The 57,671-nt window shown below is 38.6% G+C and carries 53 protein-coding genes (1 of these 53 running past the window's edge); 14 read left to right on the top strand and 39 right to left on the bottom strand.

Annotated features, from left to right (window positions below):
- From AB3H90_RS02890 to AB3H90_RS02875, 4 genes are all read right to left on the bottom strand, one after another.
- Positions 1 to 288: the start of an ATP-dependent RecD-like DNA helicase gene (locus tag AB3H90_RS02890; RefSeq protein ID WP_368016147.1), read on the bottom strand. Its footprint begins 2,328 nt before the window's first position; only the first 288 of its 2,616 coding nucleotides appear in the window; its start codon is at positions 286 to 288; the stop codon falls past the left edge of the window.
- A gap of 19 nt (positions 289 to 307) precedes the next feature.
- Positions 308 to 964 (bottom strand): histidine phosphatase family protein, encoded by a 657-nt coding sequence (locus AB3H90_RS02885; protein ID WP_010738514.1) that lies wholly within the window; start codon positions 962 to 964, stop codon positions 308 to 310.
- 263 nt (positions 965 to 1,227) lie between these two features.
- Positions 1,228 to 1,731 (bottom strand): tRNA (uridine(34)/cytosine(34)/5-carboxymethylaminomethyluridine(34)-2'-O)-methyltransferase TrmL, encoded by a 504-nt coding sequence (gene trmL / locus AB3H90_RS02880; RefSeq protein WP_010720164.1) that lies wholly within the window; start codon positions 1,729 to 1,731, stop codon positions 1,228 to 1,230.
- Between the two features lie 221 nt (positions 1,732 to 1,952).
- A complete protein-coding gene (locus AB3H90_RS02875; RefSeq protein ID WP_368016146.1) occupies positions 1,953 to 2,810 on the bottom strand; it encodes a methyltransferase domain-containing protein in 858 nt (285 codons plus the stop codon).
- Between the two features lie 140 nt (positions 2,811 to 2,950).
- On the opposite strand from AB3H90_RS02875, the gene AB3H90_RS02870 reads away from it, so the two are divergent.
- Positions 2,951 to 3,589 (top strand): copper homeostasis protein CutC, encoded by a 639-nt coding sequence (locus AB3H90_RS02870; protein ID WP_010720166.1) that lies wholly within the window; start codon positions 2,951 to 2,953, stop codon positions 3,587 to 3,589.
- 103 nt (positions 3,590 to 3,692) lie between these two features.
- On the opposite strand, the gene mgtE is transcribed toward AB3H90_RS02870, so the two are convergent.
- Genes mgtE through AB3H90_RS02850 form a run of 4 tightly spaced genes read right to left on the bottom strand, consistent with a single transcriptional unit; the run spans position 3,693 to position 7,449 of the window.
- Positions 3,693 to 5,054 (bottom strand): magnesium transporter, encoded by a 1,362-nt coding sequence (gene mgtE / locus AB3H90_RS02865; RefSeq protein ID WP_010720167.1) that lies wholly within the window; start codon positions 5,052 to 5,054, stop codon positions 3,693 to 3,695.
- Between the two features lie 17 nt (positions 5,055 to 5,071).
- A complete protein-coding gene (locus tag AB3H90_RS02860; RefSeq protein WP_010720168.1) occupies positions 5,072 to 5,971 on the bottom strand; it encodes an RluA family pseudouridine synthase in 900 nt (299 codons plus the stop codon).
- A 1-nt stretch (position 5,972) separates the two neighbouring features.
- On the bottom strand, positions 5,973 to 6,770 hold the full coding sequence (locus AB3H90_RS02855) for an NAD kinase (RefSeq protein ID WP_010720169.1): 798 nt from the start codon (positions 6,768 to 6,770) through the stop codon (positions 5,973 to 5,975).
- On the bottom strand, positions 6,748 to 7,449 hold the full coding sequence (locus tag AB3H90_RS02850) for a GTP pyrophosphokinase family protein (protein ID WP_010720170.1): 702 nt from the start codon (positions 7,447 to 7,449) through the stop codon (positions 6,748 to 6,750). The genes AB3H90_RS02855 and AB3H90_RS02850 overlap by 23 nt, the downstream gene beginning before the upstream one ends.
- Positions 7,450 to 7,579: 130 nt before the next feature.
- On the opposite strand from AB3H90_RS02850, the gene AB3H90_RS02845 reads away from it, so the two are divergent.
- Both AB3H90_RS02845 and AB3H90_RS02840 read left to right on the top strand, forming a co-directional pair.
- On the top strand, positions 7,580 to 8,155 hold the full coding sequence (locus AB3H90_RS02845) for a CYTH domain-containing protein (RefSeq protein WP_025480558.1): 576 nt from the start codon (positions 7,580 to 7,582) through the stop codon (positions 8,153 to 8,155).
- Between the two features lie 117 nt (positions 8,156 to 8,272).
- Positions 8,273 to 8,944, top strand: coding sequence for a ClpXP adapter SpxH family protein (locus tag AB3H90_RS02840; protein ID WP_034699468.1), 672 nt, complete (start codon positions 8,273 to 8,275; stop codon positions 8,942 to 8,944).
- 285 nt (positions 8,945 to 9,229) lie between these two features.
- Here AB3H90_RS02840 and AB3H90_RS02835 read toward each other — a convergent pair whose 3' ends face one another.
- From AB3H90_RS02835 to AB3H90_RS02790, 10 genes are all read right to left on the bottom strand, one after another.
- Positions 9,230 to 9,742: a type 1 glutamine amidotransferase domain-containing protein gene (locus AB3H90_RS02835; protein ID WP_368016145.1), complete on the bottom strand. Its 513-nt coding sequence runs from the start codon at positions 9,740 to 9,742 to the stop codon at positions 9,230 to 9,232.
- Positions 9,743 to 9,858: 116 nt separating this feature from the next.
- Positions 9,859 to 10,704: a prephenate dehydratase gene (gene pheA, locus AB3H90_RS02830; RefSeq protein WP_368016144.1), complete on the bottom strand. Its 846-nt coding sequence runs from the start codon at positions 10,702 to 10,704 to the stop codon at positions 9,859 to 9,861.
- Positions 10,676 to 11,206 (bottom strand): shikimate kinase, encoded by a 531-nt coding sequence (locus AB3H90_RS02825; RefSeq protein WP_010720175.1) that lies wholly within the window; start codon positions 11,204 to 11,206, stop codon positions 10,676 to 10,678. Before AB3H90_RS02825 ends, pheA begins: the two co-directional genes overlap by 29 nt.
- Positions 11,203 to 12,489, bottom strand: a complete 1,287-nt coding sequence (aroA, locus tag AB3H90_RS02820) for a 3-phosphoshikimate 1-carboxyvinyltransferase (RefSeq protein ID WP_034699459.1) — start codon at positions 12,487 to 12,489, stop codon at positions 11,203 to 11,205. Before aroA ends, AB3H90_RS02825 begins: the two co-directional genes overlap by 4 nt.
- Before the next feature lie 4 nt (positions 12,490 to 12,493).
- Positions 12,494 to 13,573, bottom strand: coding sequence for a prephenate dehydrogenase (locus tag AB3H90_RS02815; protein WP_368016143.1), 1,080 nt, complete (start codon positions 13,571 to 13,573; stop codon positions 12,494 to 12,496).
- 12 nt (positions 13,574 to 13,585) lie between these two features.
- Complete coding sequence (gene aroC / locus AB3H90_RS02810; protein ID WP_368016142.1) at positions 13,586 to 14,749, bottom strand: chorismate synthase; 1,164 nt, start codon at positions 14,747 to 14,749, stop codon at positions 13,586 to 13,588.
- Positions 14,750 to 15,814, bottom strand: coding sequence for a 3-dehydroquinate synthase (gene aroB / locus AB3H90_RS02805; protein WP_010738524.1), 1,065 nt, complete (start codon positions 15,812 to 15,814; stop codon positions 14,750 to 14,752).
- A 15-nt stretch (positions 15,815 to 15,829) separates the two neighbouring features.
- On the bottom strand, positions 15,830 to 16,849 hold the full coding sequence (gene aroF / locus AB3H90_RS02800) for a 3-deoxy-7-phosphoheptulonate synthase (protein WP_010738525.1): 1,020 nt from the start codon (positions 16,847 to 16,849) through the stop codon (positions 15,830 to 15,832).
- 638 nt (positions 16,850 to 17,487) lie between these two features.
- Entirely contained in the window at positions 17,488 to 18,792 is a 1,305-nt protein-coding gene (locus AB3H90_RS02795) for a DUF438 domain-containing protein (protein ID WP_113820891.1), read from the bottom strand.
- Entirely contained in the window at positions 18,789 to 19,022 is a 234-nt protein-coding gene (locus AB3H90_RS02790; protein WP_034699449.1) for a DUF1858 domain-containing protein, read from the bottom strand. Before AB3H90_RS02790 ends, AB3H90_RS02795 begins: the two co-directional genes overlap by 4 nt.
- A gap of 383 nt (positions 19,023 to 19,405) precedes the next feature.
- Here AB3H90_RS02790 and AB3H90_RS02785 point away from each other — a divergent pair, with 383 nt between their 5' ends.
- The 3 genes from AB3H90_RS02785 to AB3H90_RS02775 are packed head-to-tail and all read left to right on the top strand — an operon-like array spanning position 19,406 to position 21,559.
- Positions 19,406 to 20,794, top strand: a complete 1,389-nt coding sequence (locus AB3H90_RS02785) for a Y-family DNA polymerase (protein ID WP_081127667.1) — start codon at positions 19,406 to 19,408, stop codon at positions 20,792 to 20,794.
- Positions 20,757 to 21,254 (top strand): hypothetical protein, encoded by a 498-nt coding sequence (locus tag AB3H90_RS02780; protein ID WP_094940841.1) that lies wholly within the window; start codon positions 20,757 to 20,759, stop codon positions 21,252 to 21,254. The genes AB3H90_RS02785 and AB3H90_RS02780 overlap by 38 nt, the downstream gene beginning before the upstream one ends.
- Positions 21,255 to 21,313: 59 nt before the next feature.
- Complete coding sequence (locus AB3H90_RS02775; protein ID WP_010720185.1) at positions 21,314 to 21,559, top strand: hypothetical protein; 246 nt, start codon at positions 21,314 to 21,316, stop codon at positions 21,557 to 21,559.
- A 263-nt stretch (positions 21,560 to 21,822) separates the two neighbouring features.
- On the opposite strand, the gene AB3H90_RS02770 is transcribed toward AB3H90_RS02775, so the two are convergent.
- The 5 genes from AB3H90_RS02770 to AB3H90_RS02750 form a co-directional block, all read right to left on the bottom strand.
- On the bottom strand, positions 21,823 to 23,403 hold the full coding sequence (locus AB3H90_RS02770; RefSeq protein WP_094940840.1) for a family 78 glycoside hydrolase catalytic domain: 1,581 nt from the start codon (positions 23,401 to 23,403) through the stop codon (positions 21,823 to 21,825).
- An 18-nt stretch (positions 23,404 to 23,421) separates the two neighbouring features.
- Entirely contained in the window at positions 23,422 to 24,753 is a 1,332-nt protein-coding gene (locus AB3H90_RS02765; RefSeq protein WP_063626516.1) for an MFS transporter, read from the bottom strand.
- A gap of 302 nt (positions 24,754 to 25,055) precedes the next feature.
- Positions 25,056 to 26,027 carry an AraC family transcriptional regulator gene (locus tag AB3H90_RS02760; RefSeq protein WP_010720188.1) on the bottom strand — a complete coding sequence of 324 codons (972 nt, stop codon included), beginning with the start codon at positions 26,025 to 26,027 and terminating at the stop codon, positions 25,056 to 25,058.
- Positions 26,028 to 26,138: 111 nt separating this feature from the next.
- Entirely contained in the window at positions 26,139 to 27,479 is a 1,341-nt protein-coding gene (locus AB3H90_RS02755) for an MFS transporter (protein WP_010720189.1), read from the bottom strand.
- Between the two features lie 17 nt (positions 27,480 to 27,496).
- A complete protein-coding gene (locus tag AB3H90_RS02750) occupies positions 27,497 to 29,488 on the bottom strand; it encodes an amylo-alpha-1,6-glucosidase (protein WP_368016141.1) in 1,992 nt (663 codons plus the stop codon).
- Between the two features lie 462 nt (positions 29,489 to 29,950).
- Between AB3H90_RS02750 and AB3H90_RS02745 the strand changes: the two genes are divergently transcribed.
- A complete protein-coding gene (locus AB3H90_RS02745; protein WP_081127653.1) occupies positions 29,951 to 30,916 on the top strand; it encodes an AraC family transcriptional regulator in 966 nt (321 codons plus the stop codon).
- Between the two features lie 180 nt (positions 30,917 to 31,096).
- Here the strand turns inward: AB3H90_RS02745 and AB3H90_RS02740 are convergent, their stop codons facing one another.
- The gene (locus AB3H90_RS02740) at positions 31,097 to 32,476 is read right to left on the bottom strand and encodes an FAD-dependent oxidoreductase (protein ID WP_010738534.1); all 1,380 of its coding nucleotides are present in this window, start codon (positions 32,474 to 32,476) and stop codon (positions 31,097 to 31,099) included.
- Positions 32,477 to 32,943: 467 nt separating this feature from the next.
- Between AB3H90_RS02740 and AB3H90_RS02735 the strand changes: the two genes are divergently transcribed.
- Entirely contained in the window at positions 32,944 to 33,174 is a 231-nt protein-coding gene (locus tag AB3H90_RS02735; RefSeq protein WP_368016140.1) for an AbrB family transcriptional regulator, read from the top strand.
- Complete coding sequence (locus AB3H90_RS02730) at positions 33,174 to 33,515, top strand: type II toxin-antitoxin system PemK/MazF family toxin (protein ID WP_368016138.1); 342 nt, start codon at positions 33,174 to 33,176, stop codon at positions 33,513 to 33,515. The genes AB3H90_RS02735 and AB3H90_RS02730 overlap by 1 nt, the downstream gene beginning before the upstream one ends.
- A gap of 163 nt (positions 33,516 to 33,678) precedes the next feature.
- On the opposite strand, the gene AB3H90_RS02725 is transcribed toward AB3H90_RS02730, so the two are convergent.
- The 14 genes from AB3H90_RS02725 to AB3H90_RS02660 form a co-directional block, all read right to left on the bottom strand.
- Positions 33,679 to 34,845, bottom strand: a complete 1,167-nt coding sequence (locus AB3H90_RS02725) for a pyridoxal phosphate-dependent aminotransferase (protein ID WP_368016137.1) — start codon at positions 34,843 to 34,845, stop codon at positions 33,679 to 33,681.
- Positions 34,846 to 34,874: 29 nt separating this feature from the next.
- Entirely contained in the window at positions 34,875 to 35,984 is a 1,110-nt protein-coding gene (locus AB3H90_RS02720; RefSeq protein WP_053765861.1) for a M20 family metallopeptidase, read from the bottom strand.
- The gene (locus AB3H90_RS02715) at positions 35,944 to 37,293 is read right to left on the bottom strand and encodes an aspartate kinase (protein WP_053765847.1); all 1,350 of its coding nucleotides are present in this window, start codon (positions 37,291 to 37,293) and stop codon (positions 35,944 to 35,946) included. Before AB3H90_RS02715 ends, AB3H90_RS02720 begins: the two co-directional genes overlap by 41 nt.
- The gene (locus AB3H90_RS02710; RefSeq protein WP_094940834.1) at positions 37,290 to 38,291 is read right to left on the bottom strand and encodes an aspartate-semialdehyde dehydrogenase; all 1,002 of its coding nucleotides are present in this window, start codon (positions 38,289 to 38,291) and stop codon (positions 37,290 to 37,292) included. Before AB3H90_RS02710 ends, AB3H90_RS02715 begins: the two co-directional genes overlap by 4 nt.
- Positions 38,292 to 38,305: 14 nt before the next feature.
- Positions 38,306 to 39,001: a 2,3,4,5-tetrahydropyridine-2,6-dicarboxylate N-acetyltransferase gene (gene dapD, locus AB3H90_RS02705; protein WP_095454064.1), complete on the bottom strand. Its 696-nt coding sequence runs from the start codon at positions 38,999 to 39,001 to the stop codon at positions 38,306 to 38,308.
- A gap of 14 nt (positions 39,002 to 39,015) precedes the next feature.
- Positions 39,016 to 39,723, bottom strand: coding sequence for a 4-hydroxy-tetrahydrodipicolinate reductase (gene dapB, locus AB3H90_RS02700; protein WP_034699411.1), 708 nt, complete (start codon positions 39,721 to 39,723; stop codon positions 39,016 to 39,018).
- Complete coding sequence (gene dapA / locus AB3H90_RS02695) at positions 39,720 to 40,601, bottom strand: 4-hydroxy-tetrahydrodipicolinate synthase (RefSeq protein WP_368016136.1); 882 nt, start codon at positions 40,599 to 40,601, stop codon at positions 39,720 to 39,722. The genes dapB and dapA overlap by 4 nt, the downstream gene beginning before the upstream one ends.
- Positions 40,594 to 41,400: a diaminopimelate epimerase gene (gene dapF, locus AB3H90_RS02690; RefSeq protein WP_368016134.1), complete on the bottom strand. Its 807-nt coding sequence runs from the start codon at positions 41,398 to 41,400 to the stop codon at positions 40,594 to 40,596. The genes dapA and dapF overlap by 8 nt, the downstream gene beginning before the upstream one ends.
- Positions 41,397 to 42,644, bottom strand: coding sequence for a diaminopimelate decarboxylase (gene lysA, locus AB3H90_RS02685; RefSeq protein WP_010738544.1), 1,248 nt, complete (start codon positions 42,642 to 42,644; stop codon positions 41,397 to 41,399). The genes dapF and lysA overlap by 4 nt, the downstream gene beginning before the upstream one ends.
- 370 nt (positions 42,645 to 43,014) lie before the next feature.
- A complete protein-coding gene (locus AB3H90_RS02680) occupies positions 43,015 to 43,662 on the bottom strand; it encodes a hemolysin III family protein (protein WP_025480259.1) in 648 nt (215 codons plus the stop codon).
- A gap of 98 nt (positions 43,663 to 43,760) precedes the next feature.
- The gene (locus AB3H90_RS02675; RefSeq protein WP_034699403.1) at positions 43,761 to 44,588 is read right to left on the bottom strand and encodes a class C sortase; all 828 of its coding nucleotides are present in this window, start codon (positions 44,586 to 44,588) and stop codon (positions 43,761 to 43,763) included.
- A 33-nt stretch (positions 44,589 to 44,621) separates the two neighbouring features.
- Entirely contained in the window at positions 44,622 to 46,499 is a 1,878-nt protein-coding gene (locus AB3H90_RS02670; protein ID WP_368016133.1) for a SpaH/EbpB family LPXTG-anchored major pilin, read from the bottom strand.
- The gene (locus AB3H90_RS02665) at positions 46,496 to 47,905 is read right to left on the bottom strand and encodes a SpaH/EbpB family LPXTG-anchored major pilin (RefSeq protein ID WP_368016132.1); all 1,410 of its coding nucleotides are present in this window, start codon (positions 47,903 to 47,905) and stop codon (positions 46,496 to 46,498) included. The genes AB3H90_RS02670 and AB3H90_RS02665 overlap by 4 nt, the downstream gene beginning before the upstream one ends.
- Positions 47,905 to 51,411 carry a SpaA isopeptide-forming pilin-related protein gene (locus AB3H90_RS02660; protein WP_368016131.1) on the bottom strand — a complete coding sequence of 1,169 codons (3,507 nt, stop codon included), beginning with the start codon at positions 51,409 to 51,411 and terminating at the stop codon, positions 47,905 to 47,907. The genes AB3H90_RS02665 and AB3H90_RS02660 overlap by 1 nt, the downstream gene beginning before the upstream one ends.
- A 354-nt stretch (positions 51,412 to 51,765) precedes the next feature.
- Here AB3H90_RS02660 and AB3H90_RS02655 point away from each other — a divergent pair, with 354 nt between their 5' ends.
- Positions 51,766 to 53,256: a helix-turn-helix domain-containing protein gene (locus AB3H90_RS02655; protein WP_368016130.1), complete on the top strand. Its 1,491-nt coding sequence runs from the start codon at positions 51,766 to 51,768 to the stop codon at positions 53,254 to 53,256.
- Between the two features lie 53 nt (positions 53,257 to 53,309).
- Here AB3H90_RS02655 and efp read toward each other — a convergent pair whose 3' ends face one another.
- Complete coding sequence (gene efp / locus AB3H90_RS02650; RefSeq protein WP_010720208.1) at positions 53,310 to 53,873, bottom strand: elongation factor P; 564 nt, start codon at positions 53,871 to 53,873, stop codon at positions 53,310 to 53,312.
- A gap of 357 nt (positions 53,874 to 54,230) precedes the next feature.
- Here efp and AB3H90_RS02645 point away from each other — a divergent pair, with 357 nt between their 5' ends.
- The 4 genes from AB3H90_RS02645 (at position 54,231) to AB3H90_RS02630 (ending at position 57,663) form a co-directional block, all read left to right on the top strand.
- Positions 54,231 to 55,148, top strand: coding sequence for a PLP-dependent cysteine synthase family protein (locus tag AB3H90_RS02645; RefSeq protein WP_010720209.1), 918 nt, complete (start codon positions 54,231 to 54,233; stop codon positions 55,146 to 55,148).
- Positions 55,149 to 55,203: 55 nt separating this feature from the next.
- The gene (locus AB3H90_RS02640; protein WP_368016128.1) at positions 55,204 to 56,352 is read left to right on the top strand and encodes a cystathionine gamma-synthase; all 1,149 of its coding nucleotides are present in this window, start codon (positions 55,204 to 55,206) and stop codon (positions 56,350 to 56,352) included.
- A 163-nt stretch (positions 56,353 to 56,515) separates the two neighbouring features.
- A complete protein-coding gene (locus AB3H90_RS02635) occupies positions 56,516 to 56,974 on the top strand; it encodes an S-ribosylhomocysteine lyase (protein ID WP_010720211.1) in 459 nt (152 codons plus the stop codon).
- Between the two features lie 218 nt (positions 56,975 to 57,192).
- Complete coding sequence (locus AB3H90_RS02630) at positions 57,193 to 57,663, top strand: glutathione peroxidase (RefSeq protein ID WP_034699391.1); 471 nt, start codon at positions 57,193 to 57,195, stop codon at positions 57,661 to 57,663.
- Positions 57,664 to 57,671: the final 8 nt, after the last annotated feature.

Raw genomic sequence — 57,671 nt, 5'->3', positions numbered from 1 at the left:
GGATAGATAACCCACGATCCCGTTGACTGTTGTTGGTTTCTCCTGCTCATAGCGTTCAACCTTTAACTGTCGCCCATATTTAGGATGATCGACTAATTCGCCGTAAAAACGATAAAGCTCATTTTCTTGGATCTCACCAAAGCTTCCAGTGACCACAATTTCTTTTTCACGATAGTCAGCTGTTGTTTCAGTGAGCCGAACCAACAGTACTTTATAAAAATTACTTGGATTTTGAAAAAAGATTGCGGCAACTGTACCAACAAAATAAGGCATTTCTTCTGGCTGCATCTTGCCGCCTCCTTTCCAATTAGAGTAATGGTTCTGGTTTTGTCTCTTTTCCTAAAAAGTCAATTTCGTTCCAAACTTTTAATTCATAAGGCAACAAATTGTTGGGTTCTCCTGTTTCTAAAATCGTCAAACTACTATTATATAAGCCACCCATTTCTCTTAGTTGACTCAGTTTTTTTCCTGTCAACCATTGGATCGCCGCAGTTAATGATGCCCCATGTCCAACAAACAAGATCGGTCCATCATGTAAAGCAACGGCATCAGCCACAACTGTTTCAATACGAGTAATGGCACATTCGATCGCTTCTCCTTTAAAAGGTGTCGGATCATAACGATCTAAGTGGTTACGTAGATTGGGAAGGTTTTCCGGATATCGTTCGTACATTTCATCAATTGATTGACCTTCTAATTCTCCTAAACCCAATTCTCTTAATTTATCAGTATAAATAATTTCGACTGGATGCGCTAATTCTTGGTTGATCCCTTCGGCTGTGTCACGGGCACGCTTAGCGGTACTTGAATAGATTGCTTTAAATGGTACATACTTCACTTTTTTACCAAATGCTTTGATTTCCTCATAGCTTTCAGGTAAAAGTGGTGAGTCGCCTTGGCTTCCTTGAAAACGGCGTTCGAGATTCCATTGTGTTTTTCCATGTCGGGTAAAATATAATTCCATTTATATCGGACTCCTTATAGGCTCATTTAGACAAAGATGATGCTACTATTTTATAAAATTTGTTCCTTAAAAACAAAGAACTCCTTCAATAAAAAGTCCTTGTGATTATTCGTATTGAATCAGAATACTTGATAAATGACCTCTTGATAAACGGTATTTTCCAAGTTGATTCTGTGCATTAAGTCCAAACCAAGTAAAACATGAAAAGCTGTTTTTCTTTGTTTCTCCTTAATGCTTAAATCAGAGCACTTGAAAAATGACCTCTAGTCTAGTTTATCATTTTCATAATGGTGCGTTAACTCTAAATTAGGAAATCCTTGTTGGCGCAATGCTTCATAGACGATCATTGCAGCCGTATTTGAGAGATTCAATGAACGGACATGTTCGTCATTCATTGGGATTCTTAAACATTTTTCTTCATTTTCACGCATAAATTCTTCAGGTAACCCTGTTGTTTCCTTGCCGAATAAAAAGAAATGGTCTTCTCCATCAGCGAAATTTTCGTCACTATATACTTTATGGGCAAATTTCGATACCAAATGAAGTTTACGTTCCCCTAAATAAGCCATAAAAGCATCTAAATTTTGATGATAGGTAATATTGACATCGTTCCAATAATCCAATCCTGCACGTTTTAGATGTTTATCATCTGTTGAAAATCCTAACGGTTCAATCAAGTGCAAGGGCGTGTTGGTTGCTGCACAAGTTCGGGCAATGTTTCCAGTATTTGCTGGAATCAATGGTTCAAATAAAACGATATGGTTCATTAAGATCCATCCTCTCATCTATATGTTAACTAACTAGTAGTGATTTTGGCATAAAAAAAAACGTATCAACTCGGTGTCAGTCACTGCGAGTCGTTACGTTAGTGAAGCTCTTCTCACTAACTTTTATCAGAACAGGAACCTGATAAAAACCAATGAAAAAACAACTTGTCGTTACTATATCATGAACAAACTCTTTTTGCAACCTTTAGAAATGAATAATTTCATTGCAATCGTTTTCTCTTATTTCCTTTTAATAATTCTACGTCAATTGTAATCTTTTTCAAAGGATTCTGGTACACACGCTCTTTGACGTCTTGACTGACTTGCCATTCGAGCGGAGACATTGCTAACAAATCTTGCCGATTTTTTTCTGGGATATCAAATTCGTAGGTAACACGTTGACGTTCAGTCAATTCTAAGGACTCCGCAAACTTAGCCACCACCCGTTCATTTGAATACTGTTGTTTCTCAGGCTGATCTGGATAAAACGCTTGGCGTAATTCTTTTAAATAATCTTGTTGCGGAACGATTTTCAAGACTTCCCCCTCATCGGTTAGCACACGTTGAAATTCTTTATAATGAGAAGGCGAAAAAATATTCAAAATCGTAGTAAATGTTTGGTCTTCAAAAGGAAGATTGGTTAAATCTGCTACACACCAAAACGCCTCGACCGGCTGAGCAGTAGCCGCATAAACACCTTCTTTAGAAAGATCAAAACCTACGGCCTTTTTCAATGGTTGCAGTCGTGCTAATTCATTTAAAAAGCTTCCTTCGCCACAGCCAACATCTAAGACCTCTGATCCCTGCGATACTTGTTGTGCTAACAAGTCGATCACTGGCTGATACATCCCGGCTTGGATCATTCTACGTCTGGGATCAAACATACTCTGATCATATTCCGTTTTTACCCCATGAGATAAAAAGTAAAGCGTGCCTTTTTTGGATAAGTCGAAGCGATGGTTCTGATGACAAACCAAACCGTTCTCAGTGACTGCTACTCCAGCATGGCAAAGTGGGCATCGGAACAACTGTTGATTTCCCTTTAAAAATTGGCGACCTTGATCAATTTTTTTTAACATTTTTTTTGCTCATTTCTTGTTTTAATCGTTGAATATTGCTTTATTCCCTTTTCATCTTACCGTTAGAAGAAAACTTTAGCAACTACAAAAAATATGGTACAATTTTAGAAGAAGAAGGCGAATGATAAAGGAGCAGGCAAATGATCAAAGAATTTTGTGCAGAAAATTATACTTCCATTCCTCTAGCAATTGCTAAGGGAGCGAACCGGATCGAATTATGCGATAACTTAGCTGCTGGCGGAACCACACCTAGCACCGGAGTAATCGAAGAAGTTTTAAGCTATGCCAATGAAAAAGAAGTACCTGTAATGACAATTATCCGACCACGAGGTGGCGATTTTGTCTATAATGATATTGAATTAAAGATCATGCATACTGATTTAATCGAAGCGAAGAAATTAGGTACAGATGGCGTAGTTATAGGCTGTTTGACTCCTTCAAATTGGATTGATGAAGAGGCAATGGAATTATTGATCGAAACCTCAGAAGGTCTACAAATCACGTTCCACATGGCTTTTGATTGTATCCCGCAGGAACGGCAATTTGAAGCGATTGATTGGCTGGTTGAACACGGTGTAGACCGTATTTTAACTCATGGTGGAGATGCGAACGCACCAATTGAAGCCAATTTTGACCATTTAAAAAAATTGATTGCTTATGCTGACGGACGTCTGATCATCTTACCTGGTGGCAAGATCGATTACAAAAATGCAGAACATGTTGCCAAAGAACTAGGCGTGAATGAAGTTCATGGAACAAAAATCGTTTCATTCGACTAAATTTTTTTAGTAATAATAAAAACGTAAGAAGCAAGTTGATTACTTTGCTCCTTACGTTTTTTATTTTTATCACAGACTTGTTGCACCATCTCAAAAGGAATGGCTACATAAAATACCCCATAAACAATGAAGCGATGTTGAAATAGATCAAGACACTAGTCAAATCACTCAAGGTGGTAATAAAAGGACCACTAGCCACGGCAGGATCAAATCCTAAGCGATCCATCAACATCGGAATCAAGCTTCCTGCCAAGTTGGCTACAGTAATCGCAAATAACATGGCAATCCCAATCACAAAGCCTAAAATAAAGTTATGCTTCCAAATTCCTACAATCAAAAAGATCGTCAAGCCAGTGATTGCCCCTGTCACAAGTCCTGTGAGTACTTCAGCTAGAATCAAACGGACAAAACCAGCATCTTTGTCGTCAGAAACAGCCAAACGGCGAACTGCAACCGCCAATGATTGGGTGCCAGCATTCCCCGCAGTTCCGGTGATCAACGAAATGAAGACGGCTAAAATACTTGCTTCACTCACCAGTTCTTCGTAATGGCTGATCAACGAAGCCGTAGACATCCCTAAAAATAATAAGGTGATCAACCAAGGAAGACGTCTAGCAGCTGACTTCACGGGATTTTCATTGATTTCCTCAACATTGACCCCTGCCAAACCAGAATAATCACTTGCAGCCTCATCATCAATAACATCAATAATATCATCAACTGTTACGATCCCCAGTAGATGGTCATCGTAATCTGTTACGGGTAATGCTAGAAAGTCATAATCACGAAAGGTTTGCGCGACATCTTCTTGGTCATCCCCCACATGGACGGATAACACACGTTCGCTCATCAAGTCAGAGATCATTGCATCATCATCATTAACGATCAAATCCCGTAATGAAATAACTCCAACCAATTGCTCTTCTTGATTGACGACATAGATATAGTAAATGGTTTCAGCTACATCTGCTTCGTTTTTTAAGACATACATCGCAGAACGAACCGTTTGATTCGCCACGATCGAAACAAATTCTGTCGTCATGATTGCGCCAGCTGTTTCATCTTCATAGTGTAATAACTCTTTGATTTCACTAGCATCGTCAGTAGTCATTAAACTTAAATATTTAGCGACTTGTTTTTTATCTAAGGTATTTAGCAAATCTACCGCATTATCGGTATACATCTCTGAAAGCATTTCTGCAGCATAACTCGGACGCATTTCAGCTAAATACTCTTTCATATATTCATTGTCTTCTTCAATCACATCAAACATATCTGCCAATTCTTTAGGAGATAAGTAGGAATAGATCAGTTGACGATCCTCTTCGTTCAGAGATTGATAGAATTGCCCCTGCTCGTAAATATGCATTTCCAGGAAACTATTTCTAAATTCCTGTAGGTTATTTTCTCTTAAATCCTGTAGTAACTGGGCAAATCGTTCCTCTAGTTCTTGATTTTCATCCAACTCTATCTCACCTCACCCTAACTTTCAAAATGCTGGAGAACAGTCGCCATATCTTTAGCCAAAGGCTGTTTAAATTCCAATCGTTCCTGTGTAAAAGGATGATCAAAACGCAGGTCGTAACAATGTAAAGCTTGTCTTGCTATTCCAAGATCCATACGCCCACCATACATTTCATCTCCTAATAGCGCACAGCCAATTTCTGAAAAATGAACTCTGATTTGATGGGTTCTCCCCGTATGCAGTTGGATATCTACCAAAGCAACCTCTGCGGTGTTTTTCGTTAACCAATATTCGGTTTGTGCGCTTCGTCCAGCTGTCGAAACCATCCGTTTCAGTAAAGAAGATTGGTCTCTCGCAATTGGAAGGTCAATCCAGCCGTGGGGTGCCAATTTAGTTATTTCGCCACTCACAAGTGCTTGGTATTTCTTCACAAATCGTTTTTCTCGAAGCTGTACATCTAACTTTGCATGAGCAAAGCCATGTTTGGCAAACAACATCAACCCAGAAGTATCCCGATCTAGTCTTGTCACCACATGAATGACTTGATTTTCGTAACCTTGTCGTTTGTAATAAGCTTTTACTCGATTAGCCATCGTATAGTTTGGATGATATTGTGCTGGAATCGAAGAGACGCCAGCTGGTTTATTCACAACTAAAAGATGTTCATCTTCGTAAACGATCTCGATCGGTGTTTCATCTAAAAGCACCGTTTCATGTTCGCCTTCTGCTGGAATGACAATCGTTACCTTATCATTGTACGATAGAGAAAACAAGACATTTTCAGTTTGACCATTTACTTTGATCTCGCCACCTTGAAATTTGATTTTCGCTAACAAACCTTTAGAAATTCCTTTTTCTTTTAAAAAATATTTTATCTGCTGCGGATGATTTTTTTCATACGTCCACACAAATTCCATGTTATCCCTCACCAATAAAGGAATCTTTTACACGATGCCAAAAATGCATATGGCGATAAGAAGCAAAATGAATTCGCTCTTTTGCAATGCGATAATAGATGGAACGAATATTCGATTCCTTAATATCCAATTGGTCGACTGTAACAAGATAATCCTCTGTATTTTCTAATTTGATTTCCAGCCATTCGTCTTGTGCGATGACCATAGGCGAACCGAGTGTACGAAAGACTCGATTATTTAATGAAGCAATTTCAGTTAACTGAAAGGCATTGATACTCGGATGAATAACTGCCCCGCCGATACTTTTATTATAAGCGGTTGAACCTGTTGGCGTAGACACAGCCAATCCGTCCCCTCTGAAACTTTCAAACAATTCATTTTTGATATATACATCGGCAACCATCGTCCGATTTGATCGTTTAATCGTGGATTCATTCAAAGCCAAGAAATGTTTTGCCGGCTTATCATCTAAATAACTGATCTTTATATCGAGCAAAGGATAACTTACACTTTGTTCTTGATTGGTCTGTAAGCTATTGACTAATTCTTCCAATTCATAGTCACGCCAATCCGTATAAAAACCTAAGTGCCCTGTATGGACCCCTAAAAAACGAACTTCATTTAATAGATGGCTATACTTGTGAAAAGCGGACAATAACGTCCCATCACCACCTACAGAAATCACTAAATCGGGGCGTTGTCCGTCGATTTGAATAGCCGATTGTGTCAAAAGAGCTTTCAATCGTTCGGTAACTTCAATTGTTTTCGCTTCTTGGTTATGAACGATCGCTACTTTCATCCGTGACCTCCTCTTTTTTCTCTCTATTTAATACGGTACGATAGTAAACGTCATCTCGTTTTCCTCTTCCATGGGAAAATAGACGTTGAGCTTCTTGGATTTCTTCCCGAATATTGGACATTTCTTCGTCCAATTGATAAGCCGCTTCTGCCGCACGTTGGAGTCTTTCACTCATTTCTTCAGGAAACACGCCTTGATATTTATAGTTCAATGAGTGTTCGATTGTCGCCCAAAAGTTCATAGCTAACGTCCGGATTTGAATTTCAGCTAAAATTTTCTTTTCGCCACTGATCAACTGAACAGGATACTCAATCACTAAATGATACGAACGATACCCACTGGCTTTTTTATTTGTAATATAATCTCTTTCTTGAATCACTTTCATATCTTTTCTTTTACGAATGATATCTACTACTTGGTGGATATCTTCTACAAACTGACACATGATTCGTAATCCAGCAATATCAGACATTTCTTCTTCTAAACGGCTCATCGGAATATGACGCAGCTGTGATTTTGTCACAATGCTATCGACTGGTTTGACTCGTCCAGTAACAAACTCAATCGGAACATGTCGATTTTGTTCTCTGAATTGCTTACGGATCCCGCGTAACTTTACTTTTAATTCTGATACTGTTTGTTCATACGGTGCTAAAAACTCTTCCCAATCTCGTTCCATCGCTGATCCCTCTACTTCGTTAACATTCTTTTCTATTTTAACATATAAATGAAGTTTTTTTGTACCTCTCGGCTTTTTGTATTGACCAAAAAGGAAAAATTAGGCAGAATGAATGAAAGGGGCGATCATTATGTCTGAAATGTTAGAAATTGAATACAAGTCCATGCTGACGCAACAAGAATATAGTCAATTGATCCAGTATTATCAACTAAAACCAGAAGATTTTACGGTTCAAACGAATATCTATTTTGATACACCAGATGGACAGCTAGCACAAAAAAATTGTGGATTACGCATCCGATTACTTGAAGATCGGGCAGAATATACACTAAAAACACCTGCAAAAGAAGGAAAACTTGAAACCACTGATACTTTAAGCAAAGAGGAAGCACTCTCTTTCATTGAGCAACGTCAATTGCCACGTCAGGGTGCTGTTTTTCAAAAATTGTTAGAATTGGCTGTTCCTTCGGATGAATTGGGCAAAATTGGAGACATTACTACCAAACGTGCGGAATTTCACATTGAGGAAGGTCTTTTAGCGATTGATGAAAGTTTTGGAGAACAATTACATGATTTTGAACTGGAGTTAGAAGTATCTGATGCTACTCTTGGTAAATCTGCCTTTTTAGCGTTTTTGGAAAGACATTCTTTCCCTTATCGACCAGCTAAAAATAAAATTCAACGGATGCTAGCAGCGAAAAATTAAAGTTCTATCATTTTCACAAGGCACTTGAGTTCATTTTTTATCATTTTTCTGTTAAGTTATACGTTGTGAATAAAAGAATTCACGAGTTGTATAGAATCTATTTTGGGGGAGATTCATATGATCGAAATTTATTTATTTGTTAATCCTTTGGGGAAACATTGTTTTACACTAGAACAACAGTTATTACAATTTATTGAAGAAGAGTACGGAAAAACATCCAAAGAAAAGATGCAATTTCGTTTTCTGCCTTTAGTTAATTTGCAGACAATTGGGGATGTCATGCAACGTAACGGAATTTCTCAAAACGACCTCGTTACGCGTAACCACTTATTTTCAACTACCTATTCTGCTGCGTTAGACTGTAAAGCGGCACAGTTCCAAGGTAAGAAAAAAGGACGTCAATTTTTGATCAAAATGCAAGAAGCTGTAGGTTGTAATAAAGTACCGTATTCTCCAGAACTTGCTGAATCACTTTTTGCAGAAGTCGGCGGCGATATCGAGATGTTCAAAGAAGATCGTCAATCCGAGTTTGTTAAAGAAGTTTTTTTCTCTGATCAAAAAATTGCTCGAGAAATGGGCATCACCAAACATCCTTCTGCTGTAGTGTATAACTACTCCTGTGAACAAGACTTTGGTGTCTTAATTGAAGGCACAAATACAGTCCGAAAAATAAAAGAACTTTGTAAGACTAAAAATGATTCTTATCAAATTTTTGATGGTGAACATTTACATACAAATGATTCTCGCTTACAACCAGGAAGTAGCCATTTATATTTACTCTCTAACTAATCATGTCAAGAACCATTCGTTTCACTAACTAACCGTTTTTCAAGTACTTAGATCGCTAAGTATTCGAAAAACGGTTATTTGGTGCTTGTAGAAAAATATGGGAATCTTTACCAACATGGACTAATAGCACATCGTCTGAGGTTGAGATAAAAGTGTGTAGCATCAAGAAATAAGAAAGAGTTTTTCGAAAAACGACAAAAAGCAATCGCATCCTTCAGAAAATAGCTGATGCCATTTTCGACCGATACGACTGCTTTTTTAATGTTTAGGACTAAACTTTTCAAATTAGCTTCCTAGTGCTTCAACGATTGCTTCGTTAAATGCTGGAATATCATCAGGATTTCGGCTAGTAATCAAGCCTCGATCAATTACCACTGGCTCATCCTTCACGACGGCACCGGCATATTCGATATCTGGACGTACCGTATCATAAGCTGTCATTGTCCGTCCTTCAGTTAAACCTGTTTGAATAAATAATTGTGGACCGTGACAAATTGCAAATAACGGTTGATCATTTTTTAAAAAGTAAGAAACAAAATCAACGAATCGTTGATCTGCTCGTAATTGATCCGGTGAAAATCCCCCTGGTATCAATAGCGCATCGAAGTCTTCAGGAGAAACATCTGCAATACTTTGTTCGACTGTGAATTCTGCGCCTTTTTTTCCTTTGATTGCTTGATTTCCTTCAAACCCAATCAAAGTCACTGTATGTCCAGCTTTTTCTAGTGCTTCTTTCGGTGACGTTAGTTCCACATCTTCAACTAAATCTGTAACGATTGCTGCAACTTTTTTTGCCATTTGTTCTCTTCCTTTCTTATCGCTTAATTCAAGCCTAAAGGAATTTATTCAAGTGTGCAAATCATCTGTTTGGACTAAAGATCGGTTTTTGTCTCCGTCCATCTTGTTTCTTTTAGTCATTCATCGATGTGATAAACCGGATAACAACCAACCAAATGCGTAGGATAGCCTTGCTCTTTTAGCACTTCAATCAGCTCATTCACCTTGTCGATCTTGTCATCGATAGCAACATCGATAACAAAAAAGTATTCGCCTAACCGCGTTTTTTGTGGGCGTGATTCGATTTTTGTTAAATTCACTTGATTATTAGCAAAGACCGAAAGAACTTGATAAAGCGCCCCTGGTTTATTTTCTGGCAAATCCACAAAGAATGTCGCTTTATGACTGTTTTTTTGTAATTTTGCATCAACAGGCGCGGCACTTAGAACCCAAAAACGGGTCTCATTAGTTGCAATGGACTGGATATCTGATTGCACGATGGTCAACCCAAATTCGTTTGCAGCTTCTTTGGAGCCGATCGCACCTAGACATTCTTCTGGATGGGTTGCTACTTGCTGGGCTCCTTGGGCAGTGGAACCTACTTGTTCAATCTCGACCTTTGGAAAATTTGCCCGTAGAAAAAGTTGTGATTGGGCTAATGCTTGCGGATGACTACAAATCTTTGTGATATTTCGCCAGTTGGCTCGTTGGGTCGGATGGACCATCAATTGTTGTCGGATAGGCAGAACGATTTCTCCTTGAATAGAAGGTAATGTCTCATACACATGATCAAGTGTTGGCAAAACAGAACCTTCAATCGTATTTTCGATCGGCACCATTGCATAAGTAATCTCTTTTTCTAATTGTGCATCGATCAAATCAATCAAGGAATCATAAGAAAGAAAAGTACCTTGTTTGAAATAACGTGTGGCTGCACTATAAGTAAAGAAACCTTTAGGACCTAGATACCCAATTTTCATCATTATTTTCTACCCACTTTATGATTTCTGTGATAATTTCGTCTGGCGATTTCTTAGACGTATCTATCGTGATTTTTGCTAAACTTTTGTATATTTTTTCCCGTTCCCACATGATCTCACGTAGTTTTGTGTCACTATTCTTTAACGCTAACGGTCGAATATTTGTTTGATCTTGTCGTATCCGTTCGATCAAGATATCGGCTTCTCCTTTTAAATAAATGACTTGTTGCTGTTTTAATAGTTCCTGATTTTCTTTCTGTAAGACAACCCCGCCACCAGTAGCGATCACTGCCTTTTTTTGTAAAATTGTTTTTAAAAGAGCGGTTTCGTGGTCGCGAAACGCGGCTTCTCCGAAGGTAGCAAAGTATTGCTCAATGGAACAGCCTAATTGTTGAACTAAATAGTCATCCATATCGATGACTGGTTGATCCAATCGAGCCGCTAATTTTTTACTGATCGTCGTCTTACCAGCGCCCATAAAACCGATCAATACAAGTGACGTCATGATGGGTCCTCCTGAACCAATTTGGCTAGATCCGTAAAAAATTCAGGATATGAAATATTGACTGCTTCAGGATTGAGTAATTCGACAGGTTCTGCGGTTAGTAAAGCGGCGATTTGTAACATCATCCCAATTCGATGGTCCCCATGGCTATCCACTGTCGCTCCATGTAAAGGTGTTGGTCCGTGAATAATCAAACCATCTTCTGTCGGTTCAATGTTCGCACCCATTTTCGTTAATTCTTCCGCAGTTGCATCAATCCGATTTGTTTCTTTGACTTTTAATTCCTGAGCATCACGAATGATGGTTGTGCCTGTTGCTTGAGTAGCAGCTAATGCAATGATCGGTAACTCATCAATCAAGCGTGGGATGATTTCTCCTTGGATCTCACAAGCATGGAGTTGCGCAGAACGGACAATCAAATCTGCTGCTTGATTTTGCTCATCCAACTGTCTTTCTTCAATATTAGCACCCATTTGCATCAGCACATCGAGAATCCCTGTCCGTGTCGGATTGATTCCTACTTGTTTTAAGAGGACTTCACTGTTTGCTAAAATACTTGCTGCGACGAGATAAAACGCAGCCGAAGAAATATCCCCTGGGACAGTGACTTCTTGTCCGATCAACTGCTGTGGTCCAGTGACTATAATTTCTTTTCCTTCCACTTGGATCTTCCCACCGAATTGTTTGATCATCTCTTCGGTATGGTTCCTTGACTGTTCTTTCTCGATGATTTTAGTGGTCCCTTCGGCTTGTAAAGCTGCAAAAAGGATAGCAGACTTCACTTGCGCACTAGCAATGGGCATGTGATACTCGATCCCGTGCAATGTATTTCCAGTTACTTTTAGTGGAGGAAATTCAGCTTCGGCCGTTCCTTGTAAATCAGCACCCATCTCACGCAATGGCTTCATCACACGTTCCATCGGACGGCGATTCAAAGAAGCATCCCCTGCAATCTCAGAAGTAAATGGACAGCCTGCTAAAATTCCTAATACTAAGCGCATCGTTGTGCCAGAATTTCCTGCATCTAGCCTAGAAGATGGTGCTGTTAATCCTTCAAATCCTTTTCCTTCAATCATGATTTGTTCATTTTTTTCGGTAATACGTACCCCTAATTGCTTAAAAACTGCAATCGTACTTAAACAATCTTCAGCTTTTAAAAAATTGTTGACGATCGTAGTTCCTTTGCTGATCGCACCAAACATGATGCTGCGATGGGAAATCGATTTATCAGCAGGAATCACTAATTCTCCATTGATCCCATTTTTAGCTGTCAATAGTTTCATGACTTCAACTCCTTATCCAACAATGAAATTTTTCGGCTTCGATCAGCTTCTGTCCTTTAAGTAAATCCGCTTGATTTTTAAAAGACAACTCTAACACACCAAAAATATCTTCTCTTGTTTCTTGGATGCTCAAATTAATAATGGAAAGATTTGCCTGACTTAGTACGTTAGTAACTTTTGCGACTGCACCAGCGATATCGGGAATATCGACATATAAATCATAAAAAGCTGGAATCGCTCCTTGTTTTTTCCGGGGCAACTGATCCCGTGTTTGTTTTGCCTGCACAAAGAACTCTTGAATTGCCGATTGATTTTGATCAATCAGTTCCTGTTTTAACGTTTCCATTGCGCCTTGCCAGTCTTCCATCAACTGAATCATTATTTCTTGGTTCGTCATTAAAATATCCGTCCACATTTGGGGATCTGATGAAGCAATCCGTGTAATATCTCGGAATCCGCCAGCGGCTAATTGTGAGGCACGTGGATATTTTTGATTCAGCTGCTCACTGATTTGTACTAATCCTGAAGCGACAATATGTGGCAAATGACTTAGCACCCCAACGATCTCATCGTGATCTTTGGCAGTTAAGCGAACAAACTTTGCTCGAGTAGGACGTAGTAAAGCGATCAGTTCTTCTGTACGTTCACTTTGACAGTCATCCGTTACGATATAATACGCTTCTTCAAATAAATACGGATTGCCTGCTTTTACTCCTGATTTATGTGAACCAGCCATCGGATGCCCACCAATAAAATCAAATGGGAGTTGCTTCGCTAGCGCCATTATCGTCGCTTTCGTACTTCCGGTATCACTTACTAATACTGTTTCTTTCAAGGGAAGTGTCGCCAAACAGTTGAGATACTCCAAGCTAACTTGAACTGGAACGGCAAGGATAATCACATCCATTTGACTAGCTGCCTCGATCCCTGTGACAACCTGATCGACTAACTGTGTTTTTTCCGCTATTTCTCTTGTTTCTTCTGAATGATCCCAGCCATAAAGGGTAATTGCTGACCCTTTGATCGCTCTGCATAAGGAAGCGCCAATCAGACCCAATCCTATGACAAACACCTTTTTTTTCATCGCTACCTCCGATTAGAATTCTTTGGTCATTTGGCGGTGATTTGCAACGGCTTTTTTTAATTCTTGCATATTATCTGCTGGAAAATGCTCAAGTATCTCGCGAACAAGAGTGGTCGCAATCACATGCTCTGCGACGACTGAAGCTGCTGGAACTGCCGTACTATCGGAACGTTCCACACTAGCTTTATAAGGTTCTTTAGTATCGATGTTCACGCTCATGAGAGGTTTATATAAAGTAGGAATTGGTTTCATCACGCCCCGAACAATAATCTGTTCTCCGTTGGTCATTCCACCTTCAAAGCCACCTAAATGATTACTTGCTCGGTGATAGCCGCTTTCGTCCCAAGTGATTTCATCCATCACCTGTGATCCTGGTAACGAAGCAGCTTCAAACCCAATTCCAAATTCGACTCCCTTAAAAGCATTGATGCTTAACATCGCTTGAGCTAACTTACCGTCTAATTTTTTATCCCACTGTACATAGCTCCCTAACCCTGCTGGCACATTTTCGACCCGAACTTCCACTACACCTCCCAAAGTGTCTCCTGCTTTTTTAGTAGCATCGATCAAGGCTTTTACTTCCTCTTCAATCATTAGATCTACCATGTTCACTTCGGAGATAGTCGTCTTTTCTTTGATTTCTGTCACGGTCAAATTCTCTGGCACATTCGCTTTGATTCCTCCAAGGATCGCTACATGACTAGCAATCTCTATATCTAAAGCAGCTAAAATCTGTTTTGCTAGTGCCCCGATTGCTACTCGCATCGTCGTTTCTCTTGCGGAAGAACGCTCTAATACATTTCTAAGATCATGGTGTTGATACTTCATACCACCAACTAAATCGGCATGACCTGGTCTTGGTTTAGCCACTCGTCGTAGATTTTCTTCTTTTTCAGAAACTGGAGTAACTGACATCACCGTTTGCCAGTTCTTCCAATCTTTGTTCGTGACAGTCATTGTGATCGGTGAGCCTAATGTTTTGCCGTGATGAATACCCGACGTGATTGTCACTTGATCTTTTTCAATCTTCATGCGCCCACCTCGACCATAACCACCTTGTCGTCTAGCTAATTCTTGATTGATTGCCTCAATCGATAAGGTTAAGCCTGCTGGAACTCCTTCAATAATCGCTGTCAAATTAGGCCCATGTGATTCTCCTGCTGTTAAGTAACGCATTTACTCACCTTCTTCTAAATAATTTTTGATTGCTTCAATTGGGATCGATTGGATTTTTGCCTGACCGATTTTTTCTAATAAAATAATTTTCAACTGTTTTCCCCGGGCTTTTTTATCATGAGTGATCGCCTGGAACAACGCCTGTTCATCCCATGGTTCGTAAGAAATGGGCAACTGATACTTTTGGATCATCTTGATAAGTTGTTGCGTCGTTCCTTCAGGTGTTTCTTTCCTTTTTTCAGCATTCCGACTGATTTGTACCATGCCGATCGCCACTGCTTCTCCATGACTAATCTGTCCATATCCTGCTGTTTGCTCGATAGCGTGTCCGATCGTGTGACCAAAGTTGAGGAACAAACGACTGCCTTGATCAAATTGATCTTCTTCTACTACTTCTTTTTTTACACGTAAAGCTTTTTCAATCACTAGCTCGCTATGTGCTACTAAATCAGCTACATCAATAAAACGAGCTAACTCTCTCCAAAGACTTTCATCCTTGATCGCACCACACTTGATGATTTCTGCAATTCCTTCTTGGATCCTTTTTACTGGTAATGTCGTCAGCGTTTCTGGATCAATCAACACACCGTCTGGCTGTGCAAATGTGCCAATCATATTTTTGGCGTTTGGTGCATTGACTGCTGTTTTGCCACCTATGCTTGAGTCTACTTGTGCCAATAAGGAGGTAGGAATCTGTACAAAAGAAATTCCTCTCATGTAAGTTGATGCCACAAAACCAGCTAAATCGCCTACAACACCGCCACCTAGAGCAATAATGCCATCACTTCTCGTCAATTGTTCAGTGGCTAGAAAATCATATAATTTAGCAGCCATCGACAGTGATTTACTTTCTTCGCCAGCCGGAATAACATAATTCACAACCTCATACCGATCGGCTAATTGTTGTTGTATCTTTTGACCATAAAGCGGAAAGACATTTTCATCACTAATGATCGCAATTTTCTTTTCTTGCCATAAACCGGAAAGCCAATCTGCGACTTGATCTAGTGCGTTTCGCTGGATGATGATCTCATAGCTTTTTTCGGGTAAGACAACTTCTAACATCCGTGTTTCTCCTCTCTATAAAGCGTTGATTTTCTTCATCGCTTCTACTAAGATGTCCACTTCATTCATCATTTTCAGGTAGTTTTTCTCATTCAATGACTGCTGTCCATCCGACCAAGCATGAATCGGATCAGGATGGATCTCTACAATCATTCCATCTGCCCCACTCGCAACACCTGCTCGTGCCATTGGTGTCACTAAGTCCCAGACACCCGTTCCATGACTTGGGTCAACGATGATCGGGAAATGACTTAATTTTTTGATCAGTGGTACGGCACTTAGATCGAATGTATTTCTAGTAGCTGTTTCGTAAGTGCGGATTCCGCGTTCAATGAAGATGATGTTTGAATTGTTTTGAACTGCAATGTATTCAGCGGCATTTAACCACTCTTCGATCGTACCTGAGATGCCACGTTTTAAGCCAATTGGTTTTCCTGTTCGTCCTACAGCTTCTAATAAACGGAAATTTTGCATATTTCGTGCGCCGATTTGAATGATATCTGCGTATTCACTGACCACATCGATATGCGCTTCATCCATCACTTCGGTAATCACTTTCAAGTCATAATGATCCGCAGCTTTACGCATCATTTTCAACCCTTCTTCACCTAATCCTTGGAAAGCGTATGGTGACGTTCTTGGTTTGTAGGCACCACCACGTAAGATTTTAGCACCACCAGCCTTAGCCATTCGTGCTGTCTCCATGATTTGCTCTTCCCCTTCGACAGAACAAGGACCAGCCATTGTCACAAAACTCCCATCACCGATTTTCACTCCAGCTACATCAACGATCGTATCTTGAGGATGAAATTCTCGTGACGTCAATTTGTACGTATTGGTAATCGGTACGGCACGTTCTACGATATCGTAGCGTTCAAACGGAACATCCCGAATTACCTTTGGATCTCCTAAAAGCCCTAAGACAAAACGATCTTTACCATGGTTGATCTGTACATCTAGCCCTTCTTCTTTAATACGTTCAATCACTTGTGTTAACTCACTTTCTTGGATACCTGGTTTAATGATTAGAATCATACAATAACTCCCTTTGTTTTTTATTTTGTGTTTCGCTTCATCGATTTCCTCGCTGTTTGATTGGATTACATAAATTCTTGCAAATCAATCGTTACTTTGCTTATACCTTGTTTGAATGCGTTTAGTTCCCCCTTTATGTAACAAAAAAAGCCCACCGTAGAAAATCCATCTACAGTGAGCCCCTGAATCAATCAAATAAAAAAGCCACTATAGATTTTTCATCTATGCGGCGAGCAAGTCATCTCAAACATCCTTAGCCATCATAGATACAAACAAACGCTGATGTTTGCACCCATAATCGTATGAATACAAACTTATCTAAAATAGCTAAAGTAATAATTATTCAGTTGTGAACTATGTGTGATTTTCATAATAATCGCTCCAAACTGATATAAGATTGAGTTTAAGTATAGAGATGTTTTTGAAAGAAGTCAAACAATTTCTTGAATAAAATGATCAAAGGGTATGAAAAAAGGGCTTTTACCTGATAAAAACTCCAATTTACCCACTAAATAGTCGCAGGAGAATGCTGAAAATACCATAGAAAAGTATCAACAGCATGTCCGGCTTCTACTTCTATAATCAAACGAGCCCAAAAGTGAGCTGAAATTGTTCTTTATTTTGAAATTTGCCCGCTCTTACAATCGTTTTTGTCCGTCTAACTTTTGGATCTCAGTAATATCTTGCGTGACTTCTAAGCACCCAAGATAATCACCTGTCTCATTTTTTAAAGCAAAGTAGCGAATATAAATTTTCCGCCCTCTCATATCAATCCAAAATTCTGCTGAATCCCTTGTTCCTGTACGGAAATCGTCAAGTATTTGTTGGACAAGATGCATGCTTTTTGGTGGATGACAGTTGACGACTTCACGACCAATGACAGAAGTAGTTCTTGGAAAGACCCGTTTCTTTCCTTCTGAGAAGAAACGAACCCGATCCTCATGATCAACAAATGTCAAATCCACAGGCAACACTTGAAACAAGGCAACTAATTGCTCCAACTGTAACGCTCCTGTCGGAAATTGCACAACTAAATCAGTCATAGGTGCTGTTTCGTCTTGAACTGCCTCTGACGTAAACTCTTCGATCCCAAGACCAGCAGCAATACCATCGGTCGTTTCTTTAGCTTTTTTAATGGCTAATTGACGAGCTGGTTCCCGTTCGCTTTCTTTTTCGAGCGATTCTTGGCTTGGCTTCCATGGAAGTGGTTCAGGGATAAACGCAAAACCGATATCAAAGCTGTCATGAGCGATTTGTTCCCAATCTTTAAGGCTAAACACATCTAAGGTCATGGGTACCATGATCTCCTCTTCCTTAAAAATCATCTCTTCAATTTCTGTTTTTACTGCTTCCCATTTTTCGGATAGCGGATTATAAGCCGCTTTGTCTGTAGCTAAATAAGCATTCAGCGCTTTGATCATTTCACGGATATCATCATCTACACCCCACATCACTTTAGGTGGGGCTGAGATTCCGTATTTTTCCATATAAGAAAAGATCAACGTTTCTTTTCGTGCATAATGCTTGTCGATCTGCAATAAATCAGTCAAAGCGTGTTGCAAGCGTTCCTTTTGTGACCAATCTCCTTTAGCCATTTTTGCCAATAACCCGTCAATTTCATCCGTCAATAACGACTGCAACACTTGGTTTTCTAACTTTAAGGTATGGATCGGGTGTCCTGGTTGTGCATGTTCATAATTGGAATGATGGATCTCATTGATCGCTCCTTTAAAAACAGCTGCATGGATATTACATAACTTTTGGATTTCTGACGGATCAAGACCGCTTTGAATCAATGCTTTTTCCGCAGCAGTGATTTCTGTAACATCGACTCCCTCAAATTCTTCATTGAACAATCGTTTTGCTTCTTCAAAAGAACCACCTTTATGTAAAAGTGACAGGATTTCAACAATCCGTTCTTGTCGTTGATTCGTAGGTTTCATTTTACCAATCCTTTCACAATAAATCCTGATGTTTCAAAGGCCGTAACAATTTGTTCCAAAGGGATTTTTTTCATTTGAGCCCCTTTAGGAATCGTCATATAGCGACCAGCAGTTTGCAACATCCCAGGTTGGTTGATGGCATTAAATCCTAGCTCTGCCATGATTTGTTTGACTTCTGGATATTCAGTAACTAATTCAAATAATGTTTTGGAAAAATCGATTTCTCTCATTTTACTTCCTCCTTCATTGAGAATCGTTCTCATTCGATCGGATTCATTATAAACGATTTTGTGCACTTTTACACGATAATTTCAAAGCAAATCTTTTTTTACCATTCTAATGATGAGTATATCTAGGCTCATTCTTTTTTCAGTGTAAAATTTCCTAATGACTTTCTGATCAGCAAAAAATAAAATAACATTTTTTATTAACTAATGAGGTCATCCAGCTGTTTTTTCTTTCAATTTATTTTGCTTCAGATACTACCCATTTCTCTAAACGATAAAAAGACAACAATCTTCTTCTCCACTGTTTTTTTACCCATTCCATCACGTTTTTTTCATTGACACAAAACACGAACATGTGTTCTAATCAATAAGAAGAGGTGACGAATATGATTCGAAATCAAAATCCAGTCTTTGATTACACAAAAGAACCTTCGAGAGATATTCTTTGCATCGATTGTAAGTCGTTTTATGCTTCTGTTGAGTGTGCCGAACGTCATTTAGATCCTCTAACAACCAAACTCGTCGTCATGTCCTATCCGTCAGGGAAAACCGATGAACGTGGGAGTGGCTTGATCTTAGCTGCCAGTCCAGCCGCAAAAAAAGCCTATCATATTACAAATATCAGTCGAGCAAGAGATTTACCCTTTCCCTATCCCGACGATCTTTATATGGTCCCTCCACGAATGGCTTACTACATGAAAAAAAATACCGAGATCAATGCTATTTATAAAAAGTACGTGGATGAAGAGAATCACCATGTCTATTCTGTCGATGAAAGCTTTCTTGATGTCACCAACAGCTTGAAACTTTTTAAAGTCAAAAGTGCTTGGGATCTAGCTGAAATCATCTATCAGGATGTCTACCAACAAACAGGAATCCATACAACTATTGGGATTGGTGATAATCCACTACTAGCTAAGTTAGCGTTGGATAACGGTTCTAAAGGAAAAGAGCGAAAGGCCGAATGGCGCTATGCAGATGTGGCAGACAACGTTTGGCGTATTCCTTCTCTCACCGATTTTTGGGGAATTGGTCATCGGACAGCCAAACGACTCAAACGACTGGGGATTCATTCTGTTCATGATTTAGCTCATGCGGATTATTACCAACTAAAAGAAAAATTTGGAGTGATTGGCACCCAGCTTTTTGCTCATGCTTGGGGAATTGATCGAAGCTTTTTGGGAGAAGATTATACCCCCAAATCAAAAAGTATTGGGAATAGTCAAATTTTGAATCGTGATTATACAAGGCGTGAAGAACTTGAAATCGTTCTTAAAGAAATGGCTGATCAAGTCGGAACTCGTCTGCGGCGTGAACATGCGAAAGCGCAAGTTGTTAGCTTGTGGATGGGCTACTCTTTAGGTTATCGAGATCGTCTAGGGAAAACTGGATTTCATCAACAACTAAAAGTTGAGCCGACAAATTCTAGTCATGAACTCAGTCTCATTTTATTGAATCTTTTTCGTAAACATTACCAGCATCAAGACATTCGCAGTGTCGGTGTCAACTGCTCTAAACTAATTTACACAGACAGTCTGCAATTGAATCTATTTGCAGATCCCGATGAACAAGTCAACGATGCCAAAATCGATTTTGTCGTTGATCGTATTCGCCAAAAATATGGGTTCAGTGCAATTGTCCATGCCCATAGCTTATTAGAAGGTGGCCGTGCGATCGCAAGGAGTTCACTCGTTGGCGGACACGCTGGTGGTCATGCCGGTATTGAAGGTGAGGGCTATGCGTCGAACAAAAAAAGAATTTCTCGACTACAATGAATACCGAGATCGTCCATTCGGATTAAAATGGGGCACCGCATTCGCTATGGAAGAGCTAGTCACTGGGATCAAAAAAAATGAAGCGTGGGCAGTGAAAGAGATTCGTCCGTTGGAACAAATGTCTCGAGAAGAAATGGATAGTGTTTTATTAGAGGCTTTTCTTTACCATAAAAAAGTAAGTCTGCAATTAAATACCAAGGATGAATTTGGCCGCTACTTAGAAAGCATCGAGGGTTTCTTTACTGGTGAAGCTTATCACGACTATTTTATCCTTGAAGAACAGATCGTTCACTGGTGTGACGTCCGACATGTTCAAATAAAACAGGAAGATAAGTGGTTTGATGTTTCCTATTTTCCCCAGTCAGTCACACAACATGAAACGTTAAGTAACCGAAGTCTTAACGAAGAGATCGTTCCGATCAAAGATGAATTTTACCAAAGTTTTCCTGAAGAAGAGTAGCGTTTTGCCATTGATCAGCATAAAATGCCTATTTCATTAAACTAGAAAGAAGTGATTTTTTGAAAACAGTCCATCAACATTTTGAAACGATCGCTATCACTGCGTTTATTGCCAAACAAGAAATCATTGTCCGCTGTAAGGATAACAACACTTATCGAGGATTTGTCCAACGAGACATGACAGAAAAAGGATTTTCCTTAGATGAGCAATTGATTCATTGGGTAGACATCGTTGAAATCCAATTGACCGATCAATACTTTCACTTTTGGGAAGATATTTTACATCTAAAGGAACCGACATCCTAACAAAGCCATATAATTGGAACACCTAATCCTATTACATGGAACGCATGGACTCCCCCCAAAAAACGTACAAGTCTTCTCGTAAGCGATAAACCTTTGATTATACGGATAAACTGCTCGTCCGTTTCATACTACAGCAAAAAATCTCAAAACCGCAAAAATGGTTTTGAGATTTTTTGCTTATGTCTAGGATGAATCAGTGAATCATTACTTAACGATCCAACTGTCTTTTTTCAGTTGACAATGTAAAGTAACTGACTGCTTTTTCAATTTAGATATTTTTCGATCAAGTACGCTGGCGTACAGCTCCACGCATGGCAATAACTACTGATGATCGGGCTGCCATAAGGAGAAAAATCTGGTTCTTCTGGTTTAAAAGCTTCCCAAAAAGTGTCTGCTCCCAGCTGAATCATTTTGCCCCAATAGTTTTTCATTAACTGGATAGCTTCTTCTTGAAGTCCAGCTACAAATAGCGCTTCGACTACATGATGATACATATAAGGTGTAGCAATCCCTGTGATCGGAAAATGATGCGCAATCATCGTCTCCAAAATTTCTCGATTCATTGGTTGATCAAAGACCTCTGCTAAAACCATCCAAACTTGACTCGCCACATTGATTTCTCCGGTTGTTTCAATAATAAACTGCTTTTGTTCTTCATCAAATAATTGTTGCTTCGCAAACGCAATCAGTTTCTCTGTTGTTTCTTGGTAATGACTCAGTTGTGGATCTTTCACTTGTTCTGCCAACTGGTTGAATCGTTTCATCGCATAGATCAACACTGCTTGCCCTGCTGTACTCTTTTCAAACTCATTCGACCAGTCGATAAATACTGGCCACTCTTCTAACAAATTCAGGCGTCCCTCTTCATCGACACATGTCAGTGCTAGTTCCATCTGCTTTTTCGCTACGGGATATAAATCCTGCAAGACAACTGAATCTTTCGTCTGATGGTAAAAATCAGCTAAGATCACTGCAAAAAACAAACTATAGTCGAATAAAAACGTATCATCTGGTGTCAATTGCGGGGCTGTGAAAACATTGGCTGGAATCTTCCCTTCACTGGTCGTCATCCCACCAAATAAATAAAGACAACGTTTCGTTAAAGCTAAATCACCGAAAGTCGCATAATTCGCTAACGCTTGTAAACGTAAATCACCAATCCATAATCGGCGATCTCGTTTGGGCCCATCTTCAAAGACTTCTTGCATGCAATCAAATAATGTTTTAACAGAAACTTGGTAGATGGAAGCAAGTTCTTCATCAGCAATCACAGGCTTTGGTAATTGGTCGAGTGACACACAACTTTCTGCGATAAAAAGCGGATCAGAAAAACTAGCTTGCCACTTGGGTGAAGTATCCAACACCTTTAGCTCAATATAACGACAGCTATATCTTCTTGGTAATTCTAAACGTGCCGGCAAAACATCTAAATGGATAAATTCTTCTTGAATCCAAGACTTTGACAACCAACCATCATATGCACTAGAATCTGCCGCAAGTTCAGCGGGTACTTCCGCAAATTTCAGTTGTAAATATAAAGGGGCATCCATTGGCGAACCAACCGAGTCAATGGACAGACTAAAATGCCCAACATAATGATCCCCTAAATCTAAGATAATCGCTTCATCCCTTTTTAAAGTATAATCAGCTAGTTGTTTGATTTCTTTGTCACTGTTAATTGCTGAATACCCATTCAAACCATGTGGGTCTTCAACGATTTCAGTGATTGCTACTGGTTCGATCTTCGTTTTCAAAAGCTTTGGTACCTGTTGTTGTGCTTTGGCCAGCAGTGCCTCGTCTTTCTTCCAACGCACATCTTGATTGATTTGAAAAGTAAATGCCATCTTGCTTTCTCCTCTTCTTTACTTGGTGAACGATGCAGTCATTTCTCCTTCAGCCAGCTCTTTATCCACGGGATCAATCACTGGGTATTTTTTCTGTAGACGCATCATGATTACTCCAGCAATTGTTGCTACTAAAACGATTCCCGCAAAGCCAAACATAGACGTCTGGATACGATCAGGAGCAACTAAGTAAGGGGTAACAAAAGCAAATAATCCACAACACATTCTTGAAAAACCATTGATGAACCCTTGAAGTGAAGCTCGTGTTTCTGCTGGGAAAGATTCTTGTGTCCACACTTTGTAGATTGCTTCTCCGGCTAGTGGATTCCCAAAATTATAAAAAGCAATTGTGATCGCTAATGCAATAAATCCTGCACCACCACCGATCAATGCCATACCTAACATTGCGCCAAATTGAACGACTGCCCCAATAAAGAAAGCTTTGTTTCTAAATTTACCACCTGCAACAGAGGCAAATGCAATCGTTGTTGCTAAAGAAATCACATTCAACCCGATCCCTAATCCTGTAGCTTGTGCTTGACTAGCTCCGGCATTTGTCAAAGCATAGGTTTGAAATTGTCCCCAAGTATTCGCTAAGAGGTTCCAACACACATAAAAAATCAAGATAGCGGCGAAAAAGCCAAGGTATTTTTGTTTGTTTTCCCCAAATAGTACTGTCTTGAAAGAAACTTCTTTCGAGTCGCTTGTCACTTTGGTCATTGCTTGTCGAGCAGCTCCGGCTTCATGAAATTGTCTAAACTTAGGTGAAAGTGTCCGCCATAACCAAGTGATCACTGCAAACGTAAATAAGATGGCAAAAACAATTCTTGCTCCTAACACACCTTCGATTCCCGATAAAAGAAACGAACAGATGTAAGAAATGAATATCCCCACTTGCCAAAAAATCTGTGTGGAAGAAATCAAACGAGCAGAAGTATGCTCATCAGGTGCATCATGAGAAACAACGGTCAAACTTAATGGTAAGTCTGCTCCAGATGCTACGCCCATGATAATCACGCCTAATAAGAGCATTGGGAAACTTGTGGCTAGAATACAGACCGCAGCTCCGATCGCGTAAAACAAATTGATCCAGTTAAATGAACGGATCAAGCCAAATGCTTTTGATATCTGTCCAGTAAACAGCGATCCGAAAGCGATTGCAAAAGTTAGCCCGCCAGAAACGATCCCGACTTGTCCAGTTGTCAGCTCTAGTCCCTTTTGCCAAACGGGAATCGTCGCTGAGAGTCCAACAATACAGCCAGATCCAAGCATGGAGCCAATTCCAGCAGCGACAGCTAGAGGCGAATACTCTTTGACCGTGGTAGTAGTTGATGCCTGTTGTTTCTTCATAAAAAACACTCCTTAAAATAAGTTTTATAAGTTCGAACAGTTAGAATTGTAAACGTATGAATTACTCAGGACTATAGCAAAAAAAGTGTTCTTTTTATCCAAATCACATTCGTATGCTTCAGCGAATCAAACAAGCGATTCTTTTTCGAACATTCAGGAAACGAAAAGAAGGTTCACACTTATCCAATACATTTGGAATACGCTTTAGTTAATCTTCGCTTTTCATTGCCAGTTCATGATTGGTCAAATCTTTTTTACAGATCACCTGAGAAAAAGGACTCGTTGCATCACAACTGCCTATTCTATTTTTTTAACAGACTATCTTTGAGTTCTTTAGGTGTCAGTTCTGTGTATTTTCCGACTAATTTATACAAAGAAGCAAGAGTTTCAAAACCAAGTTCATACGAGATTTCTTCAAAAGTTTTATTCGTTTCTCTCATCAACTCGATCATCGTTTTATACCGCAAAGAATTGATCAATTCTTGGAAAGAACTCCCTGTTTCTTTTTTCAATTTATTACTTAAATAATTTGCATTATAACCAAAATGTTTCGCTAGATTTTTCAGTGTCAGTTTTCGAAAATGAAGATCGATATATCGTAAAATCTCTAATAATTCCTGATTCTCACGTTGCGTAACATATTCTTCTAAATCACGGGTAAGTTCGATCAATAGTAAAGACAATCTCAGATTCAGTGCCCGCATATAATAGTCTTGTTTGTTGTAATATTCCAAAATCATTTTGTGCAATAACCCTTGCACTTCTAAGTTATCACCACAATGAAAATGGATAAATTCATCATGTTTTCCTTTTTCCTGCGAAGCATTTAATAGAAATTCATTGACCAATCCACGTGACTTCACCATATTGATCACGATGTCAGTCGTAATCGATTCCCCTTTCAATAAAATATTGATCAAAAGGTCTTCCTCTTCTAAAGGATCGATACGCTGAACGATTTCTTTGTCTAATAACAGCAATTCACCTTCTTTCAAGTGAATTTTCTTATCGTTGACATATTGGACACATGAACCAGACAACATATAGTTAAATTCAACAAATTCATGCGTATGTGCAGGCATTTCAGCGTAACGATGATGTTTATTGATAAAGATATTACCCTCTTTGAAAAATTGGTTTTTGGGCATTTTAGGTACTGCGACTGTCTCATAGGGCAACTGTTGGTCATTGATATTTTGACCATCAATTTGTTGTCGACATTCAATTTCGTTATTTTCCATCAAAAATGTTTTTAGTTGCTCAAAGGTAAACACTGGCATCCTCCCCTTTTTCTTCATTTTCAGTTAGCTTTTCGTCAATAGCAACCAGAGCTTTTAGGTAATTAGGTAACTATCTTTCAGTCTAACGAACGAAAAAGCAGCAAATCAACCAATGGAAGGTTTTTCCTTAGTCGTAACAAATAAATAGTTCGCTGGATAACCGATTTGGAAAACACCGAGCGTGATTAGGTAAAAAACAAGTGGTACTACAAAAGTAGAGAAAATAATGCCAAATGATGCGCTAGATAATTGCGCCTGATTCGCTACATAGCCTGTATAGCTCAAAACAAATCCTGGGATAGCTCCACCAATCGCCATCGCAAATTTCATGATAAAAGAATTCAATGAAGCGATCAGCGCTGCTGTTTCAATTCCCAACTCGTGTTTTATTTGATCCACATTATCAGCAGATAAACTATACTGCAAAGTATTGGTCAGCCCTAAGCCAACTTGGACAGCAAGATAAGCCCCTAAGAAAATCATTTTCGATTGATGCACGCCGATCATCACGATCATCGCTAAACAGAGTAAAGATAATGCGCCAACATATACTTTTTTCTTCCCCCATCGCTTAGATAAACTAGGGACCAACACACCTGCTCCTAAAGCACCAAACAGTCCTAAAAAACTAGCGAAACTTAGCAATTTTGTGTCATTCAAAATATAGTTCAAATAATACAAAAGCGATCCACTAAAGATATTGCTTGCGGCGGTAATAAAAAGCATACTGATAAATAGGGTCATCACTGGACGAATTTTTAAGATAGCAAGCGCTTCTTTATAAGAATAGCCGCGCTCTTGCGATAATTCAGCGGGCTCTTCATTCCCTCTTTCTTTCAGTGCTAATGTACCAAAAATCGTGAAGAACAAGACGACTAGTACCGTTCCGACAATCAACAAGGTATACCCAGAAAGCCCATTATTGTAAGCGGAAAGGATCAACGGTGCCAAAATATTCAAACAAGTAGGTCCTACTGTATACGACACACCTTTTATGGACGACAAGATGTTTCGATCGGCTTCTTGATCGGTTAATACGGGGATCAAACTATTTAATGGGATATCCATTAAATCAAAAGTGATACCTAACAAAATATAAGAAATATAGATAACGACGATTTTTTGACTAGTAAAAAGTAACGGTGCAAACCAAACGAGTAAATAGTTGATACAACAAATCACTGTTCCCAGCACCAAAATCGGGCGATATTTGCCAAAGCGTGTCACTGGGAAACGATCGATCAAAAAACCTAATAAAGGATCACTGAAACCATCAAGTAGTCTGGAGACTAGAAAAAGCGTACTAACTACAGCAGGATTAATGCCAATTACATCGGTATAAAAAATCAAAAGGTACGTATTCAACAACGTCATCACTGGGATATTTCCGAGATTTGTTAAAGCAAAACCAATTTTTTCCTTTACACTGATTCGTGTTTGTTGCATTCCAATCCTCTCCTTTTTCAAATCAGTTGTTTGCTCTTAGTTGTTTCAAGGGAGATATCATAATTTTTTCCTGGCTCTAAATGAACCTCTTGTTGGTTGATACGGAGAATCCCTCCTTCTCGTGTCGTTGAGATGTGTAGCTGTTCTTGTTCTTTATTAATTGTGACAAGTCCATTTTTGATTGGTATTTGCATGTTTAGACTTTCAAAGGCATCTAGATTAGGTTCAACGACGAAAGTTTGATATCCTGGTGAAAGTGGTCGGACACCTGCGAAATATCTGCCTAATAGATAGATTGGGCTTGCTCCCCAAGCATGGCATAAGCTTTTGCCAAAAGGATCCCCATACATTTCATACACTTGTTCGCCCGTTTCCTCAGGGATATATTCTTCCCAGAATGTCACTGCCCCTCTTTCAACCATTCCGCCCCAGTAATCACAGATGATTTGATACACTTGGTCTGTTTGACCCATTTTACATAGAGCATCTTGCTCGAAAAATTTGAAATAAGGTGTCGTGATCTGGGTAATTTCAGGGTTTAACAATACATGGGTTAAAATCTGTTCTTTCTTTTCTTGTTCCACTAAATCGAATAAAATGGCAAAAATATTGGCATGACGAGTTACGTGGCGCTTTTTCGATTCATAGGAATCAATAAATGCCTGCTTTTCTTCGTCCCAGAAATAGCTCATGACGTTTTCTTTTAGTTGTTGATACTTCTGTTCATAGTCATCTACTTCACCCAAAACAGCTCCACAAGTCATCATCGTTTGGTAAGCTTTAAGCAATAGAATTTGTTCTGCTGCCAAGGTTCCTTCTCGATCCATCTCCGTCCAATCAATAAACAACCAATCTTTTTCTCGCCCATAAATAAAGCCAAGTTCATTCGTTTGTGCTTGGAGATAGTCCATCATCGTCTTCATCTTAGGATAGATTTGTTTCAAGAAAACCGTGTCGCCCGTCATTAAATAGTGATTCTCAACAGCGATAATCCATAAAATCGAGTAGTCAACGATCGTATTCATATGTTGCTTGATCTCATTTTGCCCACGAAGCGCTAACATCGTTCGAGTATTGATTTCTTCATCGAAAAAGAGGTATTGATTGATAAAATAGCTTTGGTAAGCATCGCCTGACCAGATCCACCGATCTCGCTTGATCCCATCGATAAAGAACAATCCGCTACATAGGGTAAATGTTTCCACAGAAACTTCCCAAATCTTGTTTAAAAGGACATTGTCTGAAGAAAAAGCAGCATGATTGGTTAAAGGAAGGGATTCATGGATCGCCTCGATCTCAATTTCTTCCTTCGCAACATCTGGAACAAACAAATACCGAAAAGCACGCTTTCTTGGGATTGTTTCAACAGTAGCTGCTTTTTCCTTGTAATAGCACATCTCCACATCCAATGCTTCTGATGCAGATTCACCATAGCAAATCATGATCGGTTGCCCATGTGTCATTTTTTTGATCGCCAGTGTTCCGTAAACCGCACGACCATAATCAATCAATACCCCATCATTCTGTTCGTTGATTGAAACAGGTGTAACCACTTTTTTTTCAAAATAGACATGATTTGGATCGTTTGCTTTATCCAAATAAAGTGAGCTCCAACCAGCTGGTAGTTCTTCAATAAAGTTACTTGCTCGCCAACCTACATCACTCTTGATAACCTCTCCTTCGACAAAGACAGCGGGTAATCCAGTTGCGTTGCCTACAAAAATCCTGATTTTATTCTTTCCAGGCTGACAATTGATTGTTTCTTTAAGTGGATACTTTTTCCCATTCACTTCCACATAGCCAATCCCTGTTGCATAAACAATAAAAGAAGTTGGTTCTGTCAGTTCGTAGTAACGTTTGAATTTCACATTTTTATGACAATCATCAACGTTCCAATAAGCAGGCCAGTCATAGCCTCTTTCTTCTCTTGAAAAATTTTGTAATAATCCTTGTCTGATTTCAAAATCTCCTGGGTACCATAACCATCTTGTTTGTTTTTCACTATTCATCTTCCACACTCCTTGGTTTTGGATCGTAGCAATGGTAATCATGCACGATTCTTTTTTCTCATTATCAATAACTGATAGTCTAAGCCTTTTGAACACATTGATTAATAACAAATGAAACAGCCCCGTACGTCTCACCCAAACTAGCGAAAGTTAAGCCAAATGAACACATTTGTTTAGTCATTTTGATAGCTCACTCTTCCTCAAAAATAAGTTAAAATTTTCCGTTTTGCGCTTTCCATCACTTGAAAAAAACAGGAACAGTCTTTATCAATCAACAGCTAAAAGATTTAAGTTTTCCTTCCTAAACACTTATGCTTTTTCTCCCTCTACATATTAACCGCTTTCATATTCGGGGAACAATTTCCAAAATCCAGAATGTTTATATCAAATCTACAGGTTTTTTGGTTAAAAAGTTGTGTTACATTAATAGCAAGGTAAGATAATCATCAAGAGGTGAAGTTCATGGAGAAATGGATCGCAGAGTTATTCAAAGAAACGGAAATCGAAAAATTGCAAAAAAAATCAGGTAAAAATATTAATACAATGAACCTCAACTATCATCGTTCGATCGTTCCAGAAATTCCTAAAAGTAAGTTCTTTGAGTTTGGATCAATCGCAATTAACAAACATCCAAGATTTTCTTACACACCCGCGCATACCCATCATTTTATTGAGTTGAATTTTTTATTCAATGGGCAGTGCACCCAGCGTTTGAACGGTGACGTTTTTCATTTAGAAAAAGGACAGTTACTTCTGTTAGATAGTAAGGTTATCCAACAAATCGATTATGTAGGAGCAGAGGATATCTTGATCAATTTCCTCCTTGATATTCCAGCTATTCAAAATATTCTATTGCCTAATCTACCAAAATCCAATAATCTAATCACAGATTTTTTCTTTCAAGCAACCCGTTCGCCTACTGAACATACTAGTTATATCCTACTAGACTTATCAATGAGTCCCTTAGCGTATCAGCTAATTAAAAGTCTGATGATGACCACTTATCAAAAAGAGTCTGTGCATAAGCAACTTTTGCTGAATTTATTATTTTCTTCACTGATGGTAGAAAGCGCGCAAGCACCAGTGATTATCACGAATAAAAAAACGATTCGTAATGAGCCGCTGATTCAAATCTTAGATTATATCAATGATCACTATGCAGAAATCACCTTACAGCAATTAGGAGAAACTTTTGGCTATAACAAAAACTATTTAAGCAACTTGTTAAAAAATAAAACCGGTAGTAGTTTCCAAGAGTTGATCGATCAAAAACGCTTATCTGAAGCAAAGCGACTCATGCTAGAAACAAACGATAGTTTAAGTACGATTGCCTTAAAAATCGGCTATAAAAGTGTCCCTTCGATTTTCAAACTTTTCCAAAAAGAAACCGGAAAAACACCTGATTATTTCCGAAAAAAACGGATGTAAAAAGAGTAGTTGAAACATGAATGGTACAACTCTCTAATTCCAACTGTAAAACAGTGACGAAAAGTTATTAACAAAAAAAAATAACAAAAACCGCCTGAAACAATTGATATGTTTCAGGCGGTCCATTTATATTTTACGTAAAATACCACGTTTCTAACGAATGTCTCTAATTGTTTGATTTTATTCTACAAATGGTTCTTCTCCCAATGCTTGTTGCGCGGCTAGATTGATCATATTCCATTGGCGATCAAAACCAGGTTGGAAGAAAAAGTCAGCTTCTGCTAAATCTTCGATCGTCAGTTTTTGTTGGATCGCTAGCGCTAGTACGTTGCCTTGAGCAGTCACATCATAAGTAGATAAAACAGCTCCGCCAAGGACTTGATGTGTCATTGGGTCAAAGAATAATTGGATTGAAACTTTCGTGTTCCCATATTCTTCAGGTACATATTTAGGACGAATAGTATCTTCATAATAAGCTGTGCGAATGGCTACGCCTGCTTTTTCTGCTGTAAAACTATTCAAACCACTAGCTGCAAAGTGATAATCAAAAACACTTAATGCCGAAGAACCTACAACGCCTCCAAATGGTTGGCTTGGTGTATCCTCAAATAGATGTTTGACTACATATCGTGCTTCTCTTCTTGCCACTGTTGCTAGTGCAATCGGCATTTTTGAGCGGGCAGGTATCGAATAAGCAAGGGTTGCATCCCCTACTGCATACACATCAGGTAAATTGGTTTGCAAATATTCATCGGTAACGATCCAACCACGATCATCTAAATCTACGACTCCTTTTAGCCATTCCGTATTCGCTTTGACTCCAGCTGCTTGAATCACAAGATCTGTCGCGATTTCTTCATCTGCTGTTTGAATCGCAGCGACTTGTTGCTCACCAGTGAAAGCAGTGATTTTCGCACCCGTCACGACTTTGATACCCTTTTCTTTTAAATGTTCGGTTAAAATATCCGTCATTTCCGGATCTAAATAAGTGCCTAATGGTCGATCAATCACGTCTAATAACGTCACTTCTTTCCCTGCTTTTTGAAAAGCTTCAGCGGCTTCGATCCCGATATAGCCTGCACCGATAACAGCTACATTTTTGATCGCTGGATCAGTTAATTTATCTTTGATTCTAGTAGCCCAATCGTACCCACGCATCAAATAAACGTTCTCTAAATCTGTTCCTGGTACTGGCAATGAATTTGGTTTTACTCCTGAGCTTAAGATCAATTTATCATATTCATACTCTTTGGTACTCTTATCTAAGATACTAGTCACCGTTACTGTCTTTTGGTCTGCATGAATCGCTTTTACTTCATGATTGTTTAAAATGTGAACATTGGGTTGTGGAAAGTTTTCTGGTCTGAAATTTCGTACATCATTAACATCTGTCACTTGGTCCTCTAAATATAATTCCATGCCACATGACATGAACGAAACATAATCCCCTGCTTCAAATAAGGTGATATCGACATTTTCACCATATCTAGATAGCAATTCTAAAATCGATTGATGTCCGCCATGAGATGCGCCGACAATAATAACCTTTGTTTTCTCCATTGATGAAACCTCCTTGTTCAATTATTTAGAATAACTCTAAACAATTCAAATATAACACTCGATTTTTTATAAATCAAAAGAAATGCCCAAATATTGGACAGAAAAAATAAGACTTTCTCTATTAAGTTTTTGACTTAAATGTTTATCAACTTTCTTTTTAGATAGCAATATTTTTTATAAGAAATAACTGTACAGAAAAATAAAACGGTTATGCTATTATTTGTCAATTATATCGCTTGACTTAACTTGTAAAATTTATATAAAAAACATTTTCCATACTAATAAAGTTAGCTGGTACTATAGACCTCCTCAACCATGAAATTAGAAAAAAAACAAAAAAACATACCAAAAATAATAACTGTACAAAAAAGATCGTTTCAGAACACTTAACATTTACAAATAAATACAGGAAAAAATTTTCGTTACTTAATGTTGTATAGTACTATAAGAGTAAAGAGGTGGTATATGTGCTCATTACAAAATCTAGATTACAAGGTGGTTCTGTAGTAATTACTCTACCGTCTGACAATGGTAAAAAACCTTCAGAAAATCAAGAATATGTTGTTGTCTACTCTGAAGATGGGACAATCACATTAGTTCCTAAAATCGAAGATCCATTTAGTGCTGGACAAGAAGCTGAGTATTACGAAAAAGATGAATGGAAAGACTTAACTCCTAAAGGGAGAGAAATTTTATAGTGCCTAAAGCTAGAAATTATATTCCTAAAAAAGGGGATATTGTTTGGATCGATTTTGATCCATCCACAGGCAAAGGAATTCAAAAGAGAAGACTAGGATTGTTTGTATCTTGTTATGAATTTAATTGCACAACAATGTTTGCAATAATCTATCCAATTACTTCTACTATAAAAAATCTACCGACACGCTATTCGCTTCCCAAAGATTTAGATACAAAGGGACAAGTACTTATTTCTCAATTAAAATCACTTGATTTCAAGGAAAGAAAACTCAAAAAGGTCGAAAATTTACCTTTACAAGATATGGCTAAAATTGATCAGATTATCCAGTATATATTTTAAGCACCTTAAATTGGATCATAATCTTTCGTTATGCCAAATAAAACTAAAAAATATACACCATTAAAAAAGAAAAATGACAAATGTTCCTCTTTCAATCAACAAAGTAAACAAAAAATGAAAAACTTCGTTCAATAAAATGAACGCAGCTTTTCATTTTTTTTGATTACATATCAGCTAAAAAAAGGCGAATCCGTTGGCAAGCTTCCGTAAGTTCTGCCAAACTACTTGCATAAGAAATCCGAATATAGCCTTCACCCTCTGGTCCAAAAGCTGAACCAGGGATACAGGCGACTCTGCCTTGTTCTGCTAACTGTAAGCAAAACTCCCAAGAATTCAAGGTAACTTCTTTTGGCAGTTTACAAAACAGGTAAAAGGCGCCATCAGGTGGTATGACTTCAAACCCTAACTCACTTAATTGACCTAAAAGATAATCTCTTCTCTTCGCATACTGTTCTTTCATTTTTTCCCCATCATACATTCCGGTAGTAAGTGCCTCAACCGCAGCTTTTTGAGCCATCGTAGTGGCTGAAGTGACTAAATATTGATGGACTTTGATGATTTCATCAATCACATATTTTTGAGCAAAAATAAAGCCGATCCGCCAGCCGGTCATCGCATGAGATTTGGATAAACCGCTAATCACAATTGTTTGCTCCGGAAGATAAGACGCTGGCGAAACATGGTCTCCGACATAATTCAACTCTGCATAGACTTCATCGCTGATCACGAAGACCGATCGTTGTTTGATGACTTCAGCTAATTTTGCCATTTGTTCTGAAGTTAACAGTGTTCCTGTTGGATTGCTTGGATAGTTCAAGATAATTGCTTTGATCGAGTCGCCATAAGTAGCAAAGGCTGCTTCTAACTGTTCTGGTTGGCAAATAAAGCCTGTTTCTGACGTATCGATCGTGATCAATTCCGCTCCAGCAAGATCCACTATCGGCTGATAACCAGGATAAGCAGGCGCGGGAATCAATACTTTGTCGCCTTCTTCTAAAATCGCTAGTAAAGAAGCAGCGATTGCTTCTGTGGCACCAACTGTCGTTAGTACTTCAGTTTGAGGATCGTATACCAACCCATAACGTTCTTTTTGAAAGAAACAAGCAGCTTCACAAAGTTCGGGTAGTCCCCTCATCCCCGTATAATGGGAATAATTTTCTTCAATAGCAGTGATCCCCGCCTGTTTAACATGTTCGGGCGTTGGAAAATCAGGCTCTCCTAAGGTTAACTTGATGACATCGGGGATAGCAGAAATTTGTTGGTCAAAACTTCTGATTTGTGACACTGCTATTTTTGCAAGCCTGTGATTAAAACGATTGGTTAAATTCATGTGGTTTTCTCCTTTTTATCACTTCTTTGTCACTGATCCTTTTTTAGCAAAAGTCCTTTTGTATGAAGGATCGTTTGATACCAAGCGACACCTTTTTCTAACACAGCCATATCAAAATCAAATCGTGCATCATGAAGTGCTGGTGTATCACCGACACCGAGAAAGAAAAAAACACATGGATACTTCTGGGTATAAACACCGAAATCCTCTGCTTGCAAGACCGGTTGTTCAAGCTCATGTAATTTTTCTGATTGCTTCAAGGCTGTATATAAGTGAGGATCATTGATGACCGCTGGATATCCATCATTATAACGGAATTGGATCGATACCTGCGAATTTTTTTGAAATTTCTCTGCTAAATCAGCCAGTTGTGCTTTGATCGAATCTTGGATTTGCTGATCATAAGAACGGATGCTGCCTGAGATAGTCACTTCATTTGCTAAAACATTTCGAATCGTACCACCAGTGATCTGTCCAAACTTTATTAAACGTCGCCATTCTTTAGGTAAAGATTGTTCCAACTCGTATACTTCATCCATAAAACCAATGGCTCCTCGGATACTGTCGATCCCTTGTTCACTAGAGGCAATATGGGCAGATCTCCCTTTGACAATGATATCTGTCTCACTACTTTGTGCCATAAAGGCGCCCGATCGTGAATAGATCTCGCCTTTGGGAAGACCTGGCCATAAATGAAACCCGAAAATCGCTTGGACTTGATAGTCCTCTAACAAACCTGTTTGAATAACACTTTCCGCTCCGCCAGATATTTCTTCCGAAGGTTGAAAAATCAGAACAACGTTGTACATTAACTGTTCTTTATGATCTGCGATATATTCCGTTAACCCTAATAACATTGCCATATGTCCATCGTGACCACACGCATGCATCATCCCTTCATGAGTAGAAGCAAAGGGAAGATTTGTTTCTTCTTGGATCGGTAAGGCGTCAATATCTGTCCGAAAAGCAATCGTTTCGTTTTGTTGATGATCAAAATAAAGCAATAAACCAGTCTCGCCGATTTCATGCAGGACTCCCCCAAGATCCTTGATTTGTTCATGCAAATACGCTTTGGTTTTAAATTCATGAAAGCCGATTTCAGGAATTTGATGTAACGCCATGCGATGTTTTGCTAACATCGACATTCACCATCCCTTCATAGAGCCCTTTAACGACTGTTTCATATTCTTCATTTTTTACCCCAATGATCAAGTTTAATTCTTGTGCCCCTTGGGATAAGATCGATGTCCGAATCTCTAGTTGATTTAAGATGGATAAGACTTTGCCAGAAAGTCCAATCAGTTCTTTATGTGGTCCGCCAACAACTGAGATCAATGCCAGATTCTCGATAATTTCGACTTCCTCGACACCCAAATTTTCTTTTAACTCTTTGGTAATCAAAAATAATTGATCTGCAATGGCTTCTGCTGAAACGACTACTCCAATATTGTCGATCCCCGAAGGAATGTGTTCGATCGAGATACCATGATTCGCAAAGACACTCATTGCTTTCCAAATAAACCCGATTTCATCAGACATATGTCGTTTAAATAGTGTTAGCGAAAGAAAATCTTTTTTTCCAGCAATCCCTGTTAAGCCATTTTCTTTTTCGACTTCTTTGCTGGAAATTCTAGTGCCTTGCGCCTCTGGATCGTTCGTATTTTTTATTTGAATCGGGATACCTGCTTCTTGTACTGGGAAAATAGCTGATTCATGGAGAACATTTGCCCCCATATACGCCATCTCTCGTAATTCTCTAAATGAAATTTCTTTGATGATTTTTGGCGTGTCAATGATTCGTGGATCAGCCATCATAATCCCGGAAACATCCGTCCAATTCTCATAACAGTCGGCATTCAATAGTTTGGCTAAGATTGCGCCAGTGATGTCGCTCCCACCTCGCCCCATCAATTTTTCTTTTCCAACTGGATTAGCACCATAGAATCCTGGGACTACTAGTGGGCCTTTTTCTTGATAAATAGTTATTATTGCTTGTTTCGTCCGTTCTTCATCGATCTCACCCGTATAATCAAAGAAAATCAGTTCTTTCGCATCTATAAACGTATAACCAACATATTCAGCTAATAACTTCGCAGTGAGATATTCTCCCCGACTGACCAAAAAATCTTGCGAGACTTTTTCTCGCTGTAATTTTTTTTGGATCTCTAACAATTCATCTTCAATCGGAAAAGTCAACGACAAGACATCTCTCACTTGAATGAATCGTTCACAGATCCTTTCCCACAAAGGTGTCCAGTCGACTCCATGATGAAGATAGGCATGGATCAAATACAAGAGATCCGTGACTTTGTCATCTTCTTTTGTTCGTTTTCCTAAAGCGGAAACAACGATCACACTTCGTTCAGAGGCAGCTAAAATAATAGATTTTACCTTTTTGAATTGTTCTTCATGAGCCATCGATGAGCCACCAAATTTTGCGACTTTCATTGGATCACCTCCCTGATTGGTGATAACAAGGCAGAGGCGATTTGTACAGCATTCGCAGCTGCGCCTTTACGGATATTATCCGCTACGGTATACAGCAACAGCCCATTTTCCAATGTAGGATCATGCCGGAGTCTGCCGACGTATACCTCATCTGTTCCTTTAGCAAGGATACTGGTCGGATAACTATGGTTGGGCAAATCATCCACGACTGTTATTCCCGGAAAATGTTGCAAACATTGACGGACTGCTGCAAGTGAAAATGGCTGCGCCAACTGGACTGCGATTAAAACACCATGACCAACTTCGATGGGGACACGTACACAAGTAGCCGAGACAGGTAAATTAGGCAAATGTAGGATCTTCCTTGTCTCAGCCATCATTTTGTGTTCTTCTTTCGTATACCCATCGTCCAACGGTGCATCAATTTCGGGGATGACTGTTTGACTGATATCATGCGGATAAAGCGAAGGTTCCTGCCCTTTTTGAGTGGCGTGAAGATCAGTTAGCCCTTGTTGCCCCGAACCAGAGACCGCTTGATAGGTGGAATAGTTCACGCGGTTGACACCAAATGTCTGTTGCAATGCCTTTAACGGTAAAACGGCTTGGATCGTGGAACAGTTTGGATTGGCAATCAATCGGTTCATTTCATGATCTGCTAGATTGACTTCTGGAACGATCAACGGAATCGACGGATCTTCTCGCCAAGCAGAAGAATTATCAATGACGACCAACCCATGTTCTCTAGCAAGTGGCGCAAATTCAAGTGAAATTTCTGCTCCGGCTGAAAAAAGCGCTAAATCATACCCGTCAAATGATGTCTTTGTTAATTCTTCTACTGTGTATTCTTTCCCCTTAAACACACAGACTTTTCCAGCTGAACGCTTGGATGCTAATAATTTCAAACGACCTACTGGAAAATCATATTCTGCTAACACGTTCAACATCGTTTGACCAACTAAACCAGTTGCTCCAACGATACAGGTATCTATTTTGCGCATCTTTGTCATCCTCTCTATAATTCCCGTAATGCAGCGATCAATGCGGTGTTTTCCCTCGTTTGGTCATCTTTGATCTTTAATACTCGGGCAGGCGTTCCACCTACTACGGTATCAGCGGCTACATCTTCTAAAACAACTGCTCCAGCCGCCACGACTGCATTTTTGCCAATACGGACACCTTCAACAATAACAGCATTCGCACCAACCAAGACACCGTCTTCAACCACCACTGGTTGAGCGGAAGCCGGTTCGATCACACCCGCCAACACTGCACCCGCACCAATGTGACAATTTTTGCCGACAATCGCTCTTCCGCCTAAGATTGCTCCCATGTCGATCATCGAGTTTTCCCCAATCTCCGCACCGATATTGATGATCGCTCCCATCATGATGACCGCATGATCACCGATCGTTACTTGATCCCGGATAATTGCTCCTGGCTCGATCCGAGCATTGATTTCTTTTAAATCAAGCAGAGGTATGGCACTATTTCTAGCTGTTTCTTCTATTTCGATCTCAATGATTTTAGCGGATTCTTTTGCGAGGATTGGTGCGATTTCTTGGTAATCACCGAAAATAATTTGACTATTCCCCTGACCAAATACTTTACACTTTTCAAATTTAATTGGTTCAGTGACATTTAAATACACTTTAACCGGTGTTTTTTTATCAGCTGTTTGAATCAAACGTATAATTGCTTGTGCGTCCATTTGCTTTCTCTCCTTTATCCACCTAAAGTATCTGCTAATTGATAGTATCCAGCTGGTTGATTGCTTAACCAAAAAGCTGCACTTACTGCTCCTTCTGCAAAAATCTGATTGGAAAACGACTCATGTTTGATTGATAATACTTCATCCGTAGATGCAAATAAAACTTCGTGCTCTCCAGGTACAGAACCAATACGTAAACTGTGTACTCCGATTTCATCGGTTTTTCTAGGTTGATCTTTCCATTGGAAAACAGGAGATAGTTTGCGGACTTCTTGCATACTAGCGAGTAGTGATTGAGCCGTTCCAGAAGGCGCATCTTTTTTTTGGTCATGATGTTTTTCAATCAATTCGATTTGCCATGTTTTCAATAATTCAGCAGCCTGCTTCACTAATTGATTCATGACAAAAATCCCTAAAGAAAAGTTCGCACTGTATAAAATGGGGAAACGTTGCCCAAACGCTTCGATTGCCTGGAATTGTTCCTCACTATAGCCAGTCGTTCCGATCACGACTGGAAGTTGGTGTGCTGCTCCATAATCTAGCACTTTTTCCAAATTATCTGCGTGAGAAAAATCAATAAGGAGTGAGATATTACTCGGAAAAGATAAAGTAGTCGCTTCTTTAAGGGAGACCTTTGGAAAAACGACTTCATGCTCATAAGATTCAATGACTTCTTGGATTTTTTTACCCATTCGTCCATGTCCGACTACACCAATTTTCATACCTGTTCTCGTCCTTTCATAGGTAATAATTCCTGTAATACTCCTCGCTTGTCCTCAGACAGAGGAACAAGTGGTAGCCGTAACGCACCTGAAGGAAGAGCCATCATCTCCATTGCGGCTTTTATTGGGATCGGATTTGTTTCACTAAACAAGGCATGGATCAATGGTAAGGCAGTTAATTGGATTTGCTGCGCTCGTCGAAGATCCCCTTGCTCAAACGTTGCGACTAATTCATGGACTAATCTAGGCTGGATATTGGCCCAAACACTGATAACCCCACTTCCACCCACACTTAATATTGGCAAAATAGCATCATCGTTGCCACTATAAAGGACAAACGAGTCTGTCAAAAGACGACCAATTGCCATCACATAAGCAAGATCACCTGATGCTTCTTTGATCCCGCTGATTTGTGGATGTGTCGCTAATTTTTCCAGGACTGGGATTGGGATCGTCATTCCAGTTCTAGATGGTACATTGTATAAAATGATCGGTCGTGGTGATTGGTCAGCAATTGCAGTAAAATGCGCCAACAAACCTGCATCACTTGTCTTATTATAATAAGGCGTGATCACTAACAATTGATCCGCCCCAATCGCTGCTAAACGTTGGACTCTTTCAATTGTTTTTTTCGTATCGTTTGTTCCTGCGCCTGCGATGACTGGGATTCTTTTATTTACTTTTGCTACTGTAAAACGTAGAATCTCCTCTTCTTCTTCTGGCGTTAACGTCGAAGATTCCCCAGTTGTTCCTAACACTAACAGGCCATCTGTACCTTCTGAAAGATGAAACTCAATTAGTTTCTCTAATCCCTGATAGTCAATTTCGCCAAGCGCATCCATCGGTGTAATCAACGCAACGATCGAACCTTTAATCATACGACATCTCCTTTTGTGACCATTCATGAACAGCTGGTCCCGTCATTTGTATTTGTGTCTCCCCAGTAATCATTAACTCTCCTTGCTCTAAGTGAATCATGGCCTTAGCGCTTGCCAAGTACCCATGATCTCTAGCTACGACATAAGCCGCACAACAGCCAGTACCACAAGCCAATGTCCAACCAACGCCACGTTCATACGTGCGTACGATCAGTTCCTGTTCATTGACTCGTTGGACAAAATTAACATTGGTTTTTTCTGAGAATAATGGATGGTGACAAATCTGTTCCCCTAACGCTTTCATTTGTTGCGCTTTTGCATCCTCTACAAAAACAACAGTATGGATCGTGCCCATAAACAAACTAGTTAGCTGGACATCCACTTGTCCAATACGTACTATTTGATCCACGATGGGTTCTGTTTGATTGAGCGCTAACTTTTCTGTTGAATAATCGGGTTGTCCCATCTGAGCGGTACAATAAAAAGGTTCTTTTGTCAAAATTTCAATGGAAATCACACCCGCTAATGTGTGTACGTCGAAAGGTGAAGTTTCTACCATAGCTTTATCCCATACATACCGAGCAAAACAACGAATCCCATTCCCACACATCGGCGCCTGACTGCCATCTTTATTGAAATAAAGCATCGTTAAAGGTTGCTCTCGAACGACAATCAACCCATCTGTATCAAATCGATCCTGTCCACACCACTTGCTGGCTAATTGGTGATAATCGATTCCTTCTTCATAGTCCATTAAGATAAAATCATTGCCGCAACCATTATATTTATGCAGGATCATTGAACTTCACCTCGCAATAAATCCTCATATTCTTGCCTACGTACCACTAATCGAGCAGTTTCACCGTTGACGAATACCACAGCAGGCGTCAAGGCTCGGTTATAGTTGCTACTCATTGAATAACCATAAGCGCCTGTGGCATATACCGCTAATATATCTCCGGGTTCAGCGATAGGCAAAAGAGCTTCTTGAATAACCACATCACCTGACTCACACATTTTCCCAGCGATCGTGACTTTTTCGGTTTTCTTTTCCCTTAATTTGGTTGCCAGATCACATTGATAGCTCGCTTGATAGAGTGCTGGACGGATATTATCGGTCATTCCCCCATCGACAAAATAATACTTTTTATTCGGCGTTTGCTTAATAAATCCTACCGTATAAAGCGTCGTTCCTGCTTCCCCAACGATACTTCTTCCGGGTTCGATCAACAATTCATTGATTACTAATCCTTGTTTTTTTAAAGCTTCTTCCGTAAAACGTACTAATTCTCGAACAGATTCTTCAATGGGTAATGGCTGATCACTTTCGGTATAACGAATACCGAACCCTCCCCCAAGATTTAGCGAAAGTACTTCATCAAAATCTTTAAGATAACCAACCAGTTTATGGATTTCTGCTATCCATGCCGATAGTTCAAAAATCTGCGAACCAATATGTGCATGAAAGCCTTCTAACTGTAAAAATTCACTACCCTGAATAAATTGGATCGCTTTTTGACACTCTTCACTTTCATAGAGTAGACCAAATTTTGAATCAATATGAGCGGTAACGACATATTCATGCGTATGTGCTTCGATCCCTACATTCAACCGGATCATTACCTGGAGTTCTTTTTGATATTCTTGGCTAAGTGCGACTAACAATTCAACTTCCATGAGATTATCCGCTACAAAATGAACAAGTCCATTTTCAATAGCATAACGGATTTCCGCAGGTGTTTTATTGTTTCCATGAAAATAGACCTCTTCCATTGGAAAGTCAGCACACACAGCTGTATAAATCTCGCCACCACTAACTACATCTAAACCTAATCCTTGTGATTGAATCAGTTTTAACATGGCGACGGTCTGAAATGCTTTTGATGCATATAAAATCTTTGTCTTAAAATGATCTGATTGAAATCCTTGTTTAAATGCCTTGATGTTCTCCACCATTTGCTTCTCGTCGTAAACATAAAGGGGTGTTTGATATTGTTTTACTAATTGACTAACAGGAATTTCACCGATCATTAATTCTGACATTCGAGACTACCTCTTTTCCGCAATGTTTTTTAAAATTTCTCTCATTAAGATTTGAATTTTATTTGAATAATATTAAACAAATTCTCAGTGATTGTCTACTATATTCATAAATTTAATAAAAAAAAGTGCATTCATACATTTTTTTGTATAAATACAAAACTAGCGAATAAAAGATTAAAAAACAATGGATATGCTCATAAATCTCACTATTTCAATCATACAATCTAGTGAAAGCAACTGCTCCATCAAATAAAAATACGTTTGGTTGCGATCATTCCATCGAAACCAAACGTATTTTTTTAATCCTTCGTTGTAAAAAAAAGAGCTATTCCTTTGTTCATCAGAAAATTCATTCTTAAATTGATTTTATTTAAACCACATACCCAAAGTAAACGGCTAAAAACATCAATGATGCACCTAACATCACAAATAAGTGCCAAATAACATGTGTGAATCTCTTACTTTTCATGCTATAAAAAATTGAGCCGATCGAGTAAGCTAACCCACCAGCGACCAATAAAAGTAAACCGGTCAAATTGATGTTTTGATAAAGTTTTGGTAAAACAATCACGATTCCCCAGCCCATCACATTATAAATAATCGTTGATACTTTAGAAACCTGACTGGCTTTCGCTAAAGTCAAACACTTGTAAATGATCCCGATAACTGCTGTTGCCCAGATTACACTAAGTAATAGTACACCAGAAAGTCCCTGAACGATTAACAGGCAAAAAGGCGTATAGGTCCCGGCAATCAGTAAATAGATCGAACAATGATCGAATATTTGAAACACTTTTTTTGCTTTTGTAAAAATCAAGCTATGGAACAACGTAGAACTGAAAAAAAGCAAAAACAGCGAACTGCCATAAATGATAAACGCAACATAATCGAGGGTTGAATGAGCTTGTTCCATCAGCAAGTCAAAACAAATGAGACTTAAAAACGCTGCAATTCCATGGGTGACGGCATTCAACACTTCATTCACTATTTGATACTTCCGACTAAATTCTACTTCCATTTTTGTATTTCCTCCAATCATTGATGCCTTCTTCTTATAAACCTATTATATACTGTTTGTAAGACTTTTACATCTAGTTTTCAAAACTATATTAAAACTTAATGTTTAAAATAGCAAATGAAACACACTATCCCGACCACTAGCAATCCAATCAATACGAATCCAAGAATCAAAAGAGATCGTTTTTTTTGGCTATCGATTTTCTTGACTTCTTTTTCAATGTCTTGATCTTCATAGGGAATACGGTGTCCTCGTACCAGCAACCGGTGACTATTGACCATATAAGGGGTACATGTTAATAATGTAACTAAATCCTGCCCTTTTTCAATCATCAGATCATCAAGATCTGTAGGCTCAATAATTTTGATTTGATCCACTTGATACGCTAATTTACCATTCTGACTTTCGATAAAAAACAAATCGTTTTTCTCTAGTTGATCTAAATCCGTAAATAGTTTGGCTTTGGGTAATCCACGATGACTAGAAAGAACGGCATGAGTACTTTCACCCCCAACTGGATAAGAGGTTCCTGCCAATAAAGAGGCACCTTTTTCCAGAAAAAAAGAAGTCGTTTGGTCAAAAATCGGTAGTCGCACATTGATTTTCGGGATTGATAACACACCAATGGTATGTTTTTGGATCGTTGATTGTGTTACCTTCTCCGGTTCTTCTTCGGCGAATGGGTCAGAGCCTGGGGAAGAATTACTTTTTGCAAGTTCTCGATTTTTTTCTAGATATTCTTGTTGGATTTTCTCTAACTCTTCTGTCTTTTGTTGTTGTGCTTGTTGTTGGTATTTTCTAATGATTTGCTGATCCAGGTAATCATTGATACGATCACTAACAAAAGGATACATAAAAATTACGATTCCTGTGATGAATAACAAGGTCATGAAACTATCCAAATATCGCCGCTTTTTGTTACTCATTGATCGTCATCCTTTTTTGACTCGTTTTTCCTTTTATTGATGGGATTTTTTTACTTTTACAAAATAACCAATTCCCATGATTAATAAGACTGTACCAATTGTTAGATAAAGGTAAATCCCTTTGCCACCTGTAGAAGGTAATGTTCCTTTATGCTTGTTTGGTACCTTTTCTGGTGAAATGACTTGTCCAGACAAATGATAAGATTGTTCATCGACTACAAATGAAAGGCGGTTAGTCAACTGTACATAATTTTCTGGTGCCTTGATTTCTTCTAAATAGTAGGTTCCATAAGCTAATCCAATGATGGTAATCAACCCATCTTTTTCAGTAGTAAAAACAGTCGCTTTTCCTTGCTCTTTCGTCCAATTAACGGCTTTCGTTTGAGGATCAATCAACAAATAGTTCGCCTCACTTGAATCTTGGTCTCGAACGACAAAGCTAGCACCTGCTAACGGTTGGTTTGTTGAAACCGCTCCATCAACTTTGATAAACTGCTTACCACCTGTAACTACTTCAACAGTTGGTGGTGTTTGGTCTTTCGTATAGTCGTTTTCTACATTTGCTTCATTTTGGTATCCTGTAGTTGGATTTGCTTGGTCATTCAAATACATATAATAAATAAATTTCAATGTTCCTCCAGGCGTTAAAGAAGGAATGTACGCTGGATCAACTGCCACCGTAAAGCCATTTTCTTGCTCAATCACTGTATAATGACTTGGATCGATTGTTGTTTCTCCATCGTAAAGTGCATAGCCATTGGCGCCATTGACTGCATGATGAAAAGTCAATGCTGCATCGTGTTGATCGATTAAATTGAATTTCGTGTATTTGTTCATTGAACCTTCTTTATCAGCAATTCCTTCGGGAAGATTGACCTTGATTTCATACTGGATCATTTCGCCAATTGCTACATCTTTGCCATTTAATTTTGGCGTACTTTTTTCAACTTTTGATGTATCATTTTTAATCGTTTTTTCGACAGGCGTTTGATTATTTTCGGTAATTTCAAATGCTGTTTTCGTTTGACTCTCAATCAATGCGGCGTTATCTGGTGCCTTCACTTCTTCCAAAAGGTAGTGGCCAACTTCTAACCCGTAAATTTCCATCTGACCTTTTTCACTGTTTTCTTCAATGAAGTCAGCTGTTCCGATATGATACGTTTTCCCAGTCAAAAAAGATTTAGCAGCGGTTTGATCAGTTGTCCAAGTATAAAGCCCGTCTTTCACACTATGAAGGTATTTTTTTACTGCTCCTTCGGTTTTTGAAATGTTAAAGACTGCGCCATTCAATGGTTCATTTTCGGCTGTCCCCACTTTTTTGACTTGCAATACCCCATTATTAGAAACAAGATTTTTAGGATATAAATGAATCGTGTCTAATTCTTCTGTACCATACTGATAAGAGCCGTCTGGTTGTTTGATCATTTCATAAACAGGAAAAGCCAATACCATATTGCCAGCTGAGACTACCCCTGCTTTCGGTTCTTCTTTGATGACATAAACCGCATCTTTTCCATTTTGAGATTTTGGCAATTCCAGTGTTACGCTTCCTTGTGCATCTGTCGTTCCAGACGTGATTGGTTCTCCAGGAGTCAGTTCTTGAACTGCTTGTTGCGCTTCTTCGACTGATTTACCATTATTTCGTTGTTCATAAAATTGATTCGTTACATTATAAACAGTAAATGATACATCTCCTAGACCTTGATATTGGTCAAACTCTGTCATCTCTTTCCCACTGTTTTGAATAACATTGGGTAAAGAAAGTGCTTTTTTCTTATGCAAGATCACTTGTGCAACTTCTTGATCGGTAGCTGCAAAGACAGGCGATTGCCCTACCCAGCTACCTAAAACAGCTGATAACACGAATAATATTCCCCAACAAATGTCGATTGCTTTCCACTCTTTTTTCATTTATTTTCACCTTTCTTTCTCCATTTCCACAGACTGATACTAACTAGTATTAGCCCAACGATGACATAAAACTGGCTATTTTTTTCATTTGTTTTAGGCAGCAAACCGAAATCTGCTTTACGATTCTTTACCTTCAAAGGATCCGCCTGTTGTCCGTTTTGCTGAAACGAATTTTTTTCAACTACAAAAGGAATTAGCTCTTCACTTTTGATATAACCTTTCGGTGACTGGATCTCTTCAAGGTAATAATTCCCGTCGGTCAACCCTCGAACTGAAAAATTCCCTGATTGGTCGGAAGTAAGTCTATACGCTCCTTCACTACTCATTCGCCAAGTAACGCCTTCCTTCGTTTGATGAAGGTATTTACCTCTTTGATTTTTTACTAGAAATACAGCGCCTTGTAGAGGACTTTGATTTCGACTATCAATTTTCAAAAAATGCTTTCCTCCCGTACGGATGGCTGTTGATCGTTGGAGGTACTCACGTTCTGTAGTGACCGTGACGTTATTCTTCAATTCCTCGTCTGGAATTGCTGTCGCTGATGCTTGCATCTGATAGGTAATCGAAAGTGGTTGTCCAACCATTTTTTGGAGTGTCTCTTTAGCCAATGTCAATTCAAAGCCATTTTGATGAGAAACCATCTTATACCCGGAATGTATTTCTTGTCCGCCAATTTTGAGTTTCCATGTATCAGGTAAGAAGAGCAAATGATCATCAGCTTCATCAATGAGTTGATAGCTTTGACAGTCAGAAACAATGGTATCTACTGTATAAGTGACGATTTCACCAAACGAAACACTGGAATCTCCTTGGATCTTTTTTTCCAAAAAAGAAAGTGGAGTCGTTTCTTCGTTCTTAGGATATAAATGAATCGTCTTCAATTCTTGACCTTGCTCATTATTAATTGGGAGTACCACAACTAAATTGGCTGATTTTTCTTTGACGTTTACTGGCGTCTTCGTTTCTTGAAAAAGATACACTTGATCTCTTCCTTGTGCATCTTGCTTTGGTAATTGAAATTGAGCGATACCAGCTTCGTTACCAACGGTTTTGGTGATTTGTTCTGTTACAAACGTTCCGATCTCTTGTCCCTTTTTTGCTAATTGTTGTTGCGCTGTTGTGACATCGATCCCTTGTTCTCTCAATTGATAGAAAGAAGCTGTGACATCATAAACCGAAAAACTCACCTCATTTAGTCCCTGAGCTTCTTGGAAGAATACTTGCTCTTCACCCGTATTTTTTTGTGGATCAGGTAAATTCCCTTCCGTAAACAGAAGTTTATGCAAGATAATCTGTACTTGCTTATTCGAAGATTGGTTCGGAATATTTTGAGCCGCACTTCTTTGCGATCCAATCGTCAACAACAGCGGAATGAGGAACAAGATATACCAGATTCTTTTTTTCATTACGCCACGCCCTTTCTTTGTTTTTTGAAAAAGGCAACGAAACATGTGCTGCTTATCGCAAGGAAACCAGCTAAATAGAACCAAATACGACCCATTCCGCCAGTCTCAGGTAAAGGAACTTTGACTTGATTGGTAATCGTTAACGTAATTTGATTATTTTCGTCTCCAGCTACTAATCCACTTTCTTGTTTGGACCCATCCACGGTCACTGTTCCATCTTCCTTCACCACGATCAAGACTGGCTTTTTCAATCCTTGATACCCATCTGGTGTTTTGGTTTCCGTTAACGTGTAAGAACCAGGTTGAAGGTTTTCAAATGTAAATGTATCCGTTGATTCACCTGCTTGAGGTAGTTCGACACTTGACCCTTCCCCCTCTAGTTTAAAGCTAGCCCCTTTCAATGATTGACCGTTATCTTGTTTTTTATAGACCGTAAGATTAAAAGGTTTGAGATGGTTTTGATGCTGTAATGTCCAGTGCGGATCTACCTCAACATTTTCATGTTCATAGTAGATCGTGCCATATTGATCAATCGTCCATTCATAATTCCCAGCAATCGTATCATAGCCAACGGGTCCTTTCGTCTCTACCATTCGATATTCTCCTGGTTCCTCTACTGTAAATTGAGCCAGTCCCGTTAGTTCCGATACTTTTGTCGCTACTGTTCGATAACTATCAGCAGCATCTTTTTTCTGTAATTCAAAAGCAGCACCTGCTAAGTGGACTTTTTCTGTCCCATGAAGCGTATATTTGTGAATCGCCAAAGGAATTTTTTTGAAAGGATTTTCGATCGTTAGAAGAATCGCCTGTTCCTCGATTTTTGCGGATTGTCCGTCGATCGTTACCTTTCCTTCGGCTGATACCGCAATCTTCCAGGTGTTTTTTTGAGCAAGTTCATGTCCGTCTGGTGCCTGTACCTCTGTAAGCGTATAGGTTTCCCCTTTCATTAGTCGAACATCAGCAGGCAAGTGATAACTGCCATCTTTGTTATCGATCAAGCGGATCGTTTTAGATTGACCAGTTAATTCGAAAACTGCTCCTACAAGATTTTTTGCTCCAGATGAAGAATGTTTGGTGATGTTCAAATCAAATGGTGTAAACTTTTTAGTGTTTTTCCAAGTCGTATCGTTGACTTTAGCAGCCTCATAGCCTTCAACGGTCATTTCGTTACTTGCTTGATAGTTAAACGCTTGTCCTTGGTTATTAAATTTTGGCAACATCATGTTTTCTTGATAGTCAGTGCCATTACTTGCTGAGAGTAACTTGATGTTTTCACGTCTCCAAGTTCCCTCGGTATCATTAGTTGGTTTATTTAACTGGATAAATCCAGTTTGCCAACTATTTTTATCTGTTGTTGGCGTTCGTTTTATTTCATAAGTGATGTGATCTGGTCGTAGGCTAGTATCATGATCATATTCTTCCCATTCTTTTGTGAAAGACAATGTTACGCCTGGTGCTTTTGCGGAAGGAACGCCAAATTCAACAATTGTTGAAGCATCCGCCGTCGGTTGCAAGGTTGTTTTTTCATTCATTTGGTACCATACATCGGGTTTAAACGTTTTACTTTCAGTTTGGATTCGTACCTGATAATGGATTTGGATTTCCTGATCTTTCCCTAAATATAGTTGATTGCTTTGGATCGTTGAACCAGAAATACCAATCGTAGGCATTACTGCGACAGCATTTTTCCCTACATCTTTGATCGTGATGGTATTTTCTTCGTAAACAAAGGGTTGAGCAATCGGATCAATCACTTTTCCATTACTGATGGTTCCAGCAATATGGACCGCTTTTTTCGCTAAATAATCAGAAATATCTGTGGCACGATCAGCCGATTCGTAATAGAATTGACCAGATTCATCCGTTGATACCATTTTCTTCATATTTGTTTCCACATCAGCTTTTGATAAGCCAGCTGGAATATCTGATTGCAATTGGATTCCTAAGCCATGGATCTTGATTCCTCGTTCTTTCAACGCTAATGCTTCGCCAATCGTCGCTATAAACGTACTCCGAATTTGCTTCTCTCGATTGTTTTGATCTGGAACATCGTAATATCTACTTAAAAGAGAAGTATTTCCGGCTCCTTCTCGTACATCGCTAAATTCAGTTCCATAATAACTACCATCTTGTTCTGTAAACACTTTGTTCACGTGATAGGAGTAGGTTGGCACACCATCCGTTAATAACACAATCACTTTTTCATGATTATTTTGTTCAGCCAACATCTCACCAGCTTCTCTCAACGCTTTTTGAGTAAAGGTTCCCCCTTGTGTCGTTGAAGGAGTGATCGCTTTAATCTGATTTTTTACAGAATTGAATGAACTTAGTGGGATTGAACCGTTGTTATAACCCACACTAGAATACCCAATATAGCCAAGATTGATTTTTTCAGCTATACCACTATGGTCAAGGGTATCTACAAAACTATTGACCCCTCGTTTCACTTCGGCTAAACGATTGTCTTCATTCATACTGCCTGACCAATCGACTACTAATACAACGTCTACAGGTGAAAACTCTTTTTGAACGTTCCCACGTACATTTAAAAAAACATCGTATAATCCTGGTGTAGTCGTTTCTCGTGCATATTTACGAATAGCATAAGAGGATTCTTCTCCTGTTCCCCCGTATTCAATATAAGAATTTGACCGATTAGATGGGTCGCCATTCCATGACGTCACACCATCCCACTGACCATTTTGATTTCCTTGATGATTGAGAACCGTTTCGTTTCCTGTCGGCTGCCACGCTTCTTGTGGGTAGACCCCAGTAGAATCGTTGGTATAATTTGGTACGATAGGTGTGACAGTTTGTTTATTATTTCCAGCAGAAAAGAGAGCGGGAAATTCAAACGGACGTACAACCTCTTCTTTTGTCTCTTCTTCAAGATCTTGTCCCTTTGCTTGCTGTTCTTCATTTCCTCTTTCTGTTGATCCCTTTGTGTCTGCTTCGTTAGATTTAGTCGATTGCTCCGTTGTTTCCAGCGAAGTTTCCTTATTACTTTGTTGCTCTAATGTATTATTTTCCAGAAACTTAAATGATTCCTTCACAATCGGCGTGAGTGCTTTTCCTTGCTCATTTTCTGCCGTTTGTTGTTCCACTAAAACTTCTACGTCAACTGACTGATTCTGCTTGATGCCTGCAAAAATCCACTTCTCGTGATACTCTTGCTTGAAAAATTGGCTAGTTGTGAGCCATTTTCCACTAGTTTCATTAAGGTATTCCGTATATTCAGTTGTTGGAATTGGTAGAAGCATTTCTTTTGTTTCTGAATCAATAACCCGTACCAAGTATCTATGTCCTTGGTCATTCTCAGAAAGCCCTAATTCGACGGTCAATTGTTCCGCAGATTGATGAGCTTGGACTTGGCCATATTCATTAGCCATTATTTCCATAGTAGCCTCATTACTTGCTTCCACAAGTTTCCTATTCTGAAAGAAAAAATTGAGTACAACAATGATTCCTAAAGACCCTAACAAAAAGAATAATTGTTTCTTTCTCATAGATATCCTCCTTAAAAATTATTTAAAATTCAGTTAGATAATATAAAAAAAGAGAAAAAACCTCTATTTTTTCTCTTTTTATTCTCATTCAATTTTTAAGTGGTTTTTTTAGTTATATCAAATCTATAGAAGATATGTAAGTAAAAAATATATCTATAAACTTTCTGTTATTTTTATATAATGATATAGTTTATATTTTCAAAATAACTGATCGAATAGACTTGGTTTTGAAACACTGACTTTCTTCTCATTTCTACAATTACTGAAAAAATATAAAAATCTGAGATACATATTTACAAGATGATAAAAATGAGTTAATAATAATAATACTAAATTAGAAAAGATGGTGATTTATTGATCGAGCAATTATTGTTAGATGATCATTCGCGAGGAAAATTAGCTGTTTATGGTCAACTATTGACGTTATCTCCAGGAGAGCACTTGATCGATAACCTAAGAGAAAACTTAGAAACAACAATCAGTATGGTTAAACTAAAAAAAATCCTTGTTTCTATTCAAGAAGACTTGGAAAAGATAAGTAATAAACAATTATTAACGGCTAAAAATAAGTTGATCATTCGTGAAAGAATGATCCATTACAATCAATATCAAAATTTTTTAACCACACAAAGTATCCCTTATCAGTTATTGCTTAGTATCATCAAGAAGCAAGATGAAGATCTTGCTTCTTTTTGTCAACGCAACTATATTAGCCGTTCCACTTGTTTTCGCCAAACCAAAAAATTAGCGCAGTATTTTAAAGACTATCATATCACTTTGAACTTAACGAACTTAACACTAACAGGTTCGGAAATGCTGATCCGGATTATGTTTTTTAACTTTTTTTGGTTTGTTTCATTAGGTGAAAGTCTAGATGATCTCTATTTTAGCGATGATTTAAAAGCACTATTTGAGTTATACGAAGCGGAACATCTGAAAGATAAATATGCAATTGGCAAGAAGCAAGCTATGCTCCATTGTAAAATCAATCTTTTACGAATTAAAGAGGGTCATTTCACTGATATTTATGAATTAACTCCCACTTCTTTTATCCCTAGTGGAACAGATCTTGAATTTTTTTATGATTTCTTTCAACTTGCTAATTTGAAGCTCGATATTTTAGAAATCAATTCCCTTTTTTATTTGTTCTATTATTGGCCTTTTCTAAATTCCAAATCAGATGTCCAATTACCAATCGTGGAACATTCTTATCTGCAGGCGAACAACCATTTAAAAAAAGTCTTGGAAGAGTTTGAAACGCATTGTCAAAAATATATTAGTAATTTCAACTTTCATGAAGAGCCTTCCCTTCATGCGAATATCTACCTTTCATTGTTGAATTTTACTGTATTCAAACAAAAAATCCCTTTAACAACCTTTTTTATTTCTACGTATATCCAAAAGAAATATCCTATGATCCAAATTTTAGCTACTAAAATCGAAAGTTATTGGAAAAAGATTGCGAATCGTAAAAACTTCCTTTGGTTAAAAAATTGTAGTAGTGAATTAGCTTTCATCCAAGCTTGTTTACTTTATCCGTATTATACCAAGCTGGAAGAAGACTATAAATTGAAAGTTGGCTTTATCAACGTTTCAGAATACTTGATCACTTATGAGATATTTAATCTAGGTGAAAAGATTCCTTTTATCGAGATTGAAAAAGCCCATCTGCCACTCACGAAACAGTATGATTTTTTTATTATTGGTTCACCCTTGCTTATTCCTCCAGAGCTAGACCCAGCAAAATATGCGGTCATTGATTTTTGTCGTTACAATGATTTTGAAACGGCATTGTATCAACGACTTTCACATGCCCACCATGAAAAATTAAAAAAACAGCTATAAATAAAGGCTTTTGCTCAAGTATCCTACTGGATCTTGAACAAAAGCCTTTATTGTTATTTTGATGCACGTTTTACGTATGTGCCTTCTGTTGTATTGATTTCAAGTAGTTCATCTGTTTCGATGAAGTCTGGAACGTTAACGACTAAACCTGTTTCCATTGTAGCTGGTTTACCAGAACCAGTCACGGTTGCTCCTTTAATTGAAGGTTGTGTTTCAACAACACGCAAAACAACCGTTGTTGGAAGTTGAACACCAATCACTTCGCTGCCGAAGAATTGAATTTTTACTTCCATATTTTCTAAAATATATTTCATTTCTTCTTCTACAGTCTCTACTGGAATTTCATATTGTTCATATGTTTCAAGATCCATAAAGAATGCTGTGTCGTCCATTGTATATAAATATTGTACTGGTTTCGTATCAATATGTGCTTTTTCAAACTTTTCTTCTGGTCGGAAAGTTGTGTCATATGTTGCTCCTGAACGAACATCTTTTAGTTTCATACGCATCACAGTGTTTCCTTTACCAGGTTTGTGGTGGCTTGCGTCTAAAACTTTAATTAATTTACCGTCTTGAACAAATGTCATACCGGCTCTTAAATCACTTGCTGAGATCATTATTTTTGCTCCTTCTTAACTTAATCATAATCAACTTTATTGTATCAGACAACCGCTTAGAAAACTAGGGAATTATCTATTTTTAAGTTTTACTCTTTGACTTTCTCGTTTAATCATGCTATTTTTAATGAAATTCATTTTTGGAGGGACTTCACATGACAAACAGCAAATCAAAACAAATGAATATTTGTTGTTGTATGGTGCATAAAAGCAGCATACGATTTGTCATGTCTATTAATAGCCCTTCATAAATTGGTATTGCCTTCTTCCGTTTTCCAATACTTATTTCATGATTTTTTCAAGGAGCTGATTTAATAGTCAGCTCCTTTTTATATTCTATTTTTTTAGGAGGGAATTATGATCATTACAACAATCACCGAAGCAATTGGATCCACCCCGTTTTTTAAATTTACTGCTAAAGATTATCCTATGCCCCAACATTCAGCTATTTATGCGAAATTAGAGTATTTGAACCCCGGCGGAAGTATCAAAGATCGACTCGGTCATTATCTGATTCAACAAGGGATTCAAACCGGACAGATCACAAAAGAGACAACAATTATTGAACCTACTGCTGGTAATACTGGAATTGGTTTAGCATTAACTGCTTTAAGTTATTCTATCAAAACAATCTTTGTTGTTCCTGAAAAATTCAGTATGGAAAAACAACAAGTGATGAAAGCATTAGGCGCAACAATCATCCACACACCAAGTGAACTGGGCATCGTTGGTGCGATTGAAAAAAGTAAAGAATTAGCGAAAACCATTCCTCACAGCTTTCTACCAATGCAATTTGAGAATTGGGCGAATCCCATGGCCTATTATCAGACGATCGGACCGGAAATTAGTCAAGAACTTACAGAACCAATCACTAGCTTTGTAGCGGGGATTGGTAGTGGCGGTACGTTTGCGGGCACCGCTAAATATTTAAAGGAACAAAATGCAGACATTCGTTTAATTGGTGTCGAACCAGAAGGCTCAATTTTGAATGGTGGTACTGCTCATAGTCACAAGATCGAGGGAATTGGCGTTGAATTTACCCCACCATTTCTTTCTGGAATCACCATAGATGGTTTTGAAACGATTTCTGATCAAGAAGGCTTTGCTTACACAAAGCAACTAGCCAAGCAACAAGGTCTATTAGTTGGTAGTTCTAGCGGCGCTGCTTTTGCGGCAGCCTTACATGAAGTCCAACGATTACCTTTAGGAAGTTCAGTGGTAACTATTTTCCCAGATGGAGCAGACCGTTATTTATCAAAAGGAATCTATTCATAAAACAAATAGTCGTTTTGACCGAAATACAGATATAAAAAATTAGGAGGAACAAATAATGCATATTCAAACAAAACTAATACATGGCGGAATCAGTGAAGACCCTACTACTGGAGCAGTTAGTGTTCCGATCTATCAAACATCCACTTATCGACAAAATAGCGTGGGAAATCCCAAGCAATATGAATATTCTCGTTCTGGGAATCCCACACGTTTTGCCCTTGAAGAATTGATTGCTGAGTTGGAAGGTGGAATCAAAGGATTTGCTTTTGCCTCTGGTTTAGCCGGTATTCATGCAGTCTTCTCTCTTTTTCAATCAGGAGACCACATTTTATTAGGTGATGATGTTTATGGTGGTACTTTTCGACTCTTTGATCAAGTCCTAACCAAAAGTGGTCTGGAATATACAATTGTCGATACGAGTGATTTGGCACAAGTAGAGCAAGCCATTCAACCCAATACAAAAGCACTTTATTTAGAAACTCCAAGTAACCCTTTATTAAAAATCACTGATCTCCAAAAAAATAGTCAACTAGCAAAAAAACACCAACTGATAACAATTGTTGATAATACTTTTGCCACCCCTTATTTCCAGAGACCACTTGACTTAGGGGCAGATATCGTCTTGCACAGCGGAACAAAATATCTCGGAGGACACAGTGATCTCATCGCAGGTTTGGTTACTACAAATAATGAAACCTTAGCGGATGCTATCGGCTATTATCAAAATGCCATTGGCGGTGTATTAGGGCCACAAGACAGCTGGCTACTTCAAAGAGGAATCAAAACATTGAGTGTACGAATGGCAGAACATCAAAAAAATGCTTTTGCGGTCGCACACTTTTTAAAAGGACGTCCTGAAGTTGAACAAGTCTTTTATCCTGGTTTGGTCACTCATAAAAATCATGAAATTGCGCAAGCACAAATGAGTGGTTATAGTGGCATGGTTTCTTTTACACTAAAAAATGAACAGGCTGCGATTCCTTTCGTTGAATCTCTCCGATTGTTTATTTTGGCAGAAAGCTTAGGTGGTGTGGAAAGTTTAGTCGAACTTCCCGCAGTGATGACTCATGCTTCCGTTCCTAAAGAAAAAAGGGAAAAAGCAGGTATCAAAGATGGATTGATCCGCTTATCCGTGGGAATTGAGTATGAGGATGATCTTATTGAAGATTTAACTCAAGCATTTCAGCAATTAAAAGAAAATTAGCGAATGAAAGAAAAGATAAATTTCATTTCAGATTGCTACACCTACAAAGCAATAAGTGTTAGAATCTAATTGGAAGCACTGTGTTTATCGAAGTTTCTTCTAGTAGATGTGTACTTGATTCCGATAAACAAAAATGATTACCAATAGTTAGGAGCCTTAAGTCATGAAAATGAACGTAGAAAGTTTTAATCTTGATCACACAAAAGTAAAAGCACCTTATATCAGAGTAGCTGATAAAAAAACTGGGGAACACGGCGATGTCATTATCAAATATGATGTTCGCTTCAAACAACCGAATAAAGAGCATATGGATATGCCAAGTTTACATTCTTTAGAGCATTTAACTGCAGAATTGATTCGTAACCATGCTGATTATATTGTTGACTGGTCACCAATGGGTTGCCAAACAGGTTTTTACTTAACTGTTTTAAACCATGAAAGTTACGAAGATATTTTAGATGTTTTAGAACAAACAATGAAAGATGTACTTGAAGCGACGGAAGTCCCTGCAAGCAACGAGACGCAATGTGGCTGGGCAGCTAGCCATACATTGGAAGGTGCGCAAGCACTCGCTCGTGAATTCTTAGAAAAACGTGATGAATGGTCTCAAGTAGAAGCATAATTGACACAGCTATTGAGAAATCCATATATTCTCAGATATGTCATTTCAATGTTCTATAACAAATCGTTTCCTTATAAGCGATAAGCGAAACTTTTGACAAATAGTTACAAAATAACCATATTTATCAGTAGAAGATAATTTTTAGCTAAGCTCTAAACGAAAACAAATGATTTTGTTTGATGTTTGGAGCTTTTAAACTATCCTGAGGAGGAAAGATGATGAGTATTTATAATTTTACGGTTACTTTAGAAGATGGAACCTCTTATTCATTAGATAAGTACAAGAATCAACCGATGATCATCGTGAATACCGCAACGAAATGTGGGTTAGCTCCGCAATTCGAGCAATTAGAAGAACTTTATGAGCGTTATCAATCTCAAGGATTAATTATATTAGGGTTTCCTTCTAACCAATTCAAACAAGAAGTTGCTTCTGCCAGCGATGCCGCTCAAGCCTGTCGAAATACCTATGGCGTTACTTTTCCAATGCATCAAATCATTGATATCAACGGTCCAAAAGCAGACCCTCTTTTCGACTATCTAAAAAAACAAGCCCCCGGCACATTATCAAATGCTATCAAATGGAATTTTACTAAATTTTTGATTGATAAAGAGGGGAATGTCGTTGAACGTTTTGCTCCACAAACGACACCTATGAAGATGACCAGTGCGATTGAAGCTGTTTTATAATATCGAAT

Source organism: Enterococcus sp. C63 (assembly GCF_040887215.1).
Taxonomy (GTDB): Bacteria; Bacillota; Bacilli; order Lactobacillales; family Enterococcaceae; genus Enterococcus_B; species Enterococcus_B hirae.
The sequence above is the reverse complement of the archived record's forward strand: the minus strand, read 5'-3'. Positions and strand labels throughout refer to the sequence as shown.

Excerpts from the sequence above, each read along its gene's own strand:
- AB3H90_RS02885 (WP_010738514.1), bottom strand. The coding sequence starts at position 964 with ATGGAATTATATTTTACCCGACATGGAAAAACACAATGGAATCTCGAA.
- AB3H90_RS02765 (WP_063626516.1), bottom strand. The coding sequence starts at position 24,753 with ATGAAGAAACAACAGGCATCAACTACTACCACGGTCAAAGAGTATTCG.
- dapB (WP_034699411.1), bottom strand. The coding sequence starts at position 39,723 with ATGAAAATTGGTGTAGTCGGACATGGACGAATGGGTAAAAAAATCCAA.
- AB3H90_RS02875 (WP_368016146.1), bottom strand. The coding sequence starts at position 2,810 with ATGTTAAAAAAAATTGATCAAGGTCGCCAATTTTTAAAGGGAAATCAA.
- AB3H90_RS02780 (WP_094940841.1), top strand. The coding sequence starts at position 20,757 with ATGCGTCGAACAAAAAAAGAATTTCTCGACTACAATGAATACCGAGAT.
- AB3H90_RS02755 (WP_010720189.1), bottom strand. The coding sequence starts at position 27,479 with ATGCAACAAACACGAATCAGTGTAAAGGAAAAAATTGGTTTTGCTTTA.
- AB3H90_RS02860 (WP_010720168.1), bottom strand. The coding sequence starts at position 5,971 with ATGGAATTTGTGTGGACGTATGAAAAAAATCATCCGCAGCAGATAAAA.
- lysA (WP_010738544.1), bottom strand. The coding sequence starts at position 42,644 with ATGTCAGAATTAATGATCGGTGAAATTCCTGTTAGTCAATTAGTAAAA.
- AB3H90_RS02855 (WP_010720169.1), bottom strand. The coding sequence starts at position 6,770 with ATGAAAGTAGCGATCGTTCATAACCAAGAAGCGAAAACAATTGAAGTT.
- dapF (WP_368016134.1), bottom strand. The coding sequence starts at position 41,400 with ATGATCCTGCATAAATATAATGGTTGCGGCAATGATTTTATCTTAATG.
- aroA (WP_034699459.1), bottom strand. The coding sequence starts at position 12,489 with ATGAAACTATTGACAGCTAAAAATGGGATCAATGGAGAATTAGTGATT.
- AB3H90_RS02845 (WP_025480558.1), top strand. The coding sequence starts at position 7,580 with ATGTCTGAAATGTTAGAAATTGAATACAAGTCCATGCTGACGCAACAA.
- aroB (WP_010738524.1), bottom strand. The coding sequence starts at position 15,814 with ATGTTAGAAGTTGTCTTACCCGAAAAAAGCTATGAGATCATCATCCAG.
- AB3H90_RS02740 (WP_010738534.1), bottom strand. The coding sequence starts at position 32,476 with ATGGAGAAAACAAAGGTTATTATTGTCGGCGCATCTCATGGCGGACAT.
- pheA (WP_368016144.1), bottom strand. The coding sequence starts at position 10,704 with ATGATGAAAATTGGGTATCTAGGTCCTAAAGGTTTCTTTACTTATAGT.
- efp (WP_010720208.1), bottom strand. The coding sequence starts at position 53,873 with ATGATCTCAGCAAGTGATTTAAGAGCCGGTATGACATTTGTTCAAGAC.
- AB3H90_RS02660 (WP_368016131.1), bottom strand. The coding sequence starts at position 51,411 with ATGAGAAAGAAACAATTATTCTTTTTGTTAGGGTCTTTAGGAATCATT.
- AB3H90_RS02645 (WP_010720209.1), top strand. The coding sequence starts at position 54,231 with ATGATCATTACAACAATCACCGAAGCAATTGGATCCACCCCGTTTTTT.
- AB3H90_RS02815 (WP_368016143.1), bottom strand. The coding sequence starts at position 13,573 with ATGAAAAAAAAGGTGTTTGTCATAGGATTGGGTCTGATTGGCGCTTCC.
- aroF (WP_010738525.1), bottom strand. The coding sequence starts at position 16,849 with ATGATTCTAATCATTAAACCAGGTATCCAAGAAAGTGAGTTAACACAA.
- AB3H90_RS02640 (WP_368016128.1), top strand. The coding sequence starts at position 55,204 with ATGCATATTCAAACAAAACTAATACATGGCGGAATCAGTGAAGACCCT.
- AB3H90_RS02835 (WP_368016145.1), bottom strand. The coding sequence starts at position 9,742 with ATGGCAAAAAAAGTTGCAGCAATCGTTACAGATTTAGTTGAAGATGTG.
- AB3H90_RS02675 (WP_034699403.1), bottom strand. The coding sequence starts at position 44,588 with ATGAGTAACAAAAAGCGGCGATATTTGGATAGTTTCATGACCTTGTTA.
- dapD (WP_095454064.1), bottom strand. The coding sequence starts at position 39,001 with ATGGACGCACAAGCAATTATACGTTTGATTCAAACAGCTGATAAAAAA.
- AB3H90_RS02790 (WP_034699449.1), bottom strand. The coding sequence starts at position 19,022 with ATGAGAGAAATCGATTTTTCCAAAACATTATTTGAATTAGTTACTGAA.
- AB3H90_RS02795 (WP_113820891.1), bottom strand. The coding sequence starts at position 18,792 with ATGAAACCTACGAATCAACGACAAGAACGGATTGTTGAAATCCTGTCA.
- AB3H90_RS02670 (WP_368016133.1), bottom strand. The coding sequence starts at position 46,499 with ATGAAAAAAGAGTGGAAAGCAATCGACATTTGTTGGGGAATATTATTC.
- AB3H90_RS02825 (WP_010720175.1), bottom strand. The coding sequence starts at position 11,206 with ATGACGTCACTTGTATTGATCGGTTTTATGGGCGCTGGTAAGACGACG.
- AB3H90_RS02630 (WP_034699391.1), top strand. The coding sequence starts at position 57,193 with ATGAGTATTTATAATTTTACGGTTACTTTAGAAGATGGAACCTCTTAT.
- AB3H90_RS02870 (WP_010720166.1), top strand. The coding sequence starts at position 2,951 with ATGATCAAAGAATTTTGTGCAGAAAATTATACTTCCATTCCTCTAGCA.
- AB3H90_RS02750 (WP_368016141.1), bottom strand. The coding sequence starts at position 29,488 with ATGAATAGTGAAAAACAAACAAGATGGTTATGGTACCCAGGAGATTTT.
- AB3H90_RS02635 (WP_010720211.1), top strand. The coding sequence starts at position 56,516 with ATGAAAATGAACGTAGAAAGTTTTAATCTTGATCACACAAAAGTAAAA.
- AB3H90_RS02725 (WP_368016137.1), bottom strand. The coding sequence starts at position 34,845 with ATGAATTTAACCAATCGTTTTAATCACAGGCTTGCAAAAATAGCAGTG.
- aroC (WP_368016142.1), bottom strand. The coding sequence starts at position 14,749 with ATGCGTTACTTAACAGCAGGAGAATCACATGGGCCTAATTTGACAGCG.
- AB3H90_RS02840 (WP_034699468.1), top strand. The coding sequence starts at position 8,273 with ATGATCGAAATTTATTTATTTGTTAATCCTTTGGGGAAACATTGTTTT.
- AB3H90_RS02720 (WP_053765861.1), bottom strand. The coding sequence starts at position 35,984 with ATGTTAGCAAAACATCGCATGGCGTTACATCAAATTCCTGAAATCGGC.
- AB3H90_RS02770 (WP_094940840.1), bottom strand. The coding sequence starts at position 23,403 with ATGGCATTTACTTTTCAAATCAATCAAGATGTGCGTTGGAAGAAAGAC.
- dapA (WP_368016136.1), bottom strand. The coding sequence starts at position 40,601 with ATGATTAAAGGTTCGATCGTTGCGTTGATTACACCGATGGATGCGCTT.
- AB3H90_RS02715 (WP_053765847.1), bottom strand. The coding sequence starts at position 37,293 with ATGAAAGTCGCAAAATTTGGTGGCTCATCGATGGCTCATGAAGAACAA.
- AB3H90_RS02850 (WP_010720170.1), bottom strand. The coding sequence starts at position 7,449 with ATGGAACGAGATTGGGAAGAGTTTTTAGCACCGTATGAACAAACAGTA.
- trmL (WP_010720164.1), bottom strand. The coding sequence starts at position 1,731 with ATGAACCATATCGTTTTATTTGAACCATTGATTCCAGCAAATACTGGA.
- AB3H90_RS02745 (WP_081127653.1), top strand. The coding sequence starts at position 29,951 with ATGGAGAAATGGATCGCAGAGTTATTCAAAGAAACGGAAATCGAAAAA.
- AB3H90_RS02680 (WP_025480259.1), bottom strand. The coding sequence starts at position 43,662 with ATGGAAGTAGAATTTAGTCGGAAGTATCAAATAGTGAATGAAGTGTTG.
- AB3H90_RS02665 (WP_368016132.1), bottom strand. The coding sequence starts at position 47,905 with ATGAAAAAAAGAATCTGGTATATCTTGTTCCTCATTCCGCTGTTGTTG.
- AB3H90_RS02785 (WP_081127667.1), top strand. The coding sequence starts at position 19,406 with ATGATTCGAAATCAAAATCCAGTCTTTGATTACACAAAAGAACCTTCG.
- AB3H90_RS02710 (WP_094940834.1), bottom strand. The coding sequence starts at position 38,291 with ATGCGCAAAATAGATACCTGTATCGTTGGAGCAACTGGTTTAGTTGGT.